Here is a 55,564-nt window from a genome sequence, read left to right on the forward strand (position 1 = left end):
GTGGGCGTCGGCATCAGCGGCGACCAGCTCAGCCTCGTGATGGTCGAGACCCAGCCGATGAAGATGGCCGCGGCCGAAGCGCTCTGGGAGACCGAGTGCGGGGCGGATGCGTCGTTCTCGATCTTCTCGATCGGCACCCCGGATGCATCCCGCGAAGTGTGGTCGTTGCGAGTTCCCTACCTCCTGGCCTTCCTGTCGACGCATGACATCAACGGGTGCGTCGAAGGCTTCAACGACCTCCAGGCGCAGTACGAGACGCAGTTCGGCGCCGGCGTCGACTACATGCCCATCGTGTGGGTGACGTACTGGTCGTTCCGCTGGATGATGGGCCTGGGCGGCGTGGCGTTCCTCATCTCCGTCGTCGGCCTGTGGCTGACGCGCAAGAACGCCACGCGCGAGGTGCCGCAGTGGGCGTGGCGCGTCGCGATCTGGTCGGCACCCTTGCCGTTGCTGGGAAGCCTCGTGGGATGGGTCTTCACCGAGATGGGTCGCCAACCGTGGATCGTCTTCAGCCTCATGCTGACCGAGGACGGCGTCTCACCGAACGTCCCCGGCTGGACGGTTCTCATCTCACTGGTCGCGTTCACGCTCATCTACGCCGCCCTCGCCGTGGTCGAGTTCGGCCTCATCAAGAAGGCCGCACAGAACGGCCCGGATCCACTGCCCGGCCCCGACGACCCCGATCCGAACGATGTGTCCGTCGAGGACACTCCCACCACCGTCTACTGAGCAGGACAGGAACACATCATGGATCTCGCATACCTGTGGTTCTGGATCGTCGGCTTTCTGTTCGTCGGCTACTTCGTCCTCGACGGGTTCGACTTCGGCGTGGGCATGTCCCTGCCCTTCATCGGCAAGAACGATGTCTCGCGTCGACAGATCATCAACACGATCGGTCCGGTCTGGGACCTCAACGAGACGTGGGTCATCGTGGCCGGCGCCTGCCTGTTCGCGGCGTTCCCGGAGTGGTACGCGACGCTGTTCAGCGGGTTCTACCTGCCGTTGCTGCTGATCCTCCTGGCCCTCATCGCACGCGGCGTGTCGTTCGAGTATCGACACCAGCGCGACGGCGCGGAGTGGAAGCGCCGCTTCGACTGGATGATCGTCATCGGCTCCGCCGTGCCCGCCCTGCTGTGGGGTGTCGCCGTGGCCAATATCGTGCAGGGGGTCCCGATCGACGCGGACTTCGAGTTCACCGGGACGCTGCTGACGCTGCTGAACCCGTACGGGCTGCTCGGCGGCGCCACCACGCTGCTGCTGTTCTTCACGCACGGGCTGTACTTCGTCGCACTGAAGACCGACGGTCAGGTGCACCGCGACGCCCGCTCCCTGGCAAAGCGCTCGGGCCTGCTCACGGTCGCGGTCGCGGCGGTCTTCCTGGTCTGGACCATCTTCATCGCCGCCGGTCGCGAAGCCCCGCTGGTCGCGTTCGTCGTCGCCGGGGCCGGGATCGCCGCGGTCGCCCTCGTGATGTCCCTGATCTTCAACGCCCGCGACCGCGAGGGCTGGGCGTTCGGTGCGGGCGCCGTGACGATCGTCGCAGCGGTGCTGACCCTCTGGTTCGCGCTGTTCCCCTACGTCATGCCCTCGAGCACCGACCCCTCCTTCAGCCTGACGATCGAGAACGCCTCGAGCACCGACTACACCCTCACGATCATGTCGTGGGCGGCGCTGATCTTTCTGCCGCTGGTCCTGGCCTACCAGGCATGGACCTACTGGGTGTTCCGCAAGCGCGTCACCCGGGACGTCATCGAGCGCGCGTCGGTCAGCGCACACTGAGCGCCCCACGCAGGCCGCCCTCCCGCATGGAGGGCGGCCTGCGCCATCCGAACGAGTAGGGTCGAAGCGACGTGAGCGACACAGGACGATCCGAGCGGCGCACCCCGCCGGTGGACCCGCGCCTGCTTCGCTATGCGCGGGCATCTCGTGGGTTCTTCGTCGCCATCGCCGCCCTCGCCGTCGCGCAGACCCTCGTCATCGTGGTCTTCGCCTGGTTGATCACCCGCAGTGTCACCGGTGTGATCGACGGCGCCCCCGCGTCGGAGCTGGCCACGACGCTCGCCCTGCTGGCGGCGGTCGTCGTCCTCCGCGCGGGCCTGCTCTGGGCGCGTGAGGCGTTGGCGGCGCGCGCGGCCGCCCGGGTGGAGTCGCAGCTGCGGGACGGACTGCTCGACGCCGTCGACCTTCTCGGTCCGAGCTGGCTGGCGGGGCGCTCGACGGCCGCCCTCGCGGTCACCGCCGGTCGCGGCCTCGCCTCCCTCGAGGCATACTTCGGGCGCTACCTGCCGCAGCTGGTGATGACCGTCGTGGCGACCCCGGTGTTGGTGGCGGTGATGTGGTGGCAGGACTGGATCTCCGGACTCACCGTCGTGCTGACCCTCCCCCTCATCCCGTTCTTCATGGTGCTGATCGGCCTGGCCACGCAAGCGCTGCAGGCGCGGCAATGGAGCACCCTGCAGCACCTCGCGAGCCGCTTCGCCGACACCGTTCAGGGACTCGGCACTCTCAAGGTCTTCGGGCGACAGCATCGGGCGGTCGACGCGGTGGCGCGCGTGACCGAGTCCTACCGTCGCGAGACCATGAAAGTGCTTCGCGTGTCGTTCCTGTCGGGGTTCGCCTTGGAGTTCCTCGCCAGCATCTCGGTGGCGATCATCGCCGTCTCGATCGGATTCCGGCTGATCGACGGCTCGATGACGCTCGGTGTCGGCCTGTTCGTGCTGCTGCTCGCACCCGAGGCGTATCTCCCGTTGCGGCAGGTGGGCGTGCAGTTCCATGCCGCGGCCGAGGGAGTGGCCGCGACCTCGGACGTGTTCGAGGTGCTGGATGCCGCAGACGCGCGCCGGACCCAGACGCCGACGCGGGTGGATGCCGCAACGACGGGAGTCCTCGATGTGCGCGGCGCACGCGTGCGCCGCGGCGACCACGACCTCCCCACGGTGTCCTTCTCGGCCGAGCCGGGGACCGTGACCCTCCTGGTCGGGCCGAGCGGCGCCGGCAAATCCAGCCTCCTCGCCGCACTCCTCGGCACCGCCGACTTCGACGGGTCGATCACGTGGGCGGGCCGCGAGGTCACCTCGTTGTCGGCCGCGTCGTGGATCGCGTGGGCCGGTCAGCGTGCGAGCCTGTCGGCCGGCACGGTCGCCGAGAACGTCGCTCTCGGGGACGCCGCACCGGATCACGCCCGCGTGCGCGCAGCACTCGTCGCCGCGTGCGCCGACGACCTGGACCCCGACATGACGCTCGGCGTGCAGGGGGCGGGGCTCTCCGGGGGGCAGGCCCAACGGGTCGCCGTCGCCCGCGCCCTCCACCGCCGCGCCGCGCAGAACCTGCCGGTGCTCGCACTCGATGAACCCAGCGCAGCCCTCGACGCCGAGACCGAGGCGGCGCTGTGGGCAACGGTGCGGGCGGAGGCCGATGCCGGCGCGGTCGTCCTGCTCGTGTCGCATCGCGACAGCGCCCGGCGGATCGCCGATCGGGTCGTCGACCTGTCCCCGCGGGAGGTGCCGGCATGAGCGTCCCACGGGATACCCGCCGCCCGGGCGAGCGCACCCGGATGGTCCTGCGCGGCGCGATGCCGCCGGCGCGCCGGTTCTGGCCGGCGCTGGCATCGGGGTTTGCGTCGGAGGCATCTGCGGTCGCCCTGCTCGCCGTGAGCGCATGGCTCATCGTGCGAGCGAGCGAGCAGCCGCCGGTCCTGTACCTGACGGCCGCGGTCGTGGGGGTGCGGTTCTTCGCGATCGCCCGTGCCTGTTTCCGCTATCTGGAGCGCCTGACCGGGCACGATGCCGCCCTGCGTCAGCTGGCCACGACCCGCACCGACCTGCTGCGCGGCCTGGTCCCCCTCGCCCCGGACGGCCTCGGCCGGACGCGCCGGGGCTCGGTGCTCTCGAGCATCGTCGACGATGTCGACGACCTGCAGAACCTGCCGCTTCGCGTCGCGCAGCCGCTGCTGTCCTCGGGGGTCGTCGCGGTGGGAGCCGTCATCCTGGTCGGCGTGGTCGCATGGCCGGCTGCGCTGACGCTGCTGGTCTGCCTTACGGCCGCCGGGCTGACCGCATGGGCGTGGGGCTGGATCGCGGGATCACGCGCCGAGCGCGACATCGCCCCCTTGCGGGGACGCCTCGCCGACGCCGTCCTCGATCACCTCGCGAACCTGGACGTCCTGATCGCCTTCGGCGCCGCGGACCGCAGTCGGGCCGCGGTGCGAGACGCGGACCGGGCACTGCGTCGCGCCGTCGTGCGACGCAGCGGCGCCCAGGCGGGCACCGCCGCGATCGTCTCCCTCCTAGCGGGATTGGCCTCTCTGGCCGCCGTGGTCGCAAGTGCCCCGCTCCTGGCGGACGGGACCCTCAGCGGGCCGGGCCTGGCGGTGGCGGTGCTCGTGCCGATGGCGGTCTTCGAGGTGTTCTCCGCCGTGCCGCTCGCGGCCGCGTCGTGGCGACAGGTGCGAGGCGCGGCCGAGCGCATCGCCGCGGCCGTTCCCGATCGCATTCCCGCCGAGCTCCCCGCCGAGCCGGTCGGAACCGGGACCGCGCCGGCGCTCGGCGACGGTCTGCACCTGCGCGGCGTATCGGCCACGTGGCCCGGCGCCGCGACGCCCGCGTTGCGCGATATCGACCTCGACGTCGCAGCGGGAGAACGGGTTCTGGTGGTCGGCTCGAGCGGCGCCGGCAAGTCGACTCTCGCGCACGTCCTCGCCCGGTTCCTCGAGGTCGAGGGCGAGTACCGTCTCGGCGACCGAGCGGTCACCGACCTCGCACCCGACGACGTGCGCCTCACCGTCGGATTGTGCGAGCAGCATCCGATGCTCTTCGACGAGGACATCCGACAGAATCTGCTCTTCGCCCGAGACCGCGCGACCGATGCGGACCTGGAGGCGGTGCTCGAGCGTGTGGGCCTGGGAGCATGGCTTCGACGGCGAGGCGGCCTGGACGCCCGCGTCGGTGAACGCGGCCAGCTCGTCTCGGGCGGCCAGGCGCAGCGCCTCGCGCTGGCGCGGGCGCTGCTGCGGGGGTTCCCCGTCCTCGTCCTCGACGAGCCCACCGCCGGCGTGGACCCCGCCGTCTCCGATGCGCTGCTCACCGACTTGCTGCGAGCGACACGGCCGGATCAGGCCGTCGTGCTGATCTCTCATGTGCGCGTTCCGGACGGACTGGTCGACCGAACCGTGACACTGCGACACGGAGAGATCGTCGCCTGAACGTCACGCCCCGGATGCGGCCGCGGCACGGTCCTCGGCTGCGGCCGTGATGCGGGCGGCCATACCGGTGAAGATGAGCCCGTGGAAGGGCAGAACCGCCAGCCAGTACAGGCGTCCGGTGAGGCCTCGCGGGAAGAAGATCGCCCGCTGATCGTACCGGGCACCGTCGCCGTCGGCGGTGGCGCGCAGCTCGAGCCACGCCGACCCGGGCACCTTCATCTCCGCCCTCAGGCGCAGGAGTTCACCTGGTTCGATCGCCTCCACGCGCCAGAAATCCAGCGCATCCCCGACGCTCAGGCGCGCGCGGCTGCGCCGTCCGCGTGCAAGGCCGACACCGCCGACCAGGCGGTCCATCCACCCACGGATCGCCCACAGCAGGCCCGAGGAGTACCAGCCGTTCTCGCCGCCGACGCCCTCGATGACGCTCCAGAGCTGCTCGACGGGTGCATCCGTCACCGCCGTCCGCGCATCGGTGAAGACCGTGCGCCCGGCCCAGTCCGGGTCGCTCGGGAGTGGATCGCTGGGCACACCAACCAGGTCGGCGTCGCGCCAGCTCGTCTCGACCTGATCGGAATCGAGCCGGCCGAGCGCCAGGCGCACGGCCTCGCGATAGGGCATGAGTCCGTCCTCGGGCGGTGGGATGAGGGTGTCGATCTGGTCGTCTTTGACGACGCACTCGTTCTGCAGGGAGGCAACCAGCGGGCGCGCGATCGAGGCCGGGATCGGCGTGACCAATCCCACCCAGTGAGAGGCCAGCCCGGGTGTCAGAACCGGCAAGGGCGCGATCGCCCGCTGCGGCAGTCCCGCCTCGACGGCGTAGCCGTTCATCATCTGCCCGTAGCGCAGCACGTCGGGCCCACCGATGTCGACCGCGCGGTTCACGTCGCCGCCCACGCGCGCTGCGCCGAGCAGGTAGTGGAGCACATCGCGGACGGCGATGGGCTGGATGCGGTTGCGCACCCATCGCGGTGCCGGCATGTAGGGAAGGACTTCGGTGAGGTGTCGGACCATCTCGAACGACGCCGAGCCGGAACCGATGACCACGCCTGCCTGCAGCACCAGGGCCGGAACGGACGAGTCGAGGAAGACCTCGCCGACCTCCACGCGGGATCGCAGGTGCGGCGACAGGTCCGCGTCCTCGGGATGCAGGCCGCCGAGATAGACGATGCGGTCCACGCCCGCGGTCTCGGCAGCCCGGGCGACGGCCTGCGCGGCGCGACGATCGGCGTCTTCGAAATCACGTCCGGCACCCATCGAGTGGATCAGATAGAAGAGCACGTCGACGTCGTCGGCTGCCTCCGTGAGGGCCTCAACGTCGGTGGCGCTGCCTTCGACGACCTCGACGCGGTCACCCCAGGGGAAGGCCGCGACGCGGCGTTCGTCTCGGGCCAGCAGCCGCACCCGATAGCCCGCGGCCAGCAGGCGCGGCACCAACCGCCCGCCGATGTAGCCGGTTCCGCCGAGCACGAGTGCCCGGCGCGATGTGCCGTCGGCGCGGGGATGGGCCTGCAGGGCCGGTTCGCGGCCGGTGGGCGAGGAGAGATCGTCCATGACCGCGAGGCTACGCCCGCCGAGATTCCCCGCCCGGGGGCTTGACGGGCACGTCGGGCGGGGTGCGCAGATTCATCGCGAACGCCTGCACCCCCGCGTGCGAGGGAACCGCCTCGAAGCCGAGCCGCCGATAGAAGGCCAGCGCCCCCGCGTTGTCGGCGCTCGCGACCAGGTGGAGGCCGGTGACCCCTCGTCCACGCAGCGCGTCGAGGAGCGTCTCGACCAGCCGACGACCCCACCCGTGCCCCTGCACCTCCGGCAGCAGATCGATGTGCAGGTGCGCCGGATGCGTGTCGCCGTAAGGCTCGGCACCCGCGCGCCGAGCGGCGGCGTAGCCGAGGACGCCGCCTTCGCGATCGCCCTCCGCCGCCGGGATCGGCCACTTGCTGCCGTGCGCGGGCCACCACCGGTCATGGAACCAGTCTTCGAAGTCCCGCGTGTCGGGCGCGCACACGACGTACCCGACCGCCGTGTCCTCGTCGTCGACGAGGACGAAGGCCAGGTCGGGATGCCGATCGACGTACGGCAGCACGAACACGGTCGGCCAGATCGAGTCGTCGCTCAACAGACCGGTGGCATCGCCCCCGGCATCGGCCGTGCGCACGCAGACGTCGGCGACCGCCCCGCGATCGGAGGGGCGGTAGGGGCGGATGCCGGTCACGGCGACAGGCTACCCGGGGCGGCGCCGGCCGGCACCACCCTCACCGCGGCGAGGTCCACGCTCAGCCAGACCTCGCATCCGACCTCCCAGGAGCCGTCGGCGAGCGCGTCGGCGGTCACCTCGACCGCTGTATCGGGGGAGGTGGTGTGCACCCGCGCGCCGAACGGCACCGGCTCGATGCGGCGCACGCGGGCCGTCCATGCGACGACGTCGCCCGCCGCCGCAGGCCCGCCGGGTGTGCGCGCCGATCGCATCGCGCGGGGGGCGAACACGGCGTGGGCTCGTCCATCCGCGGTACCCGGCGCGGGGATCCGGATGCCGGCGCCGGCGGCATCCGCCCACTGTCCCGCGCGCACGGCCCCTTCGACCCGGTTCACGCCCGCCACCGCGGCCGCGAACCGGGTCCGTGGCGAGCGCAGCACCTCGGCGACGGGACCGCGCTGGGTGACGATGCCGGCCTCGACGACGAAAATCCGGTCGGCGAGCGCTGCCGCATCCACCGCCGAGTGGGTCACGAGCACCGTCGTCACCTCAGCGGCGCGCACCTGGCGGCGGAGGACCTCGCGGATCTCCGACGCCGTTTCGACGTCCAGCCCGGTCAGCGGTTCATCCAGCAGCACGACATGCGGCTCGGCCGCCAACGCGCGGGCGAGCGCCGCACGCTGCTGCTGACCGCCGGAGAGCTCGTCGGGACGACGGGGACCGAGGCCGGCGAGGCCGAGGCGGTCGAGCCAGTCGTCGGCTCGATCCCGCGCGATCGCCCGGGGCACGCCGGCGGCGCGCATCGGGAAGGCGACGTTCTCGCGTGCCGTCAGATGCGGGAACAGCAGGGAATCCTGCCCGAGGAGCGCGACGCCGCGGTGCGCGGGCGGGACATGCCGTTCCCGCGAGGAGACGGTGCGATCGCCGACACGGACGTGCCCGGCATCGAGGCGGTCCAGGCCCGCGAGGGCGCCCAGAAGGGTGGATTTGCCCGCGCCGCTCGGGCCCAGCACGGCGACGATCTCGCCCGGATCCGCCGCGATCGCCATGTCCAGGACGAATCCGCCGGGGCGTTCCACGCGTACCGCCGCATCGAGTGCGACGCCGCTCCGAGTCGTCATCGCGTCGCTCCCGGTCGCCAGCCGCGCACCAGCAGCAGCACGGCCACCGCGGTCACCAGCAGCAGCAGAGACAGGGCGACCGCGGTCCCCTGCCCCACCCCCGAGCCGTTGAAGGCGGTGTAGATCGCCAGCGGCATCGTCTGGGTGACGCCGGGGGCGTTCCCGGCGAACAGGGCCGTCGCGCCGAACTCGCCGATCGCGCGGGCGAAGGCGAGCACGATCCCCGTGACGATGCCCGGCAGCGCCAGCGGGAGGGTGACCCGCCACAGGATTCGCCATCGGCCCGCGCCGAGGGTCGCGGCGACGGTCTCGTAGCGCGTGCCCGAGGTGCGCAGGGCGCCTTCGAGGGCGAGCACCAGAAATGGCAGCGCCACGAACGTCTGGGCGATGACCACCGCCGCGGTCGTGAACGGCAAGGCCACCCCCCACCCGGCGAGCATCCCGCCCACCGGGCCCGAGCGTCCGAACAGGTACAGCAGGGCGACCCCTCCCACCATGGGTGGAAGGACGAGGGGAATGGTGACGATCGCTCGGAGCAACCCGGCGAGTCGCTCGCCGGCGCGCGCGATCACCAGGGCCAGCGGCACCCCCAGGACGACGCAGCATGCCGTTGCCGCGAGCCCGGTCAGCACGGACAGCCGGAGGGCGGCGAGCGCGTCGGGGGAGGTGATGTCGCTCCACAGGGTGGGCCATTCCACACGCGCGAGCAGCGCCGCCAGCGGTACCACCAGCAGCGCGAGCCCGACGACGGCTGGCAGGGCGAGCACCGGCGGCAGGAACCGCTCCGTTCCGCGGCCTGCCATCAGGGCGTCCCGAATCCGTAGGACGCGAGCACGGCTCGCCCGGCGGCCGAGAGCACATAGGCGACGAACAGCGCGGCCGCGGGGTCGTCCGGATCGACCGCCACGATCGGATAGTGGTTGACGACGTCGTCGCTGCCGGGCACGGAGATGGTGGCCACCCGAGGCTCGGCCATCGCATCGGTGCCGTAGACCAGGCCGGCGTCGGCCTCCCCCGCGGCGACCTTGGTCACCACGGCCGTGACGTTCTGCTCGAGGCTCACCGGCTCCGCGTCGACCCCGGCGGCGTCGAGCAGTCGCAGCGCGGCTGAGCCGCAGGGCACCTCGTCGGCGCAGCGGACGAAGGACACCTCCGGCTCCGCCACATCCGCCAGTCCGGCGAGCCCGGCGGGGTTGCCCTCCGGAACGACCAGGACGAGGGTGTTCGTCGCGAAACGCACCGGGTCGGACCCGAGCCCGGCATCGACGACCGAGGCCATGGTGGTCTCGTCTGCAGAGGCGAACACATCGGCGGGCGCCGATTCGAGGATCTGGGTGGCAAGGGTCGAGGACCCGTCGTAGACGACCGGCGCGACGGGGATGTCGGGGTGCGCCGCGGCGAATCCCTCGACGAGATCGTCGAAGGCGTTCCGAAGTGAAGCCGCCGCGTAGATGCGCAGGGAACCGTCCTCCGCCGGAGCCGCGCAGCCGGAGAGCACCAGCGCGACCGTCCCGATGATCGCCGCCATCGACCGCCGCATCACGATCGCGGTGTCTCGATGATCACGTTGGTCGCCTTCACGACGGCGACGGCGAGAGACCCGACGGCCAATCCCATCTCGTCCACGGCCTCCCGGGAGAGAAGGGAGACCACGCGGTGCGGGCCTGCCTGGATGTCCACCTGCGCCATGATCCCGTCGGCTTCGATGCGGGTCACGAGACCGACGAACCGGTTCCGCGCACTGCGGGCGACCCCGCTCGGGTCTTCCGCGGCGCGGGCCGTCTCGACCGCGAGCGCCGCGAGGCCGACGCCGTCGACGCGGACGGGTGAACCTGCGACGGTCTCCACTCGTCCGGCATCGATCCAGCGCCGCACGGTGTCATCGCTCACACCGAGCAACGACGCCGCCTCAGAAACCCGAAATACGGTCATTTCAGAACATTATCACCGCAAGAGCGGAAAAAACCGGTGCGCGGTCCACGCTCCCGAGGCGTCATGTTTCGACGTGACGAACACGCTCGCGTCGGAGCCGGATGCCCCGCGAGGATCACTCGTCGTAGGCGCGCGACCAGGCCTTCACCGGCTCGATGAGCCACACCGCGAGCCCCGTCCGCATCCCGTAGGGCTCGCCCGTGTAGAGCCGTGCGATGCGGTCGACAAAGGGGAGCGCATCGTCGCCGGCGATGCGCTCCCGCGCGGTACCCCGGACGAACGCCATGGAGTACGGGTCATCGGGGGCCGTGACGGAGATCGCGACACGGGGATCCCGGCGGAGGTTGCGGTCCTTCAGGGTGTCGGTCTCGGTGAACAGCGCGAGGAGGTCGCCCTCGACACCGACCCACAGGGGCACCGAGTGCGGTGATCCGTCCGTCATCAAGGTGGCCAGGTGCGCGATCGCGTCGGTCTCGAAGTACGGCTTCGCCGTGGCCCAGTCGGTCATGCTCTCTGCAACGTCGGTGGCGAGGCGCGTCATTCCCGCTCGGCGGAGACGCCCGCGGCCAGCAGCTCGGCCGCCACGACGGCTGCCCGCACCCACGGCCGCCGAGCCGAACGCTCGACGCGTGATCCGGCGTAGCGTGGTGCCATGACCTTCCCGCCGCTCGTTGCCCCTGTCGACGCGCTCACGCCGGACGAGTTCTCGCGTACGGCTCGGCACCGCGCGTTGCCGCAGATCGGCGACGCGGGCCAGCGACGATTGGCGGCCGCGCGCGTGGCGGTGATCGGTGCGGGAGGGCTCGGCAGTCCGGTCATCCTCGCCCTCGCGGCGGCGGGGGTCGGGATGCTGCGCATCATCGACGACGACCACGTCGAGCTGTCGAACCTGCAACGCCAGGTGATCCACGACCTGACCACGGTGGGCGCGTCCAAGGCCGCCTCCGCGACGGACCGGGCGGGCGCACTGTCGACCGCGATCGAGGTGGAGGCGGTCACCGAACGCCTGGGCGCGCACAACGCCGAGCGGCTGCTGGACGGGTGCGACCTCGCGATCGACGGCAGCGATTCCTTCGCCACACGCGACGTCGTCGACGCCGCCTGCGCTGACCTCGGCATCCCGCTCGTCTGGGGCTCCGTGCTCGCCGGGTTCGCGCAGGTCACCGTGTTCTGGGCGTCTCCGCCGGCTCCGGCCTCCGGCATCCGCCTGGCCGATCTGTTCCCGCCCGGCTCCGCAGGCGAGCCTCCGAACTGCGCCACCGCCGGGGTGCTCGGGCCGCTCTGCCTGCAGGCGGGCGCCCTGATGGCCTCCGAAGCCGTCAAGCTCCTCATCGGCGTGGGCGAGCCGCTCTTCGGCCGCATCTGCGTCATCGACGCCTTCGGCGCGCGTCAGCGCGAGCTTCCGCTTCGCCCATCCGCGGTCCCGCCTACCGATGCGTCCGCTCCCGCGGGGCGTCTGAGCGTCGGCGAGCTGCGTGCGAGCCTCAACGGTCACGCCCCGCCGGCCGTGCTCGATGTCCGCGAGGCGGACGAAGTCGCGACCGGCATGGTGCCGGGCGCTCGTCACGTCCCGCTCGCCCGCGTCCTCGCCGACCCGACCGCCCAGACCGAGTCCCCCGTCGTGGTCGTCTGCGAACGTGGCCCCCGTGCCGAACGCGCCGCCGACGCCTTGCGATCCGCCGGCATCGAGGCGAGCGTGCTCGACGGCGGCATGGCGGCGTGGCGCGCCGCCACCCGACACGATGCGACGACGGTGGCCGGAGGATGATCGTCACATGAGCTCTCTTCTCACCGTCGAGCAGCACCGGGCACGGATCCTCGACGCCCTCGTCGCCTTGCCATCCGAGTCGCTGCCGCTGGCCCAGGCCCACGGCCTCACGAGCGCAACCGACGCGCGAGCTGCCGTGCACATCCCGGTGTTCGACAACTCCGCGATGGACGGATTCGCCGTGCGCAGCGCCGATCTCGTCACCGCCACCGCCGAGTCGCCCGTCCCCCTGGAGGTCGTCGCCGACCTGCCGGCCGGCTCCCCCGAAGACCCGCCGCTGGCCCCCGGGCAAGCGGCGCGCATCATGACCGGCTCCGCGGTCCCCACCGACGCCGACGCCGTCGTCCCGGTCGAGCACACCCTCGCGGCCCTGCAGGACTCCCTCACCCGAACCGACGTGACCGTCTCCGCTCGCGTCGGGCAGCACATCCGCCGGCGCGGCGGCGACCTGGCCGCGGGGGACGTCGTGGTGCGCCGCGGCGAAGAACTCACCGCGTTCCACCTCGCTGCCCTCGCCGCCGCGGGCGTCGCGCGCGTGGCGGTCCACCGGCGCGTGCGGGTGGCGATCGTCTCCACCGGGAGCGAACTGGTGATGCCCGGCGGCGAGCTCCGACGCGGGCAGATCCCCGAGTCCAACGGGACCCTCCTGGCCGGACTCGCCGCCGAGGCCGGCGCCGAGGTCGTGCACACCGCCCGCGTCGCCGACGACCCGGACGCCTTCGGGGCCAGCCTCGTCGCGGCGGCGGATGCCGGGGCCGATGTGGTCGTCTGCACCGGCGGCGTCAGCGTCGGGGCGTACGAGGTGGTGCGGGACGTCCTCGAGGGCGACCGCGTGCGCTTCGACCGCGTGGCGATGCAACCCGGCAAACCCCAGGGGTTCGGCGCGCTGGACTCCGGCATCCCGGTGTTCTGCCTTCCCGGCAACCCGGTCAGCGTGGCCGTGTCGTGGGAGACCTTCGTGCGCCCCGCGCTGGGGCATCTGCAGGGCCGTCGCAACCTGGATCGTCCGGTGATCCGGCTCCCGACGTCGATCGGATGGCGTACCCCGCCCGATCGACGCCAGTACCTTCCCGCGGCGATCGACCGGAGCGACCCCGGGCGGTGGACGGTGGCCCCCGCGACCGCAGGCGGCTCCGGATCCCACCTCGCCGGTGGGCTCGCCCGCGCCGAGGCCTATGCGGTGATCCCCGCCGAGGTGGGTTCCGTCGCGGCGGGCGACCTCGTCGCTGTCATGCTGGTCTCATGAGCGCGCAGCCCTTCACCCATCTCGACGACGACGGCCACGCCCGCATGGTCGATGTCACCGCCAAGCAGCCCACGGTCCGCGCGGCGACGGCCAGCGGTTTCGTGCGCTGCTCCGAAACGGCCGTCGCGGCACTGCGCGACCGCACGGTTCCGAAGGGGGATGTGCTCGCCGTCGCCCGGATCGCGGGCATCCAGGGAGCCAAGCGCACGGCGGAGTTGCTCCCCCTGGCCCACATCATCGGCGTGCACGGCGCGGCCATCGACCTCGAGATCGTCGACGACGGCGTCACGGTGCGGGCGACCGTGCGTACCGCCGACCGCACAGGCGTCGAGATGGAGGCCTTCACCGCCGTCTCGGTGGCCGCCCTGTCCATCGTCGACATGCTCAAGGGCGTGGACCGCTTCGTCCAGATCGAACGGGTGCGACTGGAGGCCAAGACCGGCGGCCGGTCCGGCGAGTGGTCGCGCGGGGAGGAATGAGCCCCTTGCTGGATGCGATCGTCCTCGCCGGCGGACGGTCGACCCGGTTCGGTGCCGACAAGTGTCTCGCCGTCCTCGACGGTGAGACACTCCTGCAACGAGTCGTCGATGCGGCACACGATGCCGGTGCGGGGCGCGTCGTCGTGGTCGGTCCGGAACGGCCGCTGCGGGCGCACCCTCCGGTCATCTGGCGACGAGAGCGACCGGCTTTCGCCGGCCCCGCCGCCGCGATCGGCGCCGGTGTCGATGCCGTCGGCGCCGAGGAGGTCGTGGTGCTGGCGTGTGATCTGCGGCATCCACGAGAGGCCGTCGCCGCCCTCGGCGCCGTGCCCGAGGATGCGGATGCCGTCGTGCCGATCGACGATGCGGGTCGGGAGCAATGGCTGGCCGCACGGTATCGCACCGCCGCGCTCCGCGACGCCGTCCGCGTGCGCGGGGATCTGACGGACGCGTCGGTCCGGTCGCTTATGCGCACGATGGCATGCACCGCTCCGCGGGTCCCTCCCGGCCATGTCTCGGACGTGGACACCAGAGGCGATCTGCACGAAGCTGGAGGCAGGGCGCACGGCGCCCGTGGAACGGAGGACGACATGGCAGACTCACCGACGCACCTGAGCCCCGAAGACCTCGACACGTGGGTCGCGGCCATGCGGGACCGTTTCGATCTCGAGAGCGATGCCGTGCCGACGGCCGAGGTCCTCGGCCTCGCCCGCGACGCCGCCCACGCCATCGCCCGACCGGCCGCTCCCCTCGCAACCTTCGTCGCCGGATTCGTCGCGGCCCGGGAGGGGGGCACGAGGGCCGATATCGCCGAGGCCCTCGCAGCCCTGTCGGAACTCGCCGACGATTGGGAGGGGCAGGATTGACCGCCGCGACATCGGGCGCGGCCGCCGAGGTGACGGTTCGCTTCTTCGCCGCGGCCGAGGAGGCTGCGGGCATGGATTCGGGAAGGTTCGCGGCGGATGACATCGCCGCACTCCGTGTCGCGCTCACCAGCTCGCACCCGCCGCTGGCTGCGGTGCTGCCCCGCTGCGCATTCCTCGTGGACGGCGTGCGGGCCGGTGAGGACACCCGCCTCGCGGAGGCGGCGACCGTCGATGTCCTGCCGCCCTTCGCGGGCGGCTGACGCCGCTCAGCCGCCGATCGCGCTCATCGGCCGCTGCGGCTGGAGGAAGCCCGGCTCATCGATGCCGTGCCCGGGAAGCTTCCCGGCGATGGAGCGTCGGAGGAGCTCGGCGATGTCATCGTCGTCGGCGTCACCGCGCAGCAGCGGAAGCAGGTCCGATTCCTCCCGGGCGAACAGGCAGTTGCGGATCTGCCCGTCGGCGGTCAGCCGCACCCGGTCGCATGCCCCGCAGAACGGCGCGGTCACCGAGGCGATCACCCCGACGGTGGCGGGCCCGCCGTCGACCCGGAAGATCTCCGCGGGAGACGCGCCGCGCTCGCCCACCGGCTCGAGGGCGAACTCCTCGCGGAGGCCCGCGAGGATCTCCTCGCCGCGCACCATCTGGACGCGCGACCAGACATGGCCGGCATCGAGAGGCATCTGCTCGATGAACCTCATCTCGGCCTCGTGGGCGACGGCGAACCGCACGAGGTCCACGAGTTCGTCGTCGTTGACGCCGCGCATCGCGACCGCGTTGAACTTCAGCGGCGCGAATCCCACGGCACGTGCCGCATCGATGCCCGCCAGGGTGTCGTCCAGCCGATCACGGCGGGTGAGCTCGGCGAACCGATCACGGCGCAGGGTGTCGATGGAGACGTTGACCCGGGCGAGCCCCGCATCCCGCAGCGGTCGCGCGAGCTTGGGCAGAGCGAGCGCGTTGGTGGTCATCGACACCTCGAGGGGGCCGTCCTCGCCCTCGATGGCGGCCATCCGCGCCACGACATCGACCACGTCGCGCCGCAGCAGCGGCTCCCCTCCGGTCAGGCGCACCTCCGTGATGCCGAGGCTCGCGGCGACGGTGGCGACCCGGACCAGCTCGTCGGTGGTGAGGATGTTGTCCTTCGCCAGCCACTCCACCCCCTCGGCAGGCATGCAGTACGTGCATCGCAGCGAACACCGGTCGGTCAGCGAGATCCGGAGGTCCCGGTGAACGCGGCCGAACCGGTCGACGAGGGGTCCGCGCACCGGCGTCACGAGCCGATCCCCACCCACGCCGCGGTGCCGCCGGCCTGATGCTGCTTCTTCCACACCGGAAGGTCGGTCTTGATCGACTCGATCAGGTCACGGCTGACGGCGAAGGCTTCGGCGCGGTGGGCCGATGCGGCCACCACGACCACCGCGACGTCTCCGACCGCGAGAGCGCCGACGCGGTGGGTCACGGCGACGAGCGCCCGGTCGCCCGCGGCCTTCTCGGCGAGCTCGCGGAGGATACGCGGCGCGTCGGGATGCGCGGAGTACTCCAGCGTGACGACGGCCCCTTTCGCTTCCGGGTCGTGGTCGCGAACGGTGCCGACGAACGTCGTGAGCGCCCCCACCTCCGGCGCGGTGGCGGCCTGGATGTGCGCGGCCACGTCGATCGGCTCCGCGCTGATCTCACTGATCACGACTCCGGTCGGCATCAGTGGTCGCCGCCTTCCACCTGGGACAGGATGTGGGAGGCGACGTCCACGACGAACGGCATCCCCGAGGCGACGGCGCGCGGGGAACCCGGGAGGTTCACGATGAACGTGCCCCCGGTGACGCCGGCGCGTCCCCGGGAAAGCGCCGCGAGGGGGGTGTGGGCGGCACCGTCCGCCCGGAGCCTCTCGGCCACGCCGGGGATCTCGCGTTCGATCACCCGCGCCGTGCCCTCGGGTGTGAGGTCGCGGGGCGAGACTCCGGTACCGCCGCAGGTCACGATGACCCGGGCACCCGCCTCGACCAGTCGGCGCAGTTCGGACGCGACGGCCTCGGTACCGTCCGGGATGAGCGACGCGTCGTCGCACCGGTACCCCGCGTCCCGCAGCACGGCGACCGCGACCGGCCCCGCGGTGTCCGCGCGCACGCCGCGGTACGACCTGTCGGAGACGGTCACGACGGCGGCGGCGAGAGCGGTCATCCCTCCACGATAGGCGCGTGGACCGCGGACCGGCGCCGTTCGAGCCGGACGATCACACACTTCGAGGTGGGAGTGCCGCTGACATCGGCGACCGAGTCCAACGGAACCAGCACGTTGGTCTCGGGGTAGTAGGCCGCCGCGTTCCCCACAGGGGTGTCGTAGGCGACGACTCGGAAGCCCTCCGCGCGCCGTTCGACGACGCCGCTCTCCCCCGGCCACTCCGACACGAGGTCGACCTGGTCGCCCTCGATCAGGCCGAGGGAGGCGATATCCGCGGGATGGACGAACACCACACGCCGCCCTCCGCGGACGCCGCGATAGCGGTCGTCCTTGCCGTAGACGGTGGTGTTGTACTGATCGTGGGATCGGAGCGTCTGCAGGAGCAGGCGCCCCTGCGGGATCCGCGGATACTGCAGGGCGTTGCCGGTGAAGTGGGCGCGGCCGGAGGGGGTCGTGAACGCGCGATCGCGCGCGCCGTTGGGCAGTCGGAACGAACGCCCCTTCTCGATGCGTTCCTCGAACCGGTCGAAGCCGGGGACGACGTGGGCGATATGCCGGCGCACCCGGGCGTAGTCGGACTCGAGCCCCTCCCAGTCCGCGCGGGGCGCATCCACACGGTCGGCGAAAAGGCGCGCGCTCAGCCTCGTCACGATCGCGACCTCGCTCAGCAGGTCGTCCGCCGGTGGCCGCAGCCGCCCGCGCGACGCGTGCACGGAACTCATCGAATCCTCGACGGTGACGCGCTGCTCGCGCCCACCTCGCGTGTCGCGGTCGGTGCGACCGAGCACGGGAAGGATGACGGCACGACGACCCGTGACCACATGCGAACGGTTGAGCTTGGTGGACACCTGCACGCTCAGGCGGGTGCGGCGCATCGCCGCCTCTGTGACGCGGGTGTCGGGCGCCGCGCTGACGAAGTTGCCGCCCATGCCCATGAACACCCGGACCGCCCCGTCGCGCATCGCCCGGATCGCGGCGACCGTGTCGAACCCGTGGGCCCGTGGCGGATCGAACCGGAACTCCGCACCGAGCGTCGCGAGGAAGGCCTCGGGCATCTTCTCGTAGATGCCCATGGTGCGATCGCCCTGCACGTTCGAGTGGCCGCGCACCGGGCAGACCCCTGCGCCGGGGCGCCCGAGGTTCCCCTGCAGCAGCAACATGTTGACGACGTCACGCAGCGTCGCCACGGAGTGCTTGTGCTGGGTCAGGCCCATCGCCCAGCACACGATCGTGCGCTCGGCTGCCCGCACACGCTCGCCCAGCATCCGCAGCCGGTCCCGGGGGATCCCCGTCGCCTCCTCGAGGTCATCCCACGCCACGGCGGCCACGGCGGCGCGGTAGTCGTCGAAGCCCACCGTGTGAGCCTCGACGAACGCACGGTCCACCACGCCGCCCTCGCGGGCCTCGATCTCGAGGAGGTGCTTTCCGATCGCCTGGAAGAGCGCCTGGTCACCACCGAGGCGGATCTGGACGAACTCGTCGGCGATCGCCGTCCCCCCGGCGATCACGCCGTGCGCGGTCTGCGGATTCTTGAAGCGCTTCAGCCCCGCCTCGGGCAACGGGTTGACCGCGACGACGGTCGCTCCGCGCCGTTTCGCCTTCTCGAGGGCGCTCAGCATACGCGGATGGTTCGTGCCGGGATTCTGCCCGGCGATGATGAGCAGGTCGGCGTCGTGGATGTCCTCGATCGACACCGTGCCCTTGCCGACCCCGAGGGTCTGGGTCAGGGCCGACCCGGATGACTCATGGCACATGTTGGAGCAGTCGGGCAGGTTGTTCGTCCCGAGGCCCCTCGCCATCAGCTGGTACAGGAACGCCGCCTCGTTCGAGGTGCGGCCGGACGTGTAGAAGACCGCTTCATCGGGATCCTCGAGGGCGCGAAGTTCGTCGGCGACGACGTCGAGCGCCTCGTCCCAGCTCGCCGGACGATAGTGGGTCGCGTCCTCATCGAGGATCATCGGGTCGGTGAGCCGGCCCTGCTGTCCAAGCCAGTAGTCGTCGCGGCCCTGAAGATCGGCGAGCGAATGGGCCGCGAAGAAGTCCGGCCCCACGCGCCGGAGCGTCGCCTCCTCGGCCACGGCCTTCGCGCCGTTCTCGCAGAACTCCGCGATGTGACGCCTCTCCTCCTCCGGCCATGCGCATCCGGGGCAGTCGAAGCCGTCCTTCTGGTTCACGCGCAGGAGCGTGCGTGCGCTGCGCAGCACCCCCATCTGGGCCACGGACATCTGCATCGCGTGCCGCACCGCGGGCAGGCCGACCGCGCTCGACGGTGCGGAACCGACGTGCAGCTCGGACTCGTCGATGCCGTCCGCGGGTGCTCCGGTCGCCATGCCCCGAGCGTACCCGTCGGGTCGTGGCCGAGCCGGGCTATCGTGAGGGGATGGCACGCTCGACCGCACGGCGCCGCATCGTGCGGGTGAGGATCGGGGCGGACGGCTCGCCGACGGCGTCGCGCCGAGAGGACGTGCTGGCCGCGGAAGAGCCGTTGGAGATGCGGATCGACGGATCCTCGTGGACCGTGACGATGCGCACCCCGGGAGACGACTTCGACCTGGTGGCAGGCTTCCTCGTCGGCGAGGGCGTCATCGCGGACCCGGCCGAGCTGCGCTCGCTGCGCTACTGCGCCGGACGGGACGCCGACGGCGAGCAGACCTACAACGTGATCGACGCGCACCTCGGCGCGGGCGCCGTGCGCCCGCCCCCGACGGCGGCCCGGCACAGCACGACCACGAGCGCCTGCGGCATCTGCGGCACGGAGTCCATCGACGCGGTCGCCAAGACGGCGCGGCTGCCGATCGAGGTCGCGACCCCGCTCCTGCGTCCTGAGACCCTCGCCGCCCTCCCCGACGCGCTTCGCGCACACCAGCCCGTGTTCGATGCGACCGGCGGGGTCCATGCCGCGGCCCTGTTCGGCACGGCGGGAGACCTCCGCTGCGTCCGCGAGGACGTCGGACGCCACAACGCCGTCGACAAGGTGATCGGATGGGCGTTGCGCGCGGATCGACTCCCTCTCGCCGGCACGATTCTGCAGGTGTCGGGCCGCGCGTCCTTCGAGCTCGTCCAGAAGGCTCGCCTGGCCGGCATCCCCGTCCTCGCCGCGGTCGGGGCCCCCTCGAGCCTGGCCGCCCGACTCGCCGACGACACCGGCGTCACGCTCGTGGGATTCAGCCGCGGCGGCTCCTTCGCGGTGTACAGCCACCCGGAGCGGATCGCCGGCGTGTGACGCCGCCCGCGTCAGCGGCGGCCCGTGCCGAACAGCCCCCGGATCACGTTCGTGACGATCGCCTCGGTCGCGGATGAGGAGAGGACCTGCTCGATCGGCGTGGTGCGGCGTGAGGTGCGAGACGTGCGGCGACTCCCGGTCCGTTTCAGCAAGCGTTCGTACTCCGCGCGCGCCTTCGTCTCGGCCTCGCGGTGCGCCGCGTCCATCGCCGCCTGCTGTCGGGCCAACTCCGCCTCGATCTCGGCCTTCTCCAGGGACGCCCGCTCGGCGGCATCCGCCTCGGCAGCGGCGTTCAGCCGGGCTGCGAGGATCTCGCGCGCCGATTCCCGGTCGATCGGCGTACCGTAGGCGACTGTCAGCGCGGAGGCGGCCACGGCGGCCTCGATCGACTCGTGCGGGGTCGGGGCCATCGACCCCCGCGGCGCGCAGAGCCGCGTCCACGCGACCGGGGTCGGAGCGCCGCGTTCGCTCATCACCGTCACGACCGCTTCGCCCGTCCCGAGTTCCTGCAGCACGCGCTCCAGGTCGTAGCCCGAGCGCGGGTAGGTTCCCACCGTGGCCCGAAGGGCTTTGGCATCATCGGGCGTGAAAGCCCGCAGGGCATGCTGCACCCGCGAACCCAGCTGCGCCAGCACATCACCGGGGACATCCTTCGGGGTCTGCGTGACGAAGAAGACCCCGACCCCCTTCGATCGAATGAGGCGCACGGTCTGCACGATGGCCGCGAGGAAGTCCTTCGAGGCGTCGCGGAACAGCAGGTGGGCCTCGTCGAAGAAGAAGACGAGCTTCGGCCGGTCCGGGTCCCCCACCTCGGGGAGCGTCTCGAACAGTTCGGCCAGCAGGTACATCAGGAAGGTCGAGAACAGGGCCGGCTTGTCCGCGACGCCCGGCACTTCCAACAACGAGATGATCCCCCGCCCGTCCGGGGCGGTGCGGAGGAGGTCGGCCACATCGAACTCCGGCTCTCCGAAGAACACGTCCGCGCCGTCCTCCGCGAAGATGATCAGTTCGCGCAGGATCACGCCGACCGTCGACGACGAAAGGCCCCCGAGGTCCTTGAGTTCGTGCTTGCCCTCGTCGCTGACGAGGTACGTCAGCACAGCACGCAGATCTGCCAGATCGACCAGGGCCAATCCCTGCGCGTCGGCGAAGTGGAACACCAGGCCGAGACTCGACTCCTGGGTCTGATTCAGCCCCAGGACCTTGCTCAGCAGCAGCGGGCCGAACGCCGACACGGTCGCTCGGATGGGGACTCCCGTGCCGATGCCTCCGAGCGCGAAGTACTCGGTCGGCGATGCCTGCGGGCTCCACTCCTGGCCGATCCCGCGTGTGCGCGCGAGCAGTTTGTCGCTCGGCTCTCCCGGTGTCGCCACCCCCGAGAGATCACCCTTGATGTCGGCGGCGAAGACGGGCACACCGTGTGCGGAGAGCTGTTCCGCCAATCCCTGGAGGGTGCGCGTCTTGCCCGTCCCGGTCGCGCCGGCGATGAGCCCGTGGCGGTTCATCATCGACAGCGGGATCCTCACCTGCGCATCCGGACGGGGCTCGGAGTTCACCAGGGCGCCGAGATCGAGCGTCGCGGCCTCGAAGGTGTAGCCGGCGATGACGGCCGCCACCTCGTCGGCATCGAGCGGCCCGTCGGCGGCGATCGGCGCGGGAGGGGTGGCACCGTTCCCGGATGACGCTTCCGGGGCCTCGGCGGCGAGTCGCGGTGCGGGGGACGGCGATGTGTCCCCCTCCGGCGGCACAGGGGCGATCGTCTCGGATCCCGCAGCGCGGGCACGCGCCGCGGCGGCTTCGGCCGCCGCGAGGTCGGCCTTGGCCCGCGCGGCCTGCAGGCGGGCCTCGGCGGCGTCCGCCTCGGCACGCAGGCGGGCGAGTTCGGCTTCGGCGACGGCGATGTCGGACGAGTCGGCGGCGCTCATGCGCGCCAGCCTAGTGCGCGCCCCGCCGAGACGAGACGGTCGCACGATCCTTCGCCAACGGCACCGCCATCGCGGCCGCGACGACCAGCGCGGCGCCCACGCCGACCAGGGCGCCACCGACGGTGTCCGTCAACCAGTGCGCGTGCAGATAGGTGCGGCTGAAGGCCATGAGAAGGACCCACCCCGCCCCGACGATCGCGACCGCGAGGCGGGGGAAGATCACGACAGCGCAGACGGCGAGCGTTGCCGCGTTGGCGACGTGTCCCGACGGATACGACCCATAATCCGACATGACGAGGATCTCGGTGGGACGGGCCCGGCCAAACGTGCTCTTGAGAACCTGCACGAGTACCGCCGAGGCAGCCTCGGCCGCGAGGAAGAACACCGCCGCCCACGGCCGTCGCAGCACGAGGAGCATCGCCGCGCCTCCCAGCGGTACGACGAACACCCCGAACCACCCGCCTCCGAGGAAGTTCATCGCGTACGAGACCGGCGCCGCCAGCGGGATGGCGGTGACGACGAGCAGATCGTTCCACCACAGGTCGACGGCGAACGGGGTGTTGCCGCGGGCGAACGCCCAGGCACCCAGCCCGACGGCGACCGCGATCAGGACGACCCCGATCACGCTGGTCCAGACCGCGGCGCGGACGGGGGTGGCAGAAGACATTCGTCCATTCTGCCCCCGGAACGGGGTCCGGGCTCAGGGCGCCAGACGCTCGACGGTCCGAGGACGCACGATCGCCCACAACGCCACGACCGCGATCGCGCCGCATCCGACCATCACGACCGCCATCGTCGTGGCGGTGATGGCGGCACCGTGCGACACACCGCCCACGATCGGCGACACGAGGCCCGCGACGCCGAAGTTCACCGCGCCGAGGATCGACGCCGCCGTTCCCGCCGCCTTGCCGTGACGATCGAGAGCCAGCACCTGAACGCACGGCATCGTGAATCCCACGCCGGTCATGAACACGAACAGCGGGATGACCGTTCCCCACAGTCCGAGGCCCGCCTGGTCGGTCACGATGATCGCCGCACCGGCGACCACGAGTGTCGCCGTGGAGAAAGCCAGGACCCATTGCGGGCCGTACCGCGCGGCCAGCCGCGAGGCGGTCTGGACCCCGATGACGACGCCGAGAGAATTGACGGCGAACAACAAGCCGTACTGCTGCGCATCCAGGCCGTGGGTCTGCTGGAAGAGGAACGGCGACGCGGACAGGTATGAGAACAGGCCGCTGAAGCTCATGCCGCCGATCACCAGCACACCGAGGAACACGCGGTCGGACAGAACGCTCCGATAGCGCTGGCGCATCGTCATGCTGCCGCGGTCGTGCCGACGTGCCGGCGGCAGCGTCTCGGGGATGAAGACGATCGCGGCGACGAACATGACGGCGCCGTAGCAGGCGAGCACCACGAACAATCCGCGCCAGGGCATGACCTCCAGAAGCGCCGCACCGATCAGGGGCGCCACGACCGGGGCGACGCCGACAACGAGGGCGAGTCTGCTGAGCATGACGACCAGACGCTTGCCGCCGAACAGGTCGCGCACGATCGCCATCGCCACGACACCGCCGGCCGCGGCCCCGATCCCCATGAAGACCCGGGTCACGCCGAGCAGCAGCAGCGTCGGCGCGATCGCGGCGGCGATGCTGGCCACCACGTGGAGGGCGGTCACCGCGAGAAGCGGGATGCGGCGGCCGACCTTGTCGCTCAACGGCCCCACCACCAGCTGCCCCAGGCCGAACCCGATCATCGTGCCCGTGAGGGTCAGCTGAATCGCCGCGGCGGTCGTCTGGAAGTCGGCCTCGAGCACCGGAAACGCCGGCAGGTACAGGTCGATCGTGAACGGGCCGAGGGCGGTCAGCGCACCGAGAAGGACGACGTACAGCACCCGCCGGGACGTCGGAATCGCGTCTCCGGGGTGCAGCACGATCGGTGCGGTCGCCGGGTTGGACCCGAGGGTCCGGATGGCACCGGTCGGGGAGGCGACGACGCGCCGAGCAGGTGTGGTCTGCGGATGAGCCGCGCGGCGGTCGGAGTCGGTGTCGTTCTGTACGGGAAGGGAGGCGGTATCGAGCAAAGGAGGTTTCGTTTCAGCGGCGTGACGGAGCGTCGGCCGGCGGCGACCGGTCTGGCGCGGGATAGACGGCGGATCGCCGTGGCCGAACAGCGGACGCGATGATCCGAATCGATTCGACACGACGAGTGTATCGGATGGCCGCTGAGAAGAAAGGGGGGTGGGCACCGCGGTCGCGGCACCCACCCCCGTCGCCCCCGGAGGGTCGGGATCAGCCCTTGGTCGAACCTGCCAGCAGTCCTCGGACGAAGTAGCGCTGCAGCGAGAAGAAGACGATCAGCGGAACCACGATGGCGACGAACGCGCCGGCCGTCAACAGCTGCCACTCGTTGCCGCGCGTGCCCGTGATCTCGGCCAGCAGCTTCGTGATCGGCGCGACCGGCCCATCGGCGAAGATCAGCGCCACGAGCAGGTCGTTCCACACCCACAGGAACTGGAAGATCGCAAAGGACGCCAGTGCCGGCAGCGTCAGCGGAAGGATCACCCGGAAGAAGATCTGTCCGCGTGAGGCGCCGTCCACGCGAGCGGCCTCGACGATGTCCGCAGGGATCTCCGACATGAAATTGTGGAGCAGGTAGATCGCGAGCGGGAGCGCGAACATCGAGTGCGCGATCCAGACCTGCGCGTATCCTCCCGAGACGCCCAGCGGCTCGGTGATCTGCAGACCGAAGACGTTCAGCCCGCGCGAGAACGAGCTCAGCAACGGGATCAACGCCATCTGGATCGGCACGATCTGCAGCGCGAACACGAAGATGAACAGCCAGTCCCGACCCTTGAAATCGATCCACGAGAACGCGTAGGCCGCGAACGCGGCGATCGTCAGCGGGACGACGGTGGCCGGGATCGTGATGGCGATCGAATTGACGAACGCCTCGGCCATCGTCAGCTGCGTGTTGCCGGCCTGGAGGACCTGCACGTAGTTCTCGATGGTGACCTGCGGGTCGGCGAAGAAGGTCCACCACCCGGTCGTCTTGATCTGCTGCTCGGGGCGGAAGGACGACACGAACAGGCCGAACGTCGGGATCGTCCATGCGACGGCGATCACGATCGACAGCGCCGTCGCCCACGGCCGCGAGAGAACCTTCTTCACACGGCCCGCGGGCCCCCGGCCCCTGCCGTCGGCGCGGTTCATCCCACGCGTGAGCTCTTTCTCGGTGTCGTCGTCCATGGGCAGGTCGACGGGCATGACCTCGCTCATCGGATCTCCTTCTGCTTGCGGATCTGCCGCGCGTTGTAGATCACGATCGGCAGCACCAGGAGGAAGAGGATGACCGCGAACGCGGCACTGCGGCCGGCCTCGAACTTGGTGAACTGGGTGTACATCTCGTTGGCGATCACCGAGGTGCCGAAGTTGCCGCCGGTCATCGTGCGGACGATGTCGAAGACTTTCAACGAGGCGATCGAGATCGTGGTCAGCACCACGATGATCGCCGGGCGGATGGCGGGGACGGTGACGTTCCAGAACCGCTGCCATGCGTTCGTGCCGTCCAATTCCGCGGCCTCGAGCTGTTCGGTGGGCACACCTTTGATGGCGGCCGACAGGATCACCATGGCAAAACCGGTCTGCACCCAGATGAGGACCACGATGAGGAAGAGCGTGTTCCAGGGTTCCGTCAGCAGCCACTGCTGCGGCTCACCGCCGAACCAGACGAGGATCTGATTGAGCAGACCGATCTGCTGGAACTCCGGCCCGCGATAGGCGTACACGAAGTTCCAGATGATGCTCGCGCCGACGAACGAGATCGCCATCGGCATGAACACCAAGACTTTGTAGACCTTCTCACCGCGGGTCTTGTCGATGAAGACCGCATAGGCGAGCCCGACCGCGGTCGAGACGGTGGGGGCGATGAGGACCCACACGATCGTGTTGGCCACGGTGCGGATGCCGTCGGGCTGGGTGAAGATCCAGACGAAGTTGTCGAGACCGACGAACTGGTTCCCCGCGGCGTTCATGAAGGAGGCCACGAAGGTCTGGATGGAGGGCAGGATCAGACCGATCAGAAGCAGCAGCGCCGCCGGGGTCATGAACGCGACCAGCTGGATGAAGTACCCCTTGCCGTTGCGCGAGCGGTAATCCAGGAGGAACATCGCGCCGCCGATGACGGCTGCGGCCGCGGTCGCCCACCACACCGAATTGAACAGCACGACGGTGGCGACCGGGACGAGCAGGCACATCGCCAGTCGGATCCACGTGTAGATCCGCCCCGAGCGCGGGGCGATGTCGATGAGGAACAGGATCAGGCCGATCACGGCGAGGAAGGCGACGACCACGACGATCGCCTGAAGGATGGGATGCAGTGTCCCGACCCATGTGAGGAAGACGGTCACGTCGCTCCTTTCGAGTGCTTCGCTGAACTCGATCCGAAGATCGGACGGGAGAGGAGGGGCCGCCCCGCGCAGCGGGACGGCCCCGTGTACGGTCGGCCGATCAGCTGGGCCAGCCGGCCTCGATCTGCGCCGTGACCTCGTCGACCGGGGTTCCGCTCACCCACGAGACCATGCCCTTCCAGAAGGTTCCGGCACCGACGGCACCGGGCATCAGGTCGGAGGCATCGAACCGGAACGTGGTGTTCGGGTCCTGCAGGATCTCGATCGCCTGCGTCAGCAGACCGGAGGAGGCGTTGGCCGGGTCCAGCCCGTTGTTGGCCGAGATGACACCGCCGAGCGAGACGCGGTTGTTCGCCCACTCGGGGCTCGAGAGGTACTCGAGGACCTGGACGGTGTCGGACTCGTCGTTGAAGGCGCCCACGATCTCGCCGCCCCCGGTGACAGCCGGAGCGCCGGCTTCCTGACCGGGCATGATGAACGCCCACACATCGCCGTCCTCGGCGACGGTGCCACCGGCGTCCTCGATGAACCCGGTGAAGAACGATGCCTGGTGGTGCAGCGCGCAATCGCCCGAGACGAGAGCGGCTGCCGGGTCACCGAACTCCGTGGAGTTGATCGACTGGACGTCACCGAAGCCCGCGTTGACAAAGTCGGGGTTGAGCAGGTACTCGCCCGTCGCGTCGAACGCGTCGACGATCGGCTGGTCGGTGAACTTCACCTCGTTGGCCACCCACTGGTCGTAGACCTCCGGTCCGGACTCGCGGAGCACCATGTCCTCGACCCAGTCGGTGCCGGGCCACCCCGTCGCGTCGCCCGAGCCGAAGCCCGCGCACCACGGCGCCGAGCCGGTGGTGGACTGGATCGTCTCGGTGAGCGCCATCAGGTCGTCGAGCGTCTCGGGAACCTCGACGCCCCACTCCTCGAACATCGCCGGCTGGTACCAGATGAAGCCCTTGACCGATGCCATGAGTGGCGCGCCGTAGAGGGTGTCGTCCACGGTGCCGTAGGCCGCCCAGTCCTCGGACCAGTAGTCGGCGACGTTCTGCTGGACGCCCTCGGGCGCCGGAGTGAGGAACCCGCGCGTGGCCAGGTCCGCGAGCAGACCCGGCTGCGGGAAGATCGCGATGTCCGGCGGGTTGCCGCCCTGGGCGCGGATGCCGATCTGGGACTCGAATTCCTTCGACGCCTCGTACTGGATGTCGATGCCGGACTCGGCCTCGAAGTCGGCCCAGGACTCGTCGAGCAGTTCGGCTTCGGTGTCGGAGATCGTGCCGTAGACGGTGACGACGTTGTCGCTGTCGCCGCCGCCGTCACCGCCGTCGTCCCCTCCGCTCGAGCAGCTGGCGAGCGTGAGACCCGCCACCCCGACCAGGGCGACGGCCGAAAGCGCCTTGTGACGCTGTGTCGCGCGCATATGAATCCTCCTCATTGAGAGCGCAAGTGGTCCCCCGCGTTGGAGCCTCTAAGGAACCGTTTCCATGTCACCGTAGGCTACCGGCCCCCGGGGCGCAACGGTCCGCGCATAACGACATCGTTATCTGCGCGATGGGAGCGCTCCATTGCGCAGATAACACCGAGAAAGCGACTCGCGGCGGGCGGGTGGGCATGTGGAAGCGTTTCCCTTTTCGGGCTCGCTCCTCTACTCTGTGGTCGTGCGCGCAACGACGCGCCGCATGACGAGGACGGATCACGTGAGCGGTATCGAAGACGTCGCGCGCGAGGCCGGCGTGTCGAAAGCCACCGCCAGCCGAGCGCTCACCGGGCACGGCTACGTGGCCGCGGCCACCCGCGCGAGGGTGCTCCGCGTGGCGGAGACGTTGGGCTACGTCGCATCGTCGTCCGCCTCGAGCCTGGCCACGGGACGCACGCGGAACATCGGCGTGGTCATGCCCTACCTGAACCGATGGTTCTTCGCGGAGGTCCTCGAGGGTATCCAAGAGGTGCTCCTGGCCCAGGGGTTCGATCTGACCCTCTACGACGCCAAGCCCGGCACCGACGGCCGCCGACGGGTCTTCGACGACTTCCTCGCCCGCAAGCGGTTCGACGGTCTCATCGCCGTGGCCCTCGAACCCGACGATCACGAACTCGAGCGCCTGGTCGCGATCGGTCGACCGGTCGTCAGCGTGGTCGGCGACAGCCAGGACACCAGTGTCGTCCGTCTCGACGACATGCACGCCGCGCGCCGCGCGACCGCACATCTCATCGACCTCGGCCACGAGCGCATCGCCTTCCTCGGCGGCATCTCCGACCAGGACGGTGCACATGTGGACCGGGAGCGTCTCGGGGGTTACCACGCGAGCATGCGCGATGCCGGCCTCACGATCGAGCACGCTGCCGCCGACGTCTCACTCCCGGGCGGATATGACGCCGCCGTCGATCTGCTCAGCGATCCCGAGCGTCGCCCCACCGCCATCGTCGCCGCCTGCGACGAGGTCGCCATCGGGGCGATCATCGCCGCGCGGCGACTCGGGATCGCCGTCCCCGCCGCCCTCAGCGTCGTGGGCATCGACAACCACGAGTACGCCGAGATGTTCGGCCTCACCACCCTCGAGCAGTCACCCCGCGAGCAGGGGGCCGCCGCCGCGGAACTGCTCCTGGAGCAGCTCCGCGGGGCCGAGGCCGAGCGCACTGAGATGCGCCTTCAGCCCCGCCTGATCGTCCGGAGCTCGACGTCGACACCGCCGGGGACGGCGTCGGTGGCCGTGGGCGCCGTCCCCTGACGCGACACCCCCGGAGACGACAGAACCCCGGATGCCGCAGCACCCGGGGTTCTGGAAAACGCTGAAGTGGATTACTTCAGGGTCACCGTGGCGCCGGCGCCCTCGAGGGCCTCCTTGGCCTTCTCGGCGGTCTCCTTGTTCGCGCCCTCGAGCACGGGCTTGGGCGCACCGTCGACGAGACCCTTCGCGTCGCCGAGGCCGAGCGAGGTGAGCTCGCGGACGACCTTGATGACCTGGATCTTCTTGTCGCCGGCAGCCTCGAGGATGACGTCGAACTCGTCCTTCTCCTCTTCGGCAGCGGCCTCGCCACCGGCACCACCGGCGGCCGGAGCGGCACCGGCGACGGCGACGGGGGCGGCAGCGGTGACGTCGAAGGTCTCCTCGAACGCCTTGACGAACTCGCTGAGCTCGATGAGCGTGAGCTCCTTGAACTGGTCGAGCAGCTCCTCAGTGCTGAGCTTTGCCATGATGATTCTCCTTGCTTGGGGTATCTATCGCCGCAGGCCCGATCAGGCTGCGGACTCCTGCTTCTCGCGCAGCGCGTCGACCGTGCGAACGGCCTTCGACGGGAGCGCATTGAAGACGAATGCCGCCTTGGTCATCGAGGCCTTCATCGCACCGGCGAGCTTCGCCAGCAGGACTTCACGGCTCTCGAGGTCGGCGAGCTTGTTGACCTCGTCCGCGGTGAGGGGGTTACCGTCGAAGTAACCGCCCTTGACCACGAGATGAGGGTGTGCCTTGGCGAAGGCGCGCAGGCCCTTCGCGACGGTGACCGGGTCACCGTGCACGAACGCCACGGCCGACGGACCCTTGAGGTCGTCGTCCAGCGACGAGATCCCCGCGTTGTTCGCGGCGATCTTGGTCAGCGTGTTCTTCACCACGGCGTATTCCGCGTCCTGACGGATGCTGTTGCGGAGCTCCTTGAGCTCGGCAACCGTCAGACCGCGGTACTCGGTGAGCAGAACGGCGGTCGAGTCCTCGAAATTCTTCGTGAGCTCGGCGACCGATGCTTCCTTCTGCGCCATGGCCACTCCTTGATTTCCTCACGGGTACCGCGAGGTGGTGTACGGGACGCCTCGCGGGAGCGGGACGTCGGCCTGGGACATCCGGTCGCTCCGGAAAAGAAAAAAGCTCCGGCGCAAGCGCACGGAGCTGGTCGCCCGATCTTCGGGACTGTCTCGTACACCTGCGCAGGCCCCTGTTCTTCACAGAGCTTCGATCGCATCGCTTTCGCGGCGCGATGACCGGCGGTCTTCGGCTCCGACCATGTTAACCCACGTCCCCGCATCCCCCAAATCCCCCCTCCTCGAGCTCGTCCCCACCCCCGTCCCACGCCCCCTTCGCCGACCCGCCCCTTTCCCGCCGACCGGGCCCTTTGCACCTCGCAAGAAAGGGCTCGGTCGGCAGCAAGGGGCAGGATCGGCGAGATGCGACAGGGTTCACGGGGGCGATGCGACGGGGTTCACGGCGCGCGGATGCCGAAGTGCGCGAGGCGGGCGCCGAGCGCCAGCGGCGTGACCGCGTGTTCGTCACCCCACCGCGCGAGGCGCCACTGCGTCGTCCCGCGGATCCAGTCCTCACGGGCCTTCTCGTCGAGAAGGACCTGCTCGAGGGTACGCCCCGACCGCTGGGCCTCGTCGATGTACTTCGCTTTGCCGTCGCACTCGCCGAACGCGCGCAGCCCCCTCATCCCGATGTCCACGAAGTACGTGCCCCCGTCCGGCGCCGGGACGGGCACCTGCAGCTCGGGCCGCTCGAACCCCAATCGGTGCAGTTGGAGGCGACTCACGCTCTCGAGAGGGAGCTGAGCACGCCCGTCTGCGAGGTCGATGATCCGGCGCGCCTGACGGATGCCCCGCGGGCCGACCGCCTGAGCGCGCGCCGCGAGCCTCGCGGCGAACTCCCCCGCCGCGGAGTCGTCGAACCGTCGCGGATCGCCTCCGATCCGAGACAGAGCCGCGTCCGCCACCGCGATCGCCGCCTCGGCCGGCACCGAGCGGACGACGTCGTAGACGGTCCGCGCGAGGTCCGTGCACAGGACGCCGTCCACCACCCGGATCTCACTCTCGGTGAGCGCCGCCTCGTGGCGCAGCACGTCGTGAACGCTGTGCCGTGACGACGACGCCGCGAGGACGTGAGCGCGTCGCGGCGCCATCCGGTACAACGGCAAACCGTGCATGACCGCCGCCGAGACCCCGCAGAAGATGACGGTGGCGCCGCGCGACTCATGCTCGACGGCCAGCACCAGGGCGCGGTGTCTGGACTCGGCCCACAGTGACGCCCAGGTGCTCGCATCGATGTACCACCCGCGCCTCACCCGGTGCAGGACGCCGGTCTCCACCGCCCTCCCGATCGACCGATCGGACATGCCCGTCTCGATCAGGGCAGCCCGCGACCGCAAGAGTCCGATCAGCTCGTCGACAGTCGCATGACGCATCCGCACACCATGGCGCGGCCCGGCTGCCATGAGGCGCACACCGTCGCCATCCTGTGGACGCGGTCACCGAGACCGTTGCCTGTGCAGAGCCACTCGCCGCACCGGGCGCCCGTGTCGAGCGGTCCCTTTGTCACCGAACCGCCCCTTTGCTTGACGCCAGAAAGGGCGGATTCGGCGAGAAAGGGGTGGCTCGAGGGATCTGGCCGGGCGGGCGGGGCGGGGTGGGGTGTCGCGGGCGGGTGGGCGGGGTGGGGTGTCGCGGGGTGGGGTGGGGGATGCGGTGGGTAGCCTGGAGGGATGACGCCCGAGCTCGCCGCACGCATCGTGGCGGACTCCCGGGACCGCGTGTCATGGGTCCGCGCACGCTCCCGAGGCATCACCGCCACGGACGTGGCGACGCTCACTTCGGAGCGCGCCATCGCCCGCGCGGCGGACGCGAAGCTCATGGGATCGGGTTTCTCCGGCAACGCCTACACCGCGCACGGACGCGCACGCGAGCCCGAGATCGCCGCCTGGGTCGCCGCGACGCATGGGATCCAGCCCTCCAGCGCGCTGTTCCACGCGGTTGTCGAGAAGCGCCATCTCGCCACCCCCGACGGCATCGGCGTGAACGGCACCGGTCACGTCGTCCTCGCCGAGATCAAGACCACCAACAAGGCCTGGCGTTCGATCCCGCGCTCCTACCTGCGGCAGGTGTGGTGGCAGCAGCATGTGCTCGGCGCCGAGCGCACCCTGGTCGCGTGGGAGCAGCACGACGACTTCGTCCCCATCCACGACGAGCCGCGATGCCAGTGGGTCGACCGCGACGAGATCGAGATCGGCAAGCTCGTCACTCTCGCGACCGCACTGATCGACGAGCTGTACCACCGCACTCAGTTCGGCCGCTCGCTGCACCGTCGGGCGGCGCCGCCGCAGGAGCGCGCCGACCGGCGTCCGTACCGCGCGCTCGCCCTCAGCGACTGACCACGACGGCTAGGCGACCACCGTCACCCGCTTCGCCACCGAGTCCCACACCCGCATCGCGACCGCCTCGACGCGCAGGTCGACCGGCCCGCAGACCTCCAGGGCCGTCTCGAGGCGCGCGAGCGGCATCCGCCGCGCGAGGGTCACATGGGGCGTCCACGCTCCCGGCGCCGTCTGCGCGAGGACCCCGCCGGCTCCGCCGAGCCGCGCGACGACGTCGCGCTGCAACCGCAGCATCGCCTCATCGACCACCACATGACAGGCCAGCACGCGACGGTCGCCGCCACCGAACAGGACGAGCCCGGAGAGCTCCACCGGACGCGGCAGCGTCGCCGCGAGGCCCGCGAGGCGCGCGGCGTCGGCGACTCCGCCCGCGGCCTCCCCGGGACAGACGGCGAGGGTGATGTGCGGAGCGTTGGTCGCCCCGGAATGCCGCCCGGCACTCGGCAGGTCGGCGGCCATCAGCGCCGCCCACGCCCGGCGCACCGCCGCGTCGCCATCGGCGTCCAGCAACAGCTCCACGCTCCGCATACCGCCATTCTCCCGGGCATCGACCGGTACCGCGCCGCGCGTCCGGGCGCGCGACGCGAGTTCACCCGGAGACCAAATGGTTGACCAAGGTCAACCATTCGCTTATGGTTGACCTCGATCAACCATCTTTCCGGCGTCGCCGGATTCCGCCCATGTCACCGCGAGGCTTCATGTCACCCTCCCTACCCACCCCCGCCGCGCCCGCGCGGCGCGGGGTCCTGCCCGCCCTGATCGGCCTCCTCCTCGGGATGTTCGTCTCCATGCTCGCCGCGACGGTCGTCTCGACGTCGCTGCCGGTCATCATCCACGACCTCGGCGGCGACCAGGCGGCGTTCACGTGGGTGGTGACGGCGACGCTGCTGACCACGGCGATCTCCACCCCGATCTGGGGAAAGCTTGCCGATCTCTTCGACCGCAAGCTCTTGATCCAGATCGCGATCTCGGTCTTCGTGCTGGCCACCGCCGCGGCCGGCTTCTCCCAGGACACCACGATGCTCATCGCGTGCCGTGCCGTACAGGGCGTGGGCGCCGGGGGGCTCGCCGCCCTCAGCCAAGTGATCATGGCCGACATCATCAGCCCCCGCGAACGGGGACGATACATGGGTCTGTTCGGCGCCGTGATGGCCGTGGCCACGATCGGCGGCCCCCTCTTGGGCGGCGTCATCACCGACACGCTCGACTGGCGATGGAATTTCTTCATCGCCCTGCCCTTCGCGATCGCCGCCCTCGTCATCCAGCAGCGGACCCTCCACCTTCCTGACCGCCCTGCCCGACGCGTTCGCATCGACTATCTCGGCATCGTGCTGCTCAGCTCCGCGGTCTCGCTGCTGTTGATCTGGGTCACCAACGCCGGCGACGCCTACGCGTGGTGGAGTCCGCAGACGGCCCTCATGGCCGGCGGCGCGCTCGTGGCCGCGGTGCTGTTCGTCCTCGTGGAGCTGCGCTCGGCCGACCCGCTGGTTCCCCTCACCCTGTTCCGCAACCGCACCTTCACGCTCGCGGTGATCGCGTCGGTCGCCACGGGGATCGCGATGTTCGGCACGTCGGTCTTCCTCAGCCAGTACATGCAGATGGCACGGGGCGCCACGCCGACCGAAGCCGGCGTGATGACCATCCCCATGATCGGCGGGCTGCTCATCGCCTCCGTCACGGTCGGCGCACTGATCACACGGCACGGCCACTGGAAGCCGTATCTGATCGGAGGTTCGCTCCTGCTCGTGGCCGGGTCCGCCACGCTGTCGACGATCGAGTACGACACGAACTTCGCCCTCGTCTCGCTGTACATGTTCCTCCTCGGCGCCGGGGTGGGGACGACCATGCAGAACCTCGTCCTCATCGTCCAGAACACCGCTCGCCCCGATGAGATGGGTGTGGCCAGCTCGGGAGTGACCTTCTTCCGTTCCCTCGGTGGGACGGTCGGCGTCTCCGTCATGGGCGCCACCCTGGCGTCGTCGGCGGCATCCCTCGTCGCCGACCGACGGGCCGAGATCGCGACCGCGCTGACGGCGCTCGGTGCCGACGGGGTCGAGGTCGCCGAACAGCTCCAGTCGGGGACCCTCCCGCAGGTGTCCGCCCTGCCCGAGAGCCTTAGCGTGATCTTCGAGGATGTCTATGCGACGTCGATCGCGCACGCCTTCCTGATCGCCCTCCCCGTCGCTGTGCTCAGCCTCATCGCCATCGCGCTCCTGCCGAACCTCCCCCTGACCCGCATGACGACGAACGAGCGGCGACAGGCGGCGGAGGCGGACCTGGCCACGGTGTCGGTGAGCGAGGGGATGGATGCCCTCGCCCCGACGGCGCGCGCCGACGCGGGCGGAACCCCGGACGACACCGACTCCGGCGGGCACCGGCACGCGGGCCAGTAGGGTCGAAGCGATGAGCGAGCCCGCGGACACGGAGCCGAACCCCTCCGGCGGCGCAGCGGATCCCCACGTCGTGGCCACCCGCGCGCTGGAGGCGGAATTCGGCGAGCTGATCGCGCGGTTCCGCCACGTGATCGCCGAGCAGGCCGACAGAGTCAGTCCCGGGATGCTCCCGGGCGCGTACAAGACGTTCACCACCATCACCCGGATGGCCCCGGTGTCGAGCTCGGCGCTCGCGGAGGCGCTTCTGGCCGACAAGGCGCAGGTGAGCAGAACCGTGCGGGACCTCGAAGCGCTCGGCCTCATCCAGCGGTCCCCCGACAGCGACGACCGCCGCGTCAGCCTGCTGTCACCGACCGCCGAGGGGCTGCGTCGCCTGGAGGCCGCACGGGACCCGCAGCGGAACTCGCTCATGCGACGGATGTCGACGTGGGACCTCGATGACATCCGCACCCTCACGCGGCTTCTGCGGGCGCTGCGGGACGACTCGACAGCTCCTTAGCGGCACGGTGACCGCGTCGTAACACGGGCGAGACAATCGCAGGGTTGACTGTCTGTCACAGGCAACACGAGTGCCGACGTCGGCACGCAGGGAGGGGGCGACCGATGAAATTCCGGCCGCTGCGACCGATTTCCGTGGCGAACGAGATCGGTCTGCCCGATCCGCCCGAGACCATGCGGGCCGTCGTCTTCGATGAGACCGGCGACCCGGACGTGCTCCGTCCGACCACCCTCCCCGTGCCGACCCCCGTGATCAGCGAGTTGCTCGTGCGCATCTCGGCGGCGGGAGTGAATCCCATCGACGCCAAGACCCGTGCCGGGCGCGGTGTGTCGGGGGCGATCCCCTCGCTGCCGAGTACTCTCGGCTTCGATTTCAGCGGTGTGGTGGTGAACGCTCCCTACGAGGCGCATCCCTTCCCACCCGGCACCGAGGTCTTCGGCATGGTCCCGTTCCCGCGGTCCGGCGGCACGTACGCCGAGTACGCCGTCGTGCCCACCCTCTCCGTGGCCCGCAAGCCCGCGACTCTGTCCCACGTCGAGGCGGCGGGCGTTCCGCTCGCGGCGTTGACCGCGTGGGGCCTGGTCGTCGAGACCGCGCACGCACACGAAGGCCAGCGTGTGCTGATCCACGCCGGCAGCGGCGGCGTCGGGCACTTCGCGGTGCAGCTGGCCTCCTACTTCGGCGCGCACGTGACGGCGACCACTTCGGGGCCGAACGCCGCGTGGCTGCGTGAACTGGGCGCGTCGGTGGTCATCGACTACGCCTCGACACGCTTCGACGAGGTCGTCGGCGACATGGATGTGGTGATCGACCTCGTCGGCAACGCAGACGGGAGCACGGGGACGCGGTCACTGTCGGTCCTGCGTCCGGGAGGCCTGTACATCATGGTCCCCACCGGCTCATGGCCCGAGTATGCGCACGCCGCGGCGGAGGCGGGGGTCCGAGCGACGTCGTACAAGGTGCTGCCCGACGGGAATGCGCTCGCGACGATCTCGCGACTCCTCGAATCGGGCGCGATCCAGGTGTACATCGACCGCATCTTCGAGCTGGATGAAGCGGCGGACGCGCATCGCCACCTCGAGTCCGGGCACACTCGCGGCAAGAGCGTGCTGCGCATCGGCGAGGACTGATCGCACTCGACGCTCCGTCGGGTCACAGCCGCCGGAGGGCGCGGCCGGCCTCCGCGGCGACCTCGGCGGCGACGATATCGAGTGTCGTCGACCGCAGATTCCATTGCTGCCAGTACAGCGGCACGTCCACGGGCGGCCCGTCCAGCTTCTCGAGCTCACCGCTGCGGATGGCCGGAAGCGCCTGCGACTCCGGCAGCATCCCCCATCCCAGCCCGAGACGGATCGCGGTCGCGAACTCACCCGACGACGGCACGTAGTGGGCGGGGACGGCGCCGGGATCCACGCGCACGGCGCGCAGCCAGCGGTTCTGCAGGTCGTCGCGCCGGTCGTACTGCACGACCGGCGCAGTACCGAGTCCGCCCGCGTCGGCCAGACCCCACCTCGAGGCGAACGCGGGTGTGGCCACGGGCAGGTACCGCAACGCGCCGAGCGGGTCCACACGGCACCCGCTCACCGCGTTCGCGGCCGAGGTGACCGCGGCCAGCACGACGCCGCTTTCGAGCAGGGTCGCGGTGTGGTCCTGATCGTCGCGCTGCAGATCGAACACGACGGGGTGCACCTCCGCGACGCGGGCGAGCGGGCGGAGGAACCAGGTCGCGAGCGAGTCCGCGTTCACGGCGATCGCCACGCTCACGCGGACGTCGGCCTCCTCCGCGCCCAGCTCGACCGTGGCCTCGTGCTGCACGAGAGCCATCTGCCGGGCAAGGCGGACCACGACGGCGCCTGCGCTCGTCGCGCGCGCCGGCTTGGCGCGCACCAGGAGCACCCGTCCGAGAGTCTCCTCCAAGGTCTTCACGCGCTGACTCACCGCCGACGGAGTCACCCGCAGCCGCCGCGCCGCGGCATCCATGCTGCCCTCGTCGACGATCGCGGCGAGGGTCTCGGCGCTTTCGAGGGGAATCTGCATCTTAAGCTCCGCTCATGATCCTTCACGATCTTTCGCTGTACTCAGCTTAGGACGTCGCTCTACCGTGATGGTGTGACGATGACCTTCCTCGCCGGCCTCGGCCTCGGCCTGTCCCTGATCATCGCGATCGGTGCGCAGAATCTGTTCGTGCTCAGGCAGGGGCTGCGTCGCGAGCGCGTCATGCTCGTCGCGACCATCTGCACCGTGTCGGATGCCGCGCTCATCACCCTCGGAGTCTCCGGCGTGGGCGCATTGCTGACCGCGATCCCCTGGCTCGTCGACGCCGTCCGATGGACCGGCGCGCTCTTCCTCGTCGGGTACGGACTCCTCGCCGCGCGGCGCGTGTGGCGGCCCCGCGGCGAGGCGCTGCGTCCGCCCGCCGACGAGACCGTCCCGGAGTCCCCGGCGGTCGACCACGTGCATGCCGCCCCGCGAAGACCGGTGACGACCCGCACGCGAACGCGGTCGATCGTGCTCACGACCCTCGCCCTCACCTGGCTGAATCCGCACGTCTACCTCGACACGGTCTTCCTCCTCGGCTCGATCGCCAACACGCACGGCGACCAACGCTGGGTCTTCGCGGCGGGCGCCGTCCTCGGAAGCGTCCTGTGGTTCTACGGACTCGCCTTCGGTGCGCGGTTCCTCAGCCGCTGGTTGACCCGGCCCCGCGTCTGGCGCGTGCTCGACGGCGTGTTCGCGGCGATCATGATCCTGCTCGGCGTGAGCCTCGTACTGCCGCACTGACGCCCGCCACCCGCGGCACGCTTCGCGTCGCGATGCGGGGGGGGGGGGGCGAGCGGTGCGGCTCCTCGGATCACCGCGGGCTGATCGGGGTGGGTACGCCCCGCGCCTGGCCGATCGCCCGGGCCGCGGCCAGCGCCAGGTGATCCGCACCGGCAGCGGCCATGACTTGCACGCCGACCGGCAGCCCGTCGGCGGCGAGTCCGGTCGGAACGGCGATCGCGGGCAACGCCAGGTAGTTCGCCGCGACGCTCAGCCGGTAGCGGCGCCACCAGTCCCCGGCCGTGCGCGCATCCGCGAGGTCGGCATCGGCGTGCGCGGGACGCGCCTCCGACACCGCCCCCACCAGCACCGGATTCTCTCGGAAGAAGCTCTGCCACGCGGCCGCGACGACCGCTCTGCGCGCCCACACGGCCATGTACTCCTCCACGGAACCGATGTGGGACTGGGCGCCGCCGGCCAGCTCCAGGAAACGGGAGGCCCCGGCACCGAGCGGCGGACCCCATCGGTCGGGACCATACGCCGCCTGCATCTCGGTCGTCGAGAGGAGCCGCCACCCGGCGACCGCCTCGTCGAGCAACGGCGGTTGCCCCTCGACGATCTCCCACCCCGCGCGTTCGAGCGCATCGACCGCCGCGTCCTGCGCGCGGAGGTTCGCCTCGCTCTCCCCGTCGCGGAACGGATCACGCACAATGGCCGCGCGCTTCAGGGTGTCGACGGCGGCGGCCGCGCGGGTGACCGCGAACGGATCCACGTCGTCCGCCCCATCGACGACGTCGAACACCGCCGCCACGTCATCTGCGGAGCGCGCGAGGATGCCGGTGGTCGAGAAGTGCTGCAAGGACAGCGGAACCGGATCGCGCCGCCGGGCCGCCGAGGACGGGATCCGCCCGCCGGTGGGCCGGAAGCCGACGACACCGACCGCATCGGCGGGCACGCGCACCGACCCGCCGTAGTCGTTCCCGAGGCCGAAGGCGACCATCCCCGTAGCCACAGCCACCGCGTCTCCCCCGCTCGAACCGCCGGGCGAGTGACGCGTCGACCACGGATTCCGCGTGCGTCCGAAGACATCGTTGTCGGTGTCCCACCGCATGCCGAAGTCCGGCATGTTGCCGCGACCGAGCGGAATCGCGCCCGCGGCGCGCAGGCGGGCGACCGCGGTGGCATCCTGTTCCGGAACCGCGTCGAGGGCCCCGCGCCAGCCGTGCGTGGTCGCCGACCACATCAGGTCGATGTTCTCCTTCACCGAGAACGGCACGCCCGCCAGAGGTCCGGGGTCGTGCCCGGCGCGCACCGTCGCGTCGACGGCCGCAGCGGCCTCGCGGGCCTGCTCGGCGAAGACGACGGTCAGCGCGCCGACGCGAGGGTTGACCTCGTCGACGCGGTCCAGGTGGGCCTCGACGACGACCGCGGCGGAGAGATCCCCTGCGCGCACGCCCGCGGCGATGGCGCGAGCGGATTCCCGCCAGGAGTCGGCCTCGACACTCATCCGGTCATCATCTCAGAACGACGGAACGGGCCTCTCCGTGCGGAGAGACCCGTTCCGGGTGATCCGATCGATCAGATGGCGTTGACATCCAGCGGGATGCCGGGGCCGAACGTGGTCGACACCGTGCCCTTCTGGATGTAGCGGCCCTTCGAGCTCGACGGCTTCAGTCGCACGATCTCTTCGAGGGCGGCCTGGATGTTCTCGTCCAGCTGCTCGGCCGTGAAGGAGGCCTTGCCGACGACGAAGTGCACGTTGGCGTGCTTGTCGACGCGGAACTCGATCTTTCCGCCCTTGATCTCCTCGACGGCCTTGGCCGGGTTCGGAGTGACGGTGCCGGTCTTCGGGTTCGGCATGAGGCCTCGGGGACCGAGGACCTTGCCGAGACGTCCGACCTGGCCCATCAGCTCGGGCGACGACACGGCAGCGTCGAAGTCGGTCCAGCCGCCGGCGACCTTCTCGATGAGCTCGGCGCCGCCGACCTCGTCGGCGCCCGCGGCGATGGCCGCCTCGGCAGCCGGGCCCGTGGCGAAGACGATCACACGGGCGGTCTTACCGGTGCCGTGGGGCAGGATGACGGTGCCGCGCACCATCTGGTCGGCCTTGCGGGGGTCGACGGCGAGCTTGAGCGCGACCTCGACGGTCGAGTCGAACTTCGCCGAACCGGTCTCCTTCGCCAGGGCGACGGCCGCGGTGGGCGTGTAGAACGTGCCATCCTCGATCTTCGAGGCTGCGGCTGCGTAGGACTTGGACTTGGTAGCCATTCTCGTTACTCCCCTCAGTCCTCAACCGTGATGCCCATGGAACGGGCGGTGCCGGCGATGATCTTCGAGGCGGCCTCGATGTCGTTCGCGTTGAGGTCGGGCTGCTTGGCCTGGGCGATCTCGCGCACCTGGTCCTTGGTGATCTTGCCGACCTTGACGGTGTGCGGCGTGGCCGAGGCCTTCTGCACGCCCGCGGCCTTCTTGATCAGTTCTGCCGCCGGCGGGGTCTTGAGGATGAACGTGAAGCTGCGGTCCTCGTAGACGGTGATCTCCACCGGGATGACGTTGCCGCGCTGCGACTCCGTCGCGGCGTTGTACGCCTTGCAGAACTCCATGATGTTGACGCCATGCTGACCGAGCGCGGGGCCGATCGGCGGCGCCGGGTTGGCGGCACCGGCGTTGATCTGGAGCTTGATCAGGCCGGTCACCTTCTTCTTCGGTGCCATTTCCTTTTCCTTTCATCGAACCGGATGCGCATGCGCATCCTGCTCTCCCGCAGACCCGGCGGTTCCGGGCAGCGGTATCCCGCGAACGGGAAGCGTGTGGGTGTCAGACCATCTTCGTGACCTGGTCGAACGACAGCTCGACCGGCGTCTCGCGCTCGAACAGCGACACGAGCACCGTGAGCTTGCCGCTCTCGGGCTTGATCTCGCTGATCGATCCGGGAAGACCCGCGAAGGAGCCTTCCTTGATCGTGATGGTCTCGCCGACCTCGAAGTCCACCTCGGCCTGAACGGTGCGCGCCTGTGTGGGCGAGCCCTTGGGGGCCGATCCCTTGGCGGGCGTGGTCTCCTTGACCTCGACGAGGGACTTCAGCATGTTGAAGGCCTCTTCGAAGCGCAGCGGCGTCGGGTTGTGCGCATTGCCGACGAAGCCGGTCACACCGGGCGTGTGCCGCACGACCGACCAGGTGTCTTCGTTCAGCTCCATGCGCACGAGCACGTAGCCGGGGATCCGGACGCGCGTGACCATCTTGCGCTGCCCGTTCTTGATCTCGACGACGTCCTCCATGGGGACCTCGATCTGGTAGATGTCCTCTTCGACCTCGAGCGTCGACTTGCGCTGCTCGATGTTGGCCTTGACCTTGCGCTCGAAGCCGGCGTAGGAGTGGATGACGTACCACTTGCCCTCGAGGGAGCGAAGCTCGGCGCGGAAGGCCTCGTACGGGTCCTCCTCGACCTCGTCCACGATCGCCGCGGCGTCGGCCACGTCGGCAGCCAGTTCGGGGTCGACCGCCGGGGCGTCCTCGTCACCGTTGACGTCGGGACCGTCGTAGGGAGCGACCTCCTCGGCGGCCTCCGCCTGTCGCTCGGTCGCCTCCTCGGCGAGCGAGTCGGTGAGCACTTCGGCGGCGGCTTCCGCCTCGTCGGTGCGGTCGATGTTCAGCGCGTCGTTCACGATGGCGTCTGCTTCCGGGTCGGTGGTGTCGACGTCGTCGAGCGACGTGTCGTCCTGATCGTCGGAGGTCTCGTCGACGACGTGGATCGCGACGTGTTCGGCGGAGGTACTGGCCTGTTCCTCGCGCGCGAGCTGGTTGCCCTCCTGGGCCTCGTCGTCCTCGGAGGACTGCTCCGCGGCGGTGGCCCAGTCGGCGTCGTCGACATATCTTTCAGACAATTGATTCTCTTCCGTGTCGGTGGGCGCGTGAGGCGCTCACCACCCGCTGTTCGACCGGTGGGATCAGGCGCCGTCGGGCACGCCGAAGACGATCTGCGTCGTCCAGGCGAAGAGCACGTCGAGGCCGTAGACGATCGCCATCATCACGACGACGAAGCCCAGCACGACCAGCGTGTACTTCACCAGCTCCTTGCGCGTCGGCGTGACGACCTTGCGCAGTTCGGCGAAGACCTGACGGATGAAAAGGGCGATGCGCGCGAAGACGTTCGGCTTCTTCTCGCGCGGCGCGTCGCTCGAGGCGACGATTTCGCCCTTCGGCTCGTCCTGGACCATCAACCCACCTGTTGTATCTTCCGTGTGTCAGCTTGCGCTGACGCGCAGGGCGGACAGGAATCGAACCTGCAACCTGCGGTTTTGGAGACCGCTGCTCTGCCAATTGAGCTACCGCCCTAGAGACCCTCGGGGGCCTCGGCTTCCCGACACTCTTCGCCCGCATCCGGTGAGGGGTGTACGGCCCGTGCGACGGGCACAGCGAAAGAATGCAGAAATGTCCTGCTCTCCCCAGTGTACGGCATGCCCACACCGCGGGCGAACCGAGCCGAGAGGCCGATCGCGGACGACCGCGACGTCATCCGGGCTGGATGCTGTCGCGGTCCGGCTCCTCGCCGCGCGCGAAAGCGCGCCCGGTGAGCTGCGTCGGCTCGACCCGCACGTAGGTGAACTTGACCGTCGGGATCCAGGGCTTCAACGGTAGCTCGTCGGCAGCCTCCACCTCGGCGAGGTGGTCGAGGCGACGAGCGTGCCCCCGCACGACGACGCTCCACGCGCGGTCGTCATTCCAGTCGTCGACTTCGAACAGCACGTGGTCGTTGACGGTCAGCTCGAGCAGCTTGCTCCCCTCGGCGGTGCGGAACACCAATGACGGGCCGTCCACGACGTAGTTGACGGGGAAGATGTCCAGCACGTCCCCGACGTGGGTGACCAGGCGCCCGAGCTGGTGTCCGGCGAGGTGTTGCCAGCACTGCTGCTCATCGAGGATCGCCACGGCATCGCTGCTCTCGTCCATGTCCCCATCCTGCCCCCGGTGCCACGCGGACACCAGGGGGAGGACGGTGCGCACCTCAGGCGGTGCGGATGAGCTTCTTGTTCACGAATTCGTCCGCGGCGAGAAGCCCCAGTTCGCGGGATGTCCCCGAACGCTTGATGCCGCCGAACGGCAGCTCGGGCGAATCGGCGAGGACGATGTTCACGTAGACCATCCCGGCTTCGATGCGGTCCGCGACCCGCTCGGCTTGCGCGGGATCGGTGGTGAACACATAGGAGCCGAGACCGAAGCTGGTGTCGTTGGCGATGCGAACCGCCTCGTCCTCGTCCTCGGCGCGGTAGACCACTCCTGCCGGGCCGAACAGCTCCTCGCCGTACACGTCCATGGCGGCGGTGACACCGGTGAGCACCGTCGGGGCGACGTAGGCGCCGTCGCGGGTCCCGCCGGTGGTCAGTGTCGCACCCTGCGCAACGGCGCGGTCGATCTGTTCTTGCAGACGCTCTGCGGCGGCCAGCGACGACAACGGGCCGAGCACGGTGTCCTCGGCGAACGGGTCGCCCATGACGGTCGCCGCCATCGCCGCGGTGAACTTCTCGACGAAGGCGTCGTAGAGCTCGTCCACGACGATGAACCGCTTCGCCCCGTTGCACGCCTGCCCGTTGTTGTCGAGGCGGGCGTCGACGGCGGCGGCGACGGTGGCATCGATGTCGTCGGTCGAGAGCAGAATGAACGGGTCGGATCCGCCGAGCTCGAGGGCGACCTTCTTCAGGTGGCGTCCGGCCAGCTCGGCCACCGCCGATCCGGCCCGCTCCGATCCGGTCACCGAGACGCCCTGCACCCGCGGATCGGCGATCACGGTCGCGGCCTGCTCGTTCGTGGCGTAGAGGTTGACGTACGCGCCGTCGGGAAGGCCGGCGTCGGCGTAGATCGCCTCCAACGCCGCAGCGGACTCCGGGCACTGCGGCGCGTGCTTGAGCAGAATCGTGTTGCCGACCGCGAGGTTCGGCGCGGCGAACCGGGCCACCTGATAGGCGGGGAAGTTCCAGGGCATGATGCCCAGCAGCACGCCGATCGGTGCACGCCGGATCACCGCGGTGCCCTCGCCGAGGATGTCGATCGGGGCGTCACCGGTGATCTGGTCGATGTGGTCGGCGTAGTACTCGATGATGTCCGCGGCGAAGTCGACCTCGCCCTCCGCGGCTGCGAGCGGCTTGCCCATCTCGCGCACGATGATCTCGGCGAGTTCGTCGCGCCGTTCACGATGGAGGTCGGCGATGCGCCGGATCACGGCGGCGCGCTCGGAGACGGAGACCATACGCCAGGCGCGCGCCGCGTCGTGCGCGCGGTCGACGGCGGCATCGAGGTCGGCGTCGGTGATGGTCGGATACGTGGCGAGGGTCTCTCCCGTAGCCGGGTTGACGACGGCGTATTCGCTCATGTGCTTCCTTTCGTGCGGTCGGTCAGGGGCGGCGGCGACGCAGGCTCTCCGGCGCGGCCATCGTGAGCGTGCGACCGCGGAAGAAGTCCGGCCGCTTGACGGCCTGCCACACCATGATGACCACACCGACCACGATGATGACCATCCCCAGGACAAAGACGAGGCCGAGACCGCCGATCGACGAGCCGCTGCCGTAGTCCGGGTCCATCGAATCGAGGAGGGTCGTGACGAACAGGATGGCGAGGATGATGCCGCCCAGGAGGGGGAAGATCAGGGTAAACACGGCGCTGCGGACGGAGTCGAACCACTGCCGGCGGAAGTACCACACGCACGCGAACGCCGTGATGCCGTAGTAGAAGCAGATCATCATGCCGAGGGTCGTGATGGTGTCCCACAGCACGTTCTCGCTGACGAAGCGCATCACCGCATAGAAGGCGGAGGCCACGAAGGCCGAGACGAGGGTGGCGAACCCGGGGGTGAAGAATCGCGGGCTCACCTCGGCGAACCGGCGCGGCAGTGCGCCGTAGTGCCCCATGGCCAGCAGTGTCCGGGCCGGCCCGACGAAGGTGGACTGCAGCGACGCCGCGGAGCTGGTCAGCACGGCGAGCGAGACCAGGAACGCCAACGGGCCGAGGATCGGCCCGGCCAGCGCGAAGAAGACATTGTCCTGGATGTCGGGATTGCCGAGTCCGAACTCCCCGTCGCCGGTCCCGGCGTACATGAGCAGCGCGATGGAGATCAGCAGGTAGAGCACGACGATCGTGACGACCGTGAGGGTCGCGGCCCGACCGGGGGTCTTCTCGGGATTCTTCGTCTCCTCGTTCATCGTGAGGGTGACATCCCACCCCCAGAAGATGAAGATCGACAGCGACAGCCCCGCCGCGACGGCGCTGAAGGACGACACGGCGAAGGGATTGAACCACGACAGGTCGAACGCGGTCGCGTCGAAGGCCGACCCTTGTGAGAAGCCGACGAGCGCGGCCCCGGCGAAGATCACCAGCACGAGCACCTGGAACCCGACCAACACGTACTGCAGCTTCTGCGTCGTCTGCATGTCGCGGTACGACACGAAGGTCGCCCCCGCCATGAACAGCAGACAGACGACGACGTTGATGCCGGGATTCGCGGCGAGGTCGGCGATCTCCGGCACTCCGCTCAGCTGCGCGATGAGCAGGAAGAGGAAGTCCACCGCGATCCCGGCGAGATTCGACAGCACGAGGATCGTCGCCGCGACCAGACCCCACCCCGCCATCCAGCCGACCCAGGGCCCGAACGCGCGCGCCGCCCACGTGAACGACGTGCCCGAATCGGGCATCTCGCGATTGAGCTCGCGATAGCCGAACGCGACCAGGAGCATCGGGATGAAGCCGACGAGGATGATCGCCGGCACCTGGACGCCGACTTCCGACACCGTGGGCCCGAGGGCTGCGGTGAGGGTGTAGGCCGGGGCGATGCACGAGATGCCGATCACGACGGCTCCGAGCAGGCCCACCGTTCCGGCCGACAGTCCCTTGCGGGAGATGCCGCCGGCGTCCTCGCCGGCGGCGGGAGCGAGGGGCGCGGTGCCACCGGGAACGCTCATCCCCGCCCTCCTTCCTGGATGTGGGCGGTGCGCGTTCGCGGCACCACGATCATGGGGACGGGGAGCTCGTGCAGCATCTTCGCCGCCGTCGAGCCGAGGAACAGGCGCCGTGGTTGGGCGAGTCGGCTGGATCCCACCAGGGCGACCTCGCCCGGAGCCCAGTCGAGGCCACGCACGGCGTCTTCGATGGATTCCCCCTGACCGACCACCACCTCCGCGGCGACGTCGCGGGGGAGGTCGGCACGGGCTGCCGCCAGGACCTCGTCGGCGTGGGCGGCACCGGCGACGCGGATGACACCGGTGTCGACGGTGGGCGGCAGGTCGACGGTGACCAGCGACAGCAGTCGCAGCGGTGCGCCGCTGCGTCTGGCGAGATCGACGGCGGCGTCCATCAGCACGTCGGCGCCGGGACGCAGACCGATCGCGGCCGTGACCCGGTCCAGCCGGAGCGCCGCTCCGGTCTCGCGTGCACCGGCGGGCGCGAGCGCGACGGGCACGTCGGAGGAGTGCAGCAATTCAGCGGCGACGGAACCGAGACGGTGTCGGCCGCGCAGCCCCCCTCGTCCGGCGCCGATGACGATGTGGCCGGCGGCGAGCTCACCGGCCAGAGCCACGAGGCCGGCGGCGAAGGATTCGTCGTCGCGCACATGGGTGCGCACCTGCACGTCACGCGGCGCGAGGTCGGCGGCTTCGGCGAGCCACGTCTGGGCCTGGTCGTGCAGATAGCGCTCATAGCCGGGGTTCGACGGCGTGATCACGCTGCGACCCTCGGCGGGGAGCACGACGGCAAGGTCCACCACGGCCCCGAGCGCGCGCGCCAGGCGAGCGCCGAGAGCGACCGCGTCGGCGCCGGAGTCGGTCGCGGTGTACCCGACCACGACGTGACCGGTCACGACCGGTCCTCGGCGACGATGTCGGCGGCGACGAGGCGTCCCATGCGGATCGCGCCGTCGACGTGCTGATATCCGGCGCCGGCCAGGTCGCTGCACGCGAACCGGATCGGCCCGACCGGGCTGCGCAGGTCGGCGCCGTACCGCTCCAGACCCCCCAGGTCGAAGCTGGCGGCGTAGGCGCCGCGCGTCCACTCCTCGCTCCCCCAGTCGCTCTCGTAGTACACGACCGGGTTCTTCGCCTCGGGTCCGTAGTAATGCGACAGCGACTCGAGGATGCGTTCCCTGCGCTCGTCGGCGTCGAGGCGGAAGAGGTCGTCGGCGTTGCGGTCGGATACGAATCCGACCAGTGTGCCGCGGGCATCGCCGTGGTTGGTGTTGTCGTATGCCTCGTGGGAGAGCTCATACGGGCTGAACGCCGTTCCGGACAGCCCCTGCTCTCGCCAGAAGGGGCGGTCGTAGACCGCATGCACCTTGATGACGAAACCCATCGAGAGGTGCTGGTGCATCTGATGCTGCAGGCGCGGCAGCGGCGGGACGAAGGAGATGCGGTCGTACAGGACCGGCGCGAGTGCGAGGACCGCGTGGCGCGCTCTCACCGTCACCCCGTCGGCGGTCGCGACGACCTCGTCCCCGCTCCACGCGAGCGTGCGCACCGGCGAACCCAGCATCACGTCCTCGCCCAGTCGCTCGGCGAGGAGGAGCGGCACCTGCTGCAGCCCGCCCACGACGCGCTTGTCGAGGATGAAGTCCGCATCGACGAGGTTCGAGTACGACCCCGCCGATGCCGCCATCAGCAGCGACTGCAGCAACGAGAAGGTGTGGGTCGGCTTGGTCAGCATCGCCGACCCGGTCGCGAACGCGAGGTTGCGCACCGCTTCATTGTCGTCCGTCTGCTCTCGCAACCACGCGTCCCACGTGATGCGGTCCCACTCCGCCGCCTTCTCGTGCGCCCACGGCCGGTCCGGATCGATCTCGGCGACCATCGCGTCCAGGCGCTCGGTCACCTCCGCGATGGCCCGCTCCGTCTCCGCCGAGACCGGGAACATCTCGCCGGTGAAGCGTCTGGCGGCCCCGTCGGGACCGACGTAGACGCTGTCCCCCTCCCGGTAGCGCGAGAACGTCGACAGTCCCAGCTCGTCGATCGTCTCGATCAGCGCATCCTGGTCCGGGGAGACCCACTGACCGCCGATCTCGAGCATCGCCCCCTGGATCTCATCGGTCCACAGTCGCCCGCCGACCCGATCGCGAGCCTCGAGCACCGCGACCGAGAGGCCGGCTTTCTTCAGTTCGTTCGCCGCGGTCAGCCCCGCCGCGCCAGCACCGACGACCACCACATCACGGGTGAGATCGCGCATCATGCTCCTTCGCATCGGGGACGTGTCTCGAGGTGCGCGCCCGTGGTCCCCTCGCCCGGGCACGCGTGTGGTCAATCGGCGTCAGGGCGCGGCGCGTCGTCGCCGGCGAGCGCGGGGGCGGTGCCCGACTCGGCGGCCGCCACCTCCTGAGCGAGGACGTCCATCGCCTCGTGCAGCAGGTCGTCGCCGATCGACAACGGCGGCAGGAACCGCAGCACGTTGCCGTAGGTTCCGCAGGTGAGCACGATCACGCCCTCCGCGATACACGCCTTCGCGATCGTCGCAGTGAGTGCCGGATCAGGCGCGCCGGTTTCGGGATCGACGAACTCGGCCGCAACCATCGCGCCGCGTCCACGGATGTCGCCGAGCCGCCGGTCATGCGCCTGAATCGCACCGAGGCGATCGCGCAGGATCGCGCCGACCTCGTCGGCGCGCCGGGCGAGGTCCCCGTGCTCCATGGCCTCGATGGTCGCCAACGCCGCCGCGCAGGCGATCGGATTGCCGCCGTACGTGCCGCCCAGCCCGCCCAGGTGCGAGGCATCCATGATGTCGGCGCGGCCTGTCACGGCCGCGAGCGGCAGACCGCCGGCGATGCCCTTGGCGGTGGTGATCAGGTCGGGGACGATCCCGAACAGCTCGCTGGCGAACATCGCCCCGGTGCGCGCGAATCCGGTCTGCACCTCGTCGGCGATGAACACGACGCCGTTGCTCCGGCACCACTCCACGACGGCGGGCAGGAATCCTTCGGCCGGGACGATGAAGCCGCCCTCGCCGAGGATCGGTTCGATGATCACGGCGGCGAGGTTGTCTGCTCCCACCTGCTTCTCGATCTGCGATATCGCGCGGGCCGCGGCCTCCGCGCCGGAGAGCCCATCGCGGTACGGGTACGACCCGGGGGCTCGGTAGACCTCGCCGGCGAACGGGCCGAAGCCGCTCTTGTAGGGCATGGACTTCGCGGTCAGGGCCATCGTGAGGTTCGTGCGGCCGTGGTAGGCGTGGTCGAAAGCGACGACGGCTTGGCGCCCGGTGTGCTTCCTGGCGATCTTGACGGCGTTCTCGACCGCCTCGGCACCGGAATTGAACAGCGCGCTCTTCTTGACGTGGTCGCCGGGGGTGAGCCGGTTGAGCGCTTCGGCGACGCCGACGTAGGACTCGTACGGCGAGATCATGAAGCAGGTGTGGGTGAACTGGGCGACCTGCCGCTGGACGGCGGCGGCGACGGCGGGATGGGCGTTGCCGACCGTCGTCACGGCGATGCCCGAACCCAGGTCGATGAGCGAGTTGCCATCGGCGTCGACGACGACTCCCCCGCCGGCGGCGACCGCCTCGATCGGGACGGTGTGGCCGACGCCGGCGGACACGGCGGCCGCCTTGCGTTCCAGCAGCGCTCGCGACGCGGGGCCGGGGATGGCGGTCACCATGCGGCGCTCCTGCGGGAGGGCGGGGCCGCCGACGGGCACGGTCTCGAGGGCAGTGGTGGTCATGGTCGCGAGCGTAGAAGCGCGAGACCCCCGCGCGCACCGTCCTGGTTGTACATTCTCTGCAGACGCTTGTACGTGTCGTACAGATCGCGAGGAGCACCGATGACGACCGCCGCCGCCCCGAGTCACCCGACGGTCGCTTCGCTGCTGCGCCGCGCCGATCTCTCGCTGCGCGACCTCGCCACCGCCGACACCCGGCGCCTGTCGCGCGAGGTGCGCTGGGTGCACTCGAGCGACCTCGCCGACCCGACCCCGTTCCTCTCCGAGGGCCTCGTGCTGTTGACCACCGGTCGCCAGTTCGAGGCAGTGGGGGTGGACGCGTACGGGAAGTATGTCGCGCGCCTCGCCGATCGAGGCGTGGTCGGGGTCGGGTTCGGGACCGAGGTCGTGCGCGAGGGCGTGCCGTCACCGTTGATCGCTGCGTGCCGGGCCGCATCCATGCCGCTGTTCGAGGTGCCGTACCGGACGCCGTTCATCGCCGTGGCGCGCGCGAACGCCGAAGAGGTCGCGGCAAGCTCCTATGCACGGCGCACGTGGGCCTTGTCGGCCCAACGGGCGATCGCCTTGGCCGCACTGCGCCCCGACGGCCTCGGCGCAACCGTCTCCGAACTCGCCCGACAGCTGGGCGCGTGGGTCGGTCTGTTCGATGCCGCCGGCGAGTTGTCGCGGCAGCATCCGGCCGCCGGGCTGAGTGCGGAGACCGCGGGCGCCCTCCGCACCGAGGTCGGCGCAGTGCTGCGTCGCGGCGCGCGGGCCGGCTCGTCCCTGCGGATCGGTGACACGCCTTTCACCCTTCAGACCCTCGGACGCGGCGGACACCTGCGCGGCGTCATCGCGATCGGCGCCGGCGATCTCGACCGCGAGGGCCGCGGGGTGGTCACCGCCGTCATCGCCATGGCCGGCCTCGCACTCGAACAGCACGGCGACCTCGCGCGGGCTCGGGGCGCCCTCCGAGCCGGCGTCGTACAGTCACTGCAGGGCGAAGACTCCGCCGCCGCCCGACGCATCGCACGCGACGTCTGGGGTCCGATGCCCGAGCCGCCGCTGGCCGTGGGACTGACCGACGCCGGCGCGGCGTGGTCGGATGCGGTTGCCGAGTACCTCGAGGTCCGTGCCGACGAGAGGCGCGGCACGCTGTTCTTCGGGCGCAGCGAAGACGGTCTCGTCATCGTCGCGCCCGCCTCGCGCACCGAGGTGATGAATGACATCGCCGACCGCTTCGGGTGCCGCATCGGGGTGGCTTCTCCCGCGACGTACAGCACGTTCGCGCGCACCATGGACCAGGCCCGCGTCGCGCGCGACCGCGGCGACGGCGGCGTGACCCGGTTCGCCGACGTCGCCCGCACCGGCATCCTCACGGCCCTGGACACCGCCGATGCCCGCGCCCTCGCCGCCGCCGCGCTCCACCCGCTCGTCGAGTACGACCGCGCCCACGGAGCCGCCCTGCACCAGACCGTGCGCGCCTGGCTCGACGCCGACTGCTCCCACGAGGCGACCGCACGCGCGCTCGGCGTGCACCGTCACACGGTGCGCGCGCGACTCGCGGCCGCCGAGAAGGCGCTCGCACGCGACCTCACGTCGTTCGCGGTGCGCGCCGAACTCTGGGCCGCGTTCCAGGCCCTCGACCCCGACGCCTGACGCCGCCCACGATCCCCTCCCCCGCGTGCATACGAGCGGGGATCGGCGCCGACGCGCCGCCGGCCGGCACCCCTCCACGGCGTGTCATCGACGATCCCCGCGGATATGCACAGCCCGCGACGCGGGCAGGTTGTCCACAGGGGTGAGGTCCTCCACAGAAGTCACGTCACGGCACGTGCGGCCGCTGCCATCACGGCACGGTTCGATCATGTGCGGGGAGTCGGCGGCGGTCTGGACGTATGCGGCGCTGCGCGCCGCCGGCTGCACGCGGCGGGCGGTGGAGTCACGACGGCGCGACGGCGAGCTCGTCCTGCTCCGGCGCGGTGTCTATGCCGACCGGGACACCTGCGATCTCCGCCGCGCCGCCGCGCTCCACGGCGGCGCGATCGCGTGTGTGACCGCCGCACGGCACGCCGGCCTATGGACCCTCGCACCGCCGGACGAGGTGCACGTCTGGCTGCGCGGTCACGGGCACCGACGCGTGCACGACGCATGCGCGTGCGTGGAGCACTGGGATGATGCGCTCGACGAGCGCAGCGCCTTCGCCGCTCCGCCGATCCCGCGGCTTCTCCGCCAGATCCTCGCGTGCCGCGGCGTCGAGGAGTTCTTCGTCGCGCTCGAGTCCGCACTGCACCTGCGCCTGATCACCCGGTCGGGCGTCGCCTGGCTGCGTGCGCACGCGAACGATACGGCTCGAGAGGCCATCGACTTCGCGCGGGGGGATGCGGAGAGCGGTCTCGAGTCTGTCCTCCGGTGGCGTCTCCGCGGGGCGGGGGTGCGCATCCGCGCACAGGTGTCCATCGTCTCGGTCGGCCGGGTCGACTTCCTGCTGGGAGACCGTCTCATCGTCGAAGTCGACGGCGTCGAGAACCACGACGGACCGACCCACCGCCACAAGGACCTCGTCCGCGACGCGAACGCCGCGGCGTGGGGCTATACGACCCTCCGCTTCGACTACGCGCTCGTCGTGCATGATTGGCCGGCCGTCGAGGCGGCGATCCTCGCCCACCTGGACCGCGGCAGCCACCTCCGGCGACGCGGGGGCGGCTCGCACCCCGTGCACGGCAGCGGGGATCGGCGGTGACACGCCGGTCCGGTGCCCGGGCGGACGGCGTGTCGGGGAGGATGCCCGCTGTCGTGCGCACGGCGCGGCGGGCGGGCCTCAGCGCGGCGCGTGCGCCTCGAGGAACTCGTAGACGTCTGTGGTGTCGACGCCGGGGAAAGACCCGGTGGGAAGGGTCGCCAGGAGCGTGCGAGGCGTGCGGACGTTCGGCCACGAATGCGCCCGCCACGCCGCCTCGAGGTCCTCCGGGGCACGACGGCAGCACACCTCCACCGAGTGTTTCGACACGCCGCGGTTGGCGGTGTCGCGTCCGAGGAACCACTTGGTGTCGTCGAAGCGCACCCCCACGCTCACCGAGTGCGCGCCCTCGCTGGAGAACTCCACGCGGGCCGTGCACCAGTAGGTGCCGTTGCCGGTGTCGGTGTACTGGTAGTACGGGTTGAAGTGGTCATCGACGTCGAAGACCACGCGACTGGTCCACTTGCGGCAGCACATCTGCCCCTCGATCGCGCCCAGCCGATCGGCGGGAAAATTCACGTCGTCGTTCTCGTAGGCCTTCGTGATCGTGCCCGACTCATGCACTTTCAGGAAGTGCACGGGGATGTCCAGGTGCACGGTGGCGAGGTTGGTGAAGCGGTGCGCCGCCGTCTCGTACGACACCGAGTACGTGTCGCGAAGGTCCTCGATCGAAAGGGACCGGTCGCGCTTGGCCGCCTGCAGGGCGGGAACGATATGCGCTTCGGGCATGAGGAGCGCGCCCGTGAGGTAGTTCGTCTCGACGCGCTGGCGCAGGAACTCGGCGTACCCGGTGGGTTCGGTGTGATCGAGGATGCGGCTGGACAGCGCCTGCAGCACAGCGGTGCGCGGGTCGCCTTTCGACGAGAGTCGACTCGAGAGGTACAGGCGCCCGTTGCGGATGTCGGCGACGCTGCGCGTGGTCTGCGGAAGATCCGGAACGTAGTGCAGCGTGAAGCCCAGGTGCGCGGCGATGTCGGATGCGGTGCGCTGGGTCAGCGGACCCCCGGGATGGTCGACGGCTGTGAGGATGTCACGGGCGCGCTGTTCGAGCTCCGGGAAGTAGTTGTTCTGCATGCGCATGAGGCGACGCAACGACACGTTGGCGCGACGGGCCTCTTCGGGCGTGGCCGCGCGCTCGTCTCGGAGCCGCTCGATCTCGCCTTGCAGGGCGAGCATCGTCCGCAACGCGTCGTCGGGCATCGTCTTGGCGATGCGGAACGGCGCGATCCCGAGCGCCTGGAAGGTCTGGCCGCGCATCGCGCGTTCGAGCGCGATCTCCATCGCGGCGCGTTCGTCGAGCGGCTCGGACTCCAGCAGCGCATCCAGCGAGGTGCCGAGCGCGCGGGCGATCGCCCGCAGCAGCGTCAGTTTCGGCTCCCGGCGCCCGTTCTCGATCATCGACAGCTGGCTCGGCGCGCGGTCCACCGCGCCGGCGAGCGCCTCGAGCGTCATGCCCTGGGCGGTGCGCACCTGGCGGATGCGTCGTCCGATCGTCAGGGTGTCCACGTCTTCATCGTCGACCGAACCGGCCTCGTCGTCGACGGTGTGCGCGCTCTCCATGGGGCGATTCTGTCACGAATGCAGAATATTCGGGAATCTTCACATCGCAGATGGCGGTTTTCGGCGGGAAACTTCACGCAAAGTGGTCTCACGACCTCCCGTCCACGCACAACCCAGGAGAAGAGCCGATGACGTATCTCGCCACCCCCGGACAGCCGCCCCTCCGCTCGGGCGACCAGACCCAGACCGCCGCTGATCTCCAGCAGGAATGGGACACCGACCCGAGGTGGGACGGCGTCGAGCGCACGTACACCGCCGACGACGTCATCCGCCTGCGCGGCTCCGTCCGCGAGGAGCAGACCCTCGCGCGGCGAGGTGCGGAGAACCTGTGGAATCTCCTGCACACCGAGGAGTACATCCGAGCACTCGGCGCATACACCGGGGGTCAGGCGGTGCAGCAGGTGCGCGCGGGCCTGAAGGCCATCTACCTTTCGGGCTGGCAGGTCGCCGCCGACGGCAACCTCGCCGGGCAGACCTACCCCGATCAGAGCCTGTACCCGGCCAACTCCGTCCCCTCCGTCGTGCGCCGCATCAACAACGCGCTGCTCCGCCAGGACGGCATCGAGCACGCCGAGGGTGAGATCTCTCGTGACTGGATGGCCCCCATCGTCGCCGACGCCGAGGCCGGCTTCGGTGGGCCGCTGAACGCCTACGAACTCGCCCAGTCGATGATCCAGGCCGGAGCCGCGGGCATCCACTGGGAGGACCAGCTCGCGAGCGAGAAGAAGTGCGGCCACCTCGGGGGCAAGGTGCTGGTGCCCACGCAACAGCACATCCGCACCCTCAACGCCGCCCGTCTCGCGGCCGACGTCGCCGGCGTTCCGACCGTCATCATCGCCCGCACCGACGCGCTGGCCGCAGACCTGCTGACCAGCGACGTCGACCCGCGCGACCAGCAGTTCACCACCGGCGAGCGCACGAGCGAGGGCTTCTACCGCGTGCGCCCCGGCCTGGACGCGGTCATCAGCCGCGGACTCGCGTTCGCGCCGTACGCCGACCTGCTGTGGGTCGAGACCGGTGAACCCGACATCGAACTCGCGCGGGCGTTCGCCGAGGCGATCCACGCGGAGTTCCCCGGCAAACTCCTGGCCTACAACTGCTCGCCGAGCTTCAACTGGAAGCGGCATCTCGACGACGACCAGATCGCCACGTTCCAGGCGGAGCTGGCGGCGCTGGGGTACAAGTTCCAGTTCATCACGCTGGCGGGCTTCCACGCCCTGAACCACTCGATGTTCGACCTCGCCCGCGGCTACGCCGAGCGCGCCATGAGCGCGTACGTCGAACTGCAGGAGGC

At 70.4% G+C, this 55,564-nt stretch carries 53 protein-coding genes and 1 tRNA gene (2 of these 54 running past the window's edge); 19 read left to right on the top strand and 35 right to left on the bottom strand.

The features are described from left to right. The 4 genes from RZO50_RS00845 to cydC all read left to right on the top strand — a co-directional run. On the top strand, positions 1–729 hold the 3' portion of the coding sequence (locus tag RZO50_RS00845) for a cytochrome ubiquinol oxidase subunit I (RefSeq protein ID WP_322597823.1). Its footprint begins 699 nt before the window's first position; only the last 729 of its 1,428 coding nucleotides appear in the window; its start codon lies beyond the left edge, outside the window; the stop codon is at positions 727–729. Between the two features lie 18 nt (positions 730–747). Further along, on the top strand, positions 748–1,779 hold the full coding sequence (cydB, locus tag RZO50_RS00850) for a cytochrome d ubiquinol oxidase subunit II (RefSeq protein WP_322597824.1): 1,032 nt from the start codon (positions 748–750) through the stop codon (positions 1,777–1,779). Between the two features lie 71 nt (positions 1,780–1,850). After that, positions 1,851–3,512: a thiol reductant ABC exporter subunit CydD gene (gene cydD / locus RZO50_RS00855; protein ID WP_322597825.1), complete on the top strand. Its 1,662-nt coding sequence runs from the start codon at positions 1,851–1,853 to the stop codon at positions 3,510–3,512. Further along, positions 3,509–5,200, top strand: coding sequence for a thiol reductant ABC exporter subunit CydC (cydC, locus tag RZO50_RS00860; RefSeq protein WP_322597826.1), 1,692 nt, complete (start codon positions 3,509–3,511; stop codon positions 5,198–5,200). The genes cydD and cydC overlap by 4 nt, the downstream gene beginning before the upstream one ends. A 3-nt stretch (positions 5,201–5,203) precedes the next feature. On the opposite strand, the gene RZO50_RS00865 is transcribed toward cydC, so the two are convergent. The 7 genes from RZO50_RS00865 to RZO50_RS00895 form a co-directional block, all read right to left on the bottom strand. Further along, positions 5,204–6,751 carry an SDR family oxidoreductase gene (locus RZO50_RS00865; protein ID WP_322597827.1) on the bottom strand — a complete coding sequence of 516 codons (1,548 nt, stop codon included), beginning with the start codon at positions 6,749–6,751 and terminating at the stop codon, positions 5,204–5,206. A 10-nt stretch (positions 6,752–6,761) separates the two neighbouring features. After that, on the bottom strand, positions 6,762–7,412 hold the full coding sequence (locus RZO50_RS00870; protein ID WP_322597828.1) for a GNAT family N-acetyltransferase: 651 nt from the start codon (positions 7,410–7,412) through the stop codon (positions 6,762–6,764). After that, the gene (locus RZO50_RS00875) at positions 7,409–8,515 is read right to left on the bottom strand and encodes an ABC transporter ATP-binding protein (RefSeq protein ID WP_322597829.1); all 1,107 of its coding nucleotides are present in this window, start codon (positions 8,513–8,515) and stop codon (positions 7,409–7,411) included. Before RZO50_RS00875 ends, RZO50_RS00870 begins: the two co-directional genes overlap by 4 nt. After that, entirely contained in the window at positions 8,512–9,318 is an 807-nt protein-coding gene (locus RZO50_RS00880) for an ABC transporter permease (RefSeq protein WP_322597830.1), read from the bottom strand. The genes RZO50_RS00875 and RZO50_RS00880 overlap by 4 nt, the downstream gene beginning before the upstream one ends. Beyond that, positions 9,318–10,043 (bottom strand): molybdate ABC transporter substrate-binding protein, encoded by a 726-nt coding sequence (modA, locus tag RZO50_RS00885; protein WP_322597831.1) that lies wholly within the window; start codon positions 10,041–10,043, stop codon positions 9,318–9,320. Before modA ends, RZO50_RS00880 begins: the two co-directional genes overlap by 1 nt. 11 nt (positions 10,044–10,054) lie before the next feature. Beyond that, positions 10,055–10,447 (bottom strand): TOBE domain-containing protein, encoded by a 393-nt coding sequence (locus RZO50_RS00890; protein ID WP_322597832.1) that lies wholly within the window; start codon positions 10,445–10,447, stop codon positions 10,055–10,057. Between the two features lie 115 nt (positions 10,448–10,562). Continuing rightward, positions 10,563–10,955 carry a PPOX class F420-dependent oxidoreductase gene (locus RZO50_RS00895; protein WP_322597833.1) on the bottom strand — a complete coding sequence of 131 codons (393 nt, stop codon included), beginning with the start codon at positions 10,953–10,955 and terminating at the stop codon, positions 10,563–10,565. A gap of 144 nt (positions 10,956–11,099) precedes the next feature. Here RZO50_RS00895 and RZO50_RS00900 point away from each other — a divergent pair, with 144 nt between their 5' ends. Genes RZO50_RS00900 through RZO50_RS00920 form a run of 5 tightly spaced genes read left to right on the top strand, consistent with a single transcriptional unit; the run spans position 11,100 to position 15,066 of the window. Then, the gene (locus RZO50_RS00900; RefSeq protein WP_322597834.1) at positions 11,100–12,215 is read left to right on the top strand and encodes a ThiF family adenylyltransferase; all 1,116 of its coding nucleotides are present in this window, start codon (positions 11,100–11,102) and stop codon (positions 12,213–12,215) included. A gap of 7 nt (positions 12,216–12,222) precedes the next feature. Continuing rightward, entirely contained in the window at positions 12,223–13,461 is a 1,239-nt protein-coding gene (locus tag RZO50_RS00905; protein WP_322597835.1) for a molybdopterin molybdotransferase MoeA, read from the top strand. Beyond that, complete coding sequence (moaC, locus tag RZO50_RS00910; protein WP_322597836.1) at positions 13,458–13,940, top strand: cyclic pyranopterin monophosphate synthase MoaC; 483 nt, start codon at positions 13,458–13,460, stop codon at positions 13,938–13,940. The genes RZO50_RS00905 and moaC overlap by 4 nt, the downstream gene beginning before the upstream one ends. Next, positions 13,937–14,806: an NTP transferase domain-containing protein gene (locus RZO50_RS00915; RefSeq protein WP_322597837.1), complete on the top strand. Its 870-nt coding sequence runs from the start codon at positions 13,937–13,939 to the stop codon at positions 14,804–14,806. The genes moaC and RZO50_RS00915 overlap by 4 nt, the downstream gene beginning before the upstream one ends. Next, positions 14,803–15,066: a MoaD/ThiS family protein gene (locus RZO50_RS00920; RefSeq protein ID WP_322597838.1), complete on the top strand. Its 264-nt coding sequence runs from the start codon at positions 14,803–14,805 to the stop codon at positions 15,064–15,066. The genes RZO50_RS00915 and RZO50_RS00920 overlap by 4 nt, the downstream gene beginning before the upstream one ends. Before the next feature lie 6 nt (positions 15,067–15,072). On the opposite strand, the gene moaA is transcribed toward RZO50_RS00920, so the two are convergent. The 4 genes from moaA to RZO50_RS00940 are packed head-to-tail and all read right to left on the bottom strand — an operon-like array spanning position 15,073 to position 19,314. Then, positions 15,073–16,080, bottom strand: a complete 1,008-nt coding sequence (gene moaA / locus RZO50_RS00925) for a GTP 3',8-cyclase MoaA (RefSeq protein WP_322597839.1) — start codon at positions 16,078–16,080, stop codon at positions 15,073–15,075. Continuing rightward, positions 16,077–16,505 (bottom strand): molybdenum cofactor biosynthesis protein MoaE, encoded by a 429-nt coding sequence (locus RZO50_RS00930; RefSeq protein WP_322597840.1) that lies wholly within the window; start codon positions 16,503–16,505, stop codon positions 16,077–16,079. Before RZO50_RS00930 ends, moaA begins: the two co-directional genes overlap by 4 nt. Further along, complete coding sequence (locus tag RZO50_RS00935) at positions 16,505–16,984, bottom strand: MogA/MoaB family molybdenum cofactor biosynthesis protein (RefSeq protein ID WP_322597841.1); 480 nt, start codon at positions 16,982–16,984, stop codon at positions 16,505–16,507. Before RZO50_RS00935 ends, RZO50_RS00930 begins: the two co-directional genes overlap by 1 nt. Then, on the bottom strand, positions 16,981–19,314 hold the full coding sequence (locus RZO50_RS00940; RefSeq protein WP_322597842.1) for an FdhF/YdeP family oxidoreductase: 2,334 nt from the start codon (positions 19,312–19,314) through the stop codon (positions 16,981–16,983). The genes RZO50_RS00935 and RZO50_RS00940 overlap by 4 nt, the downstream gene beginning before the upstream one ends. Before the next feature lie 50 nt (positions 19,315–19,364). On the opposite strand from RZO50_RS00940, the gene fdhD reads away from it, so the two are divergent. After that, positions 19,365–20,207, top strand: a complete 843-nt coding sequence (gene fdhD / locus RZO50_RS00945) for a formate dehydrogenase accessory sulfurtransferase FdhD (RefSeq protein ID WP_322597843.1) — start codon at positions 19,365–19,367, stop codon at positions 20,205–20,207. A gap of 11 nt (positions 20,208–20,218) precedes the next feature. Here fdhD and RZO50_RS00950 read toward each other — a convergent pair whose 3' ends face one another. From RZO50_RS00950 to RZO50_RS00975, 6 genes are all read right to left on the bottom strand, one after another. Then, positions 20,219–22,132 carry a helicase HerA-like domain-containing protein gene (locus RZO50_RS00950; RefSeq protein WP_322597844.1) on the bottom strand — a complete coding sequence of 638 codons (1,914 nt, stop codon included), beginning with the start codon at positions 22,130–22,132 and terminating at the stop codon, positions 20,219–20,221. Between the two features lie 10 nt (positions 22,133–22,142). Then, positions 22,143–22,799: a phosphatase PAP2 family protein gene (locus tag RZO50_RS00955; protein WP_322597845.1), complete on the bottom strand. Its 657-nt coding sequence runs from the start codon at positions 22,797–22,799 to the stop codon at positions 22,143–22,145. 33 nt (positions 22,800–22,832) lie between these two features. Then, positions 22,833–24,212 carry a multidrug effflux MFS transporter gene (locus RZO50_RS00960; protein ID WP_416211477.1) on the bottom strand — a complete coding sequence of 460 codons (1,380 nt, stop codon included), beginning with the start codon at positions 24,210–24,212 and terminating at the stop codon, positions 22,833–22,835. 208 nt (positions 24,213–24,420) lie between these two features. Further along, on the bottom strand, positions 24,421–25,407 hold the full coding sequence (locus RZO50_RS00965; protein WP_416211478.1) for a carbohydrate ABC transporter permease: 987 nt from the start codon (positions 25,405–25,407) through the stop codon (positions 24,421–24,423). After that, positions 25,404–26,537, bottom strand: coding sequence for a carbohydrate ABC transporter permease (locus RZO50_RS00970; RefSeq protein ID WP_322597846.1), 1,134 nt, complete (start codon positions 26,535–26,537; stop codon positions 25,404–25,406). Before RZO50_RS00970 ends, RZO50_RS00965 begins: the two co-directional genes overlap by 4 nt. A 100-nt stretch (positions 26,538–26,637) precedes the next feature. After that, entirely contained in the window at positions 26,638–27,951 is a 1,314-nt protein-coding gene (locus RZO50_RS00975; RefSeq protein ID WP_322597847.1) for an ABC transporter substrate-binding protein, read from the bottom strand. 277 nt (positions 27,952–28,228) lie between these two features. Here RZO50_RS00975 and RZO50_RS00980 point away from each other — a divergent pair, with 277 nt between their 5' ends. Next, the gene (locus RZO50_RS00980) at positions 28,229–29,257 is read left to right on the top strand and encodes a LacI family DNA-binding transcriptional regulator (RefSeq protein WP_322597848.1); all 1,029 of its coding nucleotides are present in this window, start codon (positions 28,229–28,231) and stop codon (positions 29,255–29,257) included. A gap of 71 nt (positions 29,258–29,328) precedes the next feature. Here RZO50_RS00980 and rplL read toward each other — a convergent pair whose 3' ends face one another. From rplL to RZO50_RS00995, 3 genes are all read right to left on the bottom strand, one after another. Then, positions 29,329–29,724, bottom strand: coding sequence for a 50S ribosomal protein L7/L12 (gene rplL, locus RZO50_RS00985; RefSeq protein WP_322597849.1), 396 nt, complete (start codon positions 29,722–29,724; stop codon positions 29,329–29,331). 42 nt (positions 29,725–29,766) lie between these two features. Beyond that, positions 29,767–30,282 (bottom strand): 50S ribosomal protein L10, encoded by a 516-nt coding sequence (rplJ, locus tag RZO50_RS00990; protein ID WP_071044368.1) that lies wholly within the window; start codon positions 30,280–30,282, stop codon positions 29,767–29,769. Between the two features lie 437 nt (positions 30,283–30,719). Further along, on the bottom strand, positions 30,720–31,694 hold the full coding sequence (locus RZO50_RS00995; RefSeq protein ID WP_322597850.1) for a hypothetical protein: 975 nt from the start codon (positions 31,692–31,694) through the stop codon (positions 30,720–30,722). A 297-nt stretch (positions 31,695–31,991) separates the two neighbouring features. Between RZO50_RS00995 and RZO50_RS01000 the strand changes: the two genes are divergently transcribed. Next, a complete protein-coding gene (locus tag RZO50_RS01000; RefSeq protein WP_322597851.1) occupies positions 31,992–32,657 on the top strand; it encodes a YqaJ viral recombinase family protein in 666 nt (221 codons plus the stop codon). Between the two features lie 9 nt (positions 32,658–32,666). Here the strand turns inward: RZO50_RS01000 and RZO50_RS01005 are convergent, their stop codons facing one another. Next, the gene (locus RZO50_RS01005; protein WP_322597852.1) at positions 32,667–33,188 is read right to left on the bottom strand and encodes a 2'-5' RNA ligase family protein; all 522 of its coding nucleotides are present in this window, start codon (positions 33,186–33,188) and stop codon (positions 32,667–32,669) included. 170 nt (positions 33,189–33,358) lie between these two features. Between RZO50_RS01005 and RZO50_RS01010 the strand changes: the two genes are divergently transcribed. From RZO50_RS01010 to RZO50_RS01020, 3 genes are all read left to right on the top strand, one after another. Continuing rightward, on the top strand, positions 33,359–35,053 hold the full coding sequence (locus tag RZO50_RS01010; RefSeq protein ID WP_322597853.1) for an MDR family MFS transporter: 1,695 nt from the start codon (positions 33,359–33,361) through the stop codon (positions 35,051–35,053). 10 nt (positions 35,054–35,063) lie between these two features. Then, positions 35,064–35,552, top strand: a complete 489-nt coding sequence (locus RZO50_RS01015; RefSeq protein ID WP_322597854.1) for a MarR family winged helix-turn-helix transcriptional regulator — start codon at positions 35,064–35,066, stop codon at positions 35,550–35,552. 104 nt (positions 35,553–35,656) lie between these two features. Further along, positions 35,657–36,682, top strand: a complete 1,026-nt coding sequence (locus RZO50_RS01020) for an NADP-dependent oxidoreductase (protein ID WP_322597855.1) — start codon at positions 35,657–35,659, stop codon at positions 36,680–36,682. Positions 36,683–36,704: 22 nt separating this feature from the next. On the opposite strand, the gene RZO50_RS01025 is transcribed toward RZO50_RS01020, so the two are convergent. Next, positions 36,705–37,589, bottom strand: coding sequence for a LysR family transcriptional regulator ArgP (locus RZO50_RS01025; RefSeq protein ID WP_322597856.1), 885 nt, complete (start codon positions 37,587–37,589; stop codon positions 36,705–36,707). A 78-nt stretch (positions 37,590–37,667) separates the two neighbouring features. Between RZO50_RS01025 and RZO50_RS01030 the strand changes: the two genes are divergently transcribed. Beyond that, positions 37,668–38,333 carry a LysE/ArgO family amino acid transporter gene (locus RZO50_RS01030; protein WP_322598712.1) on the top strand — a complete coding sequence of 222 codons (666 nt, stop codon included), beginning with the start codon at positions 37,668–37,670 and terminating at the stop codon, positions 38,331–38,333. Between the two features lie 70 nt (positions 38,334–38,403). On the opposite strand, the gene RZO50_RS01035 is transcribed toward RZO50_RS01030, so the two are convergent. From RZO50_RS01035 to gabT, 12 genes are all read right to left on the bottom strand, one after another. Continuing rightward, the gene (locus RZO50_RS01035) at positions 38,404–39,819 is read right to left on the bottom strand and encodes an amidase (protein ID WP_322597857.1); all 1,416 of its coding nucleotides are present in this window, start codon (positions 39,817–39,819) and stop codon (positions 38,404–38,406) included. Between the two features lie 71 nt (positions 39,820–39,890). Continuing rightward, positions 39,891–40,580: a 50S ribosomal protein L1 gene (gene rplA / locus RZO50_RS01040; protein ID WP_322597858.1), complete on the bottom strand. Its 690-nt coding sequence runs from the start codon at positions 40,578–40,580 to the stop codon at positions 39,891–39,893. A 14-nt stretch (positions 40,581–40,594) separates the two neighbouring features. Next, complete coding sequence (rplK, locus tag RZO50_RS01045) at positions 40,595–41,026, bottom strand: 50S ribosomal protein L11 (RefSeq protein WP_194422877.1); 432 nt, start codon at positions 41,024–41,026, stop codon at positions 40,595–40,597. Between the two features lie 103 nt (positions 41,027–41,129). Beyond that, a complete protein-coding gene (nusG, locus tag RZO50_RS01050; protein ID WP_322597859.1) occupies positions 41,130–42,197 on the bottom strand; it encodes a transcription termination/antitermination protein NusG in 1,068 nt (355 codons plus the stop codon). 63 nt (positions 42,198–42,260) lie between these two features. Beyond that, complete coding sequence (secE, locus tag RZO50_RS01055; RefSeq protein ID WP_322597860.1) at positions 42,261–42,530, bottom strand: preprotein translocase subunit SecE; 270 nt, start codon at positions 42,528–42,530, stop codon at positions 42,261–42,263. A gap of 45 nt (positions 42,531–42,575) precedes the next feature. After that, positions 42,576–42,648, bottom strand: a tRNA-Trp gene (locus RZO50_RS01060). Positions 42,649–42,825: 177 nt separating this feature from the next. After that, the gene (locus tag RZO50_RS01065) at positions 42,826–43,263 is read right to left on the bottom strand and encodes a pyridoxamine 5'-phosphate oxidase family protein (RefSeq protein ID WP_322597861.1); all 438 of its coding nucleotides are present in this window, start codon (positions 43,261–43,263) and stop codon (positions 42,826–42,828) included. A 55-nt stretch (positions 43,264–43,318) separates the two neighbouring features. Further along, the gene (locus RZO50_RS01070; RefSeq protein ID WP_322597862.1) at positions 43,319–44,680 is read right to left on the bottom strand and encodes an NAD-dependent succinate-semialdehyde dehydrogenase; all 1,362 of its coding nucleotides are present in this window, start codon (positions 44,678–44,680) and stop codon (positions 43,319–43,321) included. A 22-nt stretch (positions 44,681–44,702) separates the two neighbouring features. After that, positions 44,703–46,262: an APC family permease gene (locus RZO50_RS01075; protein WP_322597863.1), complete on the bottom strand. Its 1,560-nt coding sequence runs from the start codon at positions 46,260–46,262 to the stop codon at positions 44,703–44,705. Then, complete coding sequence (locus tag RZO50_RS01080) at positions 46,259–47,155, bottom strand: universal stress protein (protein ID WP_322597864.1); 897 nt, start codon at positions 47,153–47,155, stop codon at positions 46,259–46,261. The genes RZO50_RS01075 and RZO50_RS01080 overlap by 4 nt, the downstream gene beginning before the upstream one ends. Further along, complete coding sequence (locus tag RZO50_RS01085) at positions 47,152–48,573, bottom strand: flavin monoamine oxidase family protein (RefSeq protein ID WP_322597865.1); 1,422 nt, start codon at positions 48,571–48,573, stop codon at positions 47,152–47,154. Before RZO50_RS01085 ends, RZO50_RS01080 begins: the two co-directional genes overlap by 4 nt. An 8-nt stretch (positions 48,574–48,581) precedes the next feature. Beyond that, positions 48,582–49,994 (bottom strand): 4-aminobutyrate--2-oxoglutarate transaminase, encoded by a 1,413-nt coding sequence (gene gabT, locus RZO50_RS01090; protein ID WP_322597866.1) that lies wholly within the window; start codon positions 49,992–49,994, stop codon positions 48,582–48,584. 99 nt (positions 49,995–50,093) lie between these two features. On the opposite strand from gabT, the gene RZO50_RS01095 reads away from it, so the two are divergent. Together RZO50_RS01095 and RZO50_RS01100 are read left to right on the top strand one after the other, a co-directional pair. After that, positions 50,094–51,629, top strand: a complete 1,536-nt coding sequence (locus RZO50_RS01095; protein WP_322597867.1) for a PucR family transcriptional regulator — start codon at positions 50,094–50,096, stop codon at positions 51,627–51,629. A 208-nt stretch (positions 51,630–51,837) separates the two neighbouring features. Then, positions 51,838–52,713 carry a DUF559 domain-containing protein gene (locus RZO50_RS01100; protein ID WP_322597868.1) on the top strand — a complete coding sequence of 292 codons (876 nt, stop codon included), beginning with the start codon at positions 51,838–51,840 and terminating at the stop codon, positions 52,711–52,713. 78 nt (positions 52,714–52,791) lie between these two features. Here the strand turns inward: RZO50_RS01100 and RZO50_RS01105 are convergent, their stop codons facing one another. Then, positions 52,792–54,270: a helix-turn-helix domain-containing protein gene (locus tag RZO50_RS01105; RefSeq protein ID WP_322597869.1), complete on the bottom strand. Its 1,479-nt coding sequence runs from the start codon at positions 54,268–54,270 to the stop codon at positions 52,792–52,794. Between the two features lie 128 nt (positions 54,271–54,398). On the opposite strand from RZO50_RS01105, the gene aceA reads away from it, so the two are divergent. Then, positions 54,399–55,564: the 5' portion of an isocitrate lyase gene (gene aceA, locus RZO50_RS01110; RefSeq protein WP_322597870.1), read on the top strand. It continues 151 nt past the right edge of the window; the window shows 1,166 of its 1,317 coding nt (coding positions 1–1,166); it begins with the start codon at positions 54,399–54,401; the stop codon falls past the right edge of the window.

The sequence above is a fragment of the Microbacterium xanthum genome (genome assembly GCF_034531355.1).
GTDB classification, from domain to species: domain Bacteria; phylum Actinomycetota; class Actinomycetes; order Actinomycetales; family Microbacteriaceae; genus Microbacterium; species Microbacterium xanthum.

What these genes read in the sequence shown, in the direction of transcription:
- cydB (WP_322597824.1), top strand. Translation starts at nt 748, where the DNA reads ATGGATCTCGCATACCTGTGGTTCTGGATCGTCGGCTTTCTGTTCGTC.
- cydC (WP_322597826.1), top strand. Translation starts at nt 3,509, where the DNA reads ATGAGCGTCCCACGGGATACCCGCCGCCCGGGCGAGCGCACCCGGATG.
- RZO50_RS00865 (WP_322597827.1), bottom strand. Translation starts at nt 6,751, where the DNA reads ATGGACGATCTCTCCTCGCCCACCGGCCGCGAACCGGCCCTGCAGGCC.
- RZO50_RS00875 (WP_322597829.1), bottom strand. Translation starts at nt 8,515, where the DNA reads ATGACGACTCGGAGCGGCGTCGCACTCGATGCGGCGGTACGCGTGGAA.
- RZO50_RS00880 (WP_322597830.1), bottom strand. Translation starts at nt 9,318, where the DNA reads ATGGCAGGCCGCGGAACGGAGCGGTTCCTGCCGCCGGTGCTCGCCCTG.
- modA (WP_322597831.1), bottom strand. Translation starts at nt 10,043, where the DNA reads ATGGCGGCGATCATCGGGACGGTCGCGCTGGTGCTCTCCGGCTGCGCG.
- RZO50_RS00890 (WP_322597832.1), bottom strand. Translation starts at nt 10,447, where the DNA reads ATGACCGTATTTCGGGTTTCTGAGGCGGCGTCGTTGCTCGGTGTGAGC.
- RZO50_RS00895 (WP_322597833.1), bottom strand. Translation starts at nt 10,955, where the DNA reads ATGACCGACTGGGCCACGGCGAAGCCGTACTTCGAGACCGACGCGATC.
- RZO50_RS00900 (WP_322597834.1), top strand. Translation starts at nt 11,100, where the DNA reads ATGACCTTCCCGCCGCTCGTTGCCCCTGTCGACGCGCTCACGCCGGAC.
- RZO50_RS00905 (WP_322597835.1), top strand. Translation starts at nt 12,223, where the DNA reads ATGAGCTCTCTTCTCACCGTCGAGCAGCACCGGGCACGGATCCTCGAC.
- moaC (WP_322597836.1), top strand. Translation starts at nt 13,458, where the DNA reads ATGAGCGCGCAGCCCTTCACCCATCTCGACGACGACGGCCACGCCCGC.
- RZO50_RS00915 (WP_322597837.1), top strand. Translation starts at nt 13,937, where the DNA reads ATGAGCCCCTTGCTGGATGCGATCGTCCTCGCCGGCGGACGGTCGACC.
- RZO50_RS00930 (WP_322597840.1), bottom strand. Translation starts at nt 16,505, where the DNA reads ATGCCGACCGGAGTCGTGATCAGTGAGATCAGCGCGGAGCCGATCGAC.
- RZO50_RS00935 (WP_322597841.1), bottom strand. Translation starts at nt 16,984, where the DNA reads ATGACCGCTCTCGCCGCCGCCGTCGTGACCGTCTCCGACAGGTCGTAC.
- RZO50_RS00940 (WP_322597842.1), bottom strand. Translation starts at nt 19,314, where the DNA reads ATGGCGACCGGAGCACCCGCGGACGGCATCGACGAGTCCGAGCTGCAC.
- fdhD (WP_322597843.1), top strand. Translation starts at nt 19,365, where the DNA reads ATGGCACGCTCGACCGCACGGCGCCGCATCGTGCGGGTGAGGATCGGG.
- RZO50_RS00950 (WP_322597844.1), bottom strand. Translation starts at nt 22,132, where the DNA reads ATGAGCGCCGCCGACTCGTCCGACATCGCCGTCGCCGAAGCCGAACTC.
- RZO50_RS00955 (WP_322597845.1), bottom strand. Translation starts at nt 22,799, where the DNA reads ATGTCTTCTGCCACCCCCGTCCGCGCCGCGGTCTGGACCAGCGTGATC.
- RZO50_RS00965 (WP_416211478.1), bottom strand. Translation starts at nt 25,407, where the DNA reads ATGAGCGAGGTCATGCCCGTCGACCTGCCCATGGACGACGACACCGAG.
- RZO50_RS00975 (WP_322597847.1), bottom strand. Translation starts at nt 27,951, where the DNA reads ATGCGCGCGACACAGCGTCACAAGGCGCTTTCGGCCGTCGCCCTGGTC.
- rplL (WP_322597849.1), bottom strand. Translation starts at nt 29,724, where the DNA reads ATGGCAAAGCTCAGCACTGAGGAGCTGCTCGACCAGTTCAAGGAGCTC.
- rplJ (WP_071044368.1), bottom strand. Translation starts at nt 30,282, where the DNA reads ATGGCGCAGAAGGAAGCATCGGTCGCCGAGCTCACGAAGAATTTCGAG.
- RZO50_RS00995 (WP_322597850.1), bottom strand. Translation starts at nt 31,694, where the DNA reads ATGCGTCATGCGACTGTCGACGAGCTGATCGGACTCTTGCGGTCGCGG.
- RZO50_RS01000 (WP_322597851.1), top strand. Translation starts at nt 31,992, where the DNA reads ATGACGCCCGAGCTCGCCGCACGCATCGTGGCGGACTCCCGGGACCGC.
- RZO50_RS01005 (WP_322597852.1), bottom strand. Translation starts at nt 33,188, where the DNA reads ATGCGGAGCGTGGAGCTGTTGCTGGACGCCGATGGCGACGCGGCGGTG.
- RZO50_RS01010 (WP_322597853.1), top strand. Translation starts at nt 33,359, where the DNA reads ATGTCACCCTCCCTACCCACCCCCGCCGCGCCCGCGCGGCGCGGGGTC.
- RZO50_RS01015 (WP_322597854.1), top strand. Translation starts at nt 35,064, where the DNA reads ATGAGCGAGCCCGCGGACACGGAGCCGAACCCCTCCGGCGGCGCAGCG.
- RZO50_RS01020 (WP_322597855.1), top strand. Translation starts at nt 35,657, where the DNA reads ATGAAATTCCGGCCGCTGCGACCGATTTCCGTGGCGAACGAGATCGGT.
- RZO50_RS01025 (WP_322597856.1), bottom strand. Translation starts at nt 37,589, where the DNA reads ATGCAGATTCCCCTCGAAAGCGCCGAGACCCTCGCCGCGATCGTCGAC.
- RZO50_RS01030 (WP_322598712.1), top strand. Translation starts at nt 37,668, where the DNA reads ATGACCTTCCTCGCCGGCCTCGGCCTCGGCCTGTCCCTGATCATCGCG.
- RZO50_RS01035 (WP_322597857.1), bottom strand. Translation starts at nt 39,819, where the DNA reads ATGAGTGTCGAGGCCGACTCCTGGCGGGAATCCGCTCGCGCCATCGCC.
- rplA (WP_322597858.1), bottom strand. Translation starts at nt 40,580, where the DNA reads ATGGCTACCAAGTCCAAGTCCTACGCAGCCGCAGCCTCGAAGATCGAG.
- rplK (WP_194422877.1), bottom strand. Translation starts at nt 41,026, where the DNA reads ATGGCACCGAAGAAGAAGGTGACCGGCCTGATCAAGCTCCAGATCAAC.
- secE (WP_322597860.1), bottom strand. Translation starts at nt 42,530, where the DNA reads ATGGTCCAGGACGAGCCGAAGGGCGAAATCGTCGCCTCGAGCGACGCG.
- RZO50_RS01065 (WP_322597861.1), bottom strand. Translation starts at nt 43,263, where the DNA reads ATGGACGAGAGCAGCGATGCCGTGGCGATCCTCGATGAGCAGCAGTGC.
- RZO50_RS01070 (WP_322597862.1), bottom strand. Translation starts at nt 44,680, where the DNA reads ATGAGCGAATACGCCGTCGTCAACCCGGCTACGGGAGAGACCCTCGCC.
- RZO50_RS01075 (WP_322597863.1), bottom strand. Translation starts at nt 46,262, where the DNA reads ATGAGCGTTCCCGGTGGCACCGCGCCCCTCGCTCCCGCCGCCGGCGAG.
- gabT (WP_322597866.1), bottom strand. Translation starts at nt 49,994, where the DNA reads ATGACCACCACTGCCCTCGAGACCGTGCCCGTCGGCGGCCCCGCCCTC.
- RZO50_RS01095 (WP_322597867.1), top strand. Translation starts at nt 50,094, where the DNA reads ATGACGACCGCCGCCGCCCCGAGTCACCCGACGGTCGCTTCGCTGCTG.
- RZO50_RS01100 (WP_322597868.1), top strand. Translation starts at nt 51,838, where the DNA reads ATGTGCGGGGAGTCGGCGGCGGTCTGGACGTATGCGGCGCTGCGCGCC.
- RZO50_RS01105 (WP_322597869.1), bottom strand. Translation starts at nt 54,270, where the DNA reads ATGGAGAGCGCGCACACCGTCGACGACGAGGCCGGTTCGGTCGACGAT.